General features: G+C 74.5%; 52 protein-coding genes (2 of these 52 only partly in view). 23 read left to right on the forward strand and 29 right to left on the reverse strand.

Annotation, left to right across the window (positions count from 1 at the left end; genetic code table 11):
• On the forward strand, positions 1-2477 hold the 3' portion of the coding sequence (locus ABD948_RS17865) for a transglutaminase TgpA family protein (protein ID WP_345268375.1). Its footprint begins 25 nt before the window's first position; only the last 2477 of its 2502 coding nucleotides appear in the window; the start codon falls outside the window, past its left edge; its stop codon occupies positions 2475-2477.
• A 457-nt stretch (positions 2478-2934) separates the two neighbouring features.
• Here ABD948_RS17865 and ABD948_RS17870 read toward each other — a convergent pair whose 3' ends face one another.
• The 5 genes from ABD948_RS17870 to ABD948_RS17890 all read right to left on the reverse strand — a co-directional run bounded on the left by ABD948_RS17870 (position 2935) and on the right by ABD948_RS17890 (position 10918).
• Positions 2935-3390: a DUF3040 domain-containing protein gene (locus ABD948_RS17870; protein WP_345268377.1), complete on the reverse strand. Its 456-nt coding sequence runs from the start codon at positions 3388-3390 to the stop codon at positions 2935-2937.
• Positions 3391-3583: 193 nt separating this feature from the next.
• Complete coding sequence (gene dinB, locus ABD948_RS17875; protein ID WP_345268379.1) at positions 3584-4807, reverse strand: DNA polymerase IV; 1224 nt, start codon at positions 4805-4807, stop codon at positions 3584-3586.
• Between the two features lie 21 nt (positions 4808-4828).
• Positions 4829-5557, reverse strand: a complete 729-nt coding sequence (locus tag ABD948_RS17880; protein ID WP_345268382.1) for a methyltransferase — start codon at positions 5555-5557, stop codon at positions 4829-4831.
• 19 nt (positions 5558-5576) lie between these two features.
• Positions 5577-9566, reverse strand: a complete 3990-nt coding sequence (locus tag ABD948_RS17885) for a DNA polymerase III subunit alpha (RefSeq protein ID WP_345268384.1) — start codon at positions 9564-9566, stop codon at positions 5577-5579.
• A 140-nt stretch (positions 9567-9706) separates the two neighbouring features.
• Complete coding sequence (locus ABD948_RS17890; protein WP_345268386.1) at positions 9707-10918, reverse strand: endonuclease; 1212 nt, start codon at positions 10916-10918, stop codon at positions 9707-9709.
• A gap of 109 nt (positions 10919-11027) precedes the next feature.
• Here ABD948_RS17890 and ABD948_RS17895 point away from each other — a divergent pair, with 109 nt between their 5' ends.
• Positions 11028-12575 carry an acyl-CoA synthetase gene (locus ABD948_RS17895; protein WP_345268388.1) on the forward strand — a complete coding sequence of 516 codons (1548 nt, stop codon included), beginning with the start codon at positions 11028-11030 and terminating at the stop codon, positions 12573-12575.
• A 103-nt stretch (positions 12576-12678) separates the two neighbouring features.
• On the opposite strand, the gene glgA is transcribed toward ABD948_RS17895, so the two are convergent.
• Positions 12679-13869, reverse strand: coding sequence for a glycogen synthase (glgA, locus tag ABD948_RS17900; protein ID WP_345270368.1), 1191 nt, complete (start codon positions 13867-13869; stop codon positions 12679-12681).
• A gap of 75 nt (positions 13870-13944) precedes the next feature.
• Between glgA and glgC the strand changes: the two genes are divergently transcribed.
• Positions 13945-15189, forward strand: a complete 1245-nt coding sequence (gene glgC / locus ABD948_RS17905; RefSeq protein WP_345268390.1) for a glucose-1-phosphate adenylyltransferase — start codon at positions 13945-13947, stop codon at positions 15187-15189.
• Positions 15190-15200: 11 nt separating this feature from the next.
• On the opposite strand, the gene ABD948_RS17910 is transcribed toward glgC, so the two are convergent.
• The 3 genes from ABD948_RS17910 to ABD948_RS17920 form a co-directional block, all read right to left on the reverse strand.
• Positions 15201-15668, reverse strand: coding sequence for an SAV_6107 family HEPN domain-containing protein (locus ABD948_RS17910; RefSeq protein ID WP_345268392.1), 468 nt, complete (start codon positions 15666-15668; stop codon positions 15201-15203).
• An 8-nt stretch (positions 15669-15676) separates the two neighbouring features.
• Positions 15677-16012, reverse strand: a complete 336-nt coding sequence (locus ABD948_RS17915; protein WP_345268394.1) for a DUF6504 family protein — start codon at positions 16010-16012, stop codon at positions 15677-15679.
• A 201-nt stretch (positions 16013-16213) separates the two neighbouring features.
• Positions 16214-16711 carry a hypothetical protein gene (locus ABD948_RS17920; protein WP_345268396.1) on the reverse strand — a complete coding sequence of 166 codons (498 nt, stop codon included), beginning with the start codon at positions 16709-16711 and terminating at the stop codon, positions 16214-16216.
• A 69-nt stretch (positions 16712-16780) separates the two neighbouring features.
• On the opposite strand from ABD948_RS17920, the gene ABD948_RS17925 reads away from it, so the two are divergent.
• From ABD948_RS17925 to ABD948_RS17935, 3 genes are read left to right on the forward strand one after another with little or no spacing between them, the layout of a single operon-like run.
• Positions 16781-17254 carry a YbaK/EbsC family protein gene (locus tag ABD948_RS17925; RefSeq protein WP_345268398.1) on the forward strand — a complete coding sequence of 158 codons (474 nt, stop codon included), beginning with the start codon at positions 16781-16783 and terminating at the stop codon, positions 17252-17254.
• Positions 17255-17283: 29 nt separating this feature from the next.
• On the forward strand, positions 17284-17910 hold the full coding sequence (locus ABD948_RS17930; RefSeq protein WP_345268400.1) for a DUF4126 domain-containing protein: 627 nt from the start codon (positions 17284-17286) through the stop codon (positions 17908-17910).
• A 36-nt stretch (positions 17911-17946) separates the two neighbouring features.
• Complete coding sequence (locus ABD948_RS17935; RefSeq protein WP_345268402.1) at positions 17947-19290, forward strand: phytoene desaturase family protein; 1344 nt, start codon at positions 17947-17949, stop codon at positions 19288-19290.
• Positions 19291-19301: 11 nt separating this feature from the next.
• Here ABD948_RS17935 and ABD948_RS17940 read toward each other — a convergent pair whose 3' ends face one another.
• Genes ABD948_RS17940 through metF form a run of 3 tightly spaced genes read right to left on the reverse strand, consistent with a single transcriptional unit; the run spans position 19302 to position 22085 of the window.
• Positions 19302-19907, reverse strand: a complete 606-nt coding sequence (locus ABD948_RS17940; RefSeq protein ID WP_345268404.1) for an SIMPL domain-containing protein — start codon at positions 19905-19907, stop codon at positions 19302-19304.
• The gene (locus ABD948_RS17945) at positions 19904-21130 is read right to left on the reverse strand and encodes a DUF3089 domain-containing protein (RefSeq protein ID WP_345268406.1); all 1227 of its coding nucleotides are present in this window, start codon (positions 21128-21130) and stop codon (positions 19904-19906) included. Before ABD948_RS17945 ends, ABD948_RS17940 begins: the two co-directional genes overlap by 4 nt.
• 55 nt (positions 21131-21185) lie before the next feature.
• The gene (gene metF, locus ABD948_RS17950) at positions 21186-22085 is read right to left on the reverse strand and encodes a methylenetetrahydrofolate reductase [NAD(P)H] (RefSeq protein ID WP_345268408.1); all 900 of its coding nucleotides are present in this window, start codon (positions 22083-22085) and stop codon (positions 21186-21188) included.
• 62 nt (positions 22086-22147) lie between these two features.
• Here metF and ABD948_RS17955 point away from each other — a divergent pair, with 62 nt between their 5' ends.
• A complete protein-coding gene (locus ABD948_RS17955) occupies positions 22148-23224 on the forward strand; it encodes a polyprenyl synthetase family protein (protein ID WP_345268411.1) in 1077 nt (358 codons plus the stop codon).
• An 85-nt stretch (positions 23225-23309) separates the two neighbouring features.
• Here the strand turns inward: ABD948_RS17955 and ABD948_RS17960 are convergent, their stop codons facing one another.
• From ABD948_RS17960 to ABD948_RS17970, 3 genes are read right to left on the reverse strand one after another with little or no spacing between them, the layout of a single operon-like run.
• The gene (locus ABD948_RS17960; RefSeq protein ID WP_345268413.1) at positions 23310-23597 is read right to left on the reverse strand and encodes a barstar family protein; all 288 of its coding nucleotides are present in this window, start codon (positions 23595-23597) and stop codon (positions 23310-23312) included.
• Positions 23594-24085, reverse strand: a complete 492-nt coding sequence (locus ABD948_RS17965; protein ID WP_345268415.1) for a guanyl-specific ribonuclease — start codon at positions 24083-24085, stop codon at positions 23594-23596. The genes ABD948_RS17960 and ABD948_RS17965 overlap by 4 nt, the downstream gene beginning before the upstream one ends.
• Before the next feature lie 38 nt (positions 24086-24123).
• A complete protein-coding gene (locus ABD948_RS17970; protein WP_345268417.1) occupies positions 24124-24495 on the reverse strand; it encodes an Rv2175c family DNA-binding protein in 372 nt (123 codons plus the stop codon).
• A gap of 140 nt (positions 24496-24635) precedes the next feature.
• Between ABD948_RS17970 and ABD948_RS17975 the strand changes: the two genes are divergently transcribed.
• The 4 genes from ABD948_RS17975 (at position 24636) to ABD948_RS17990 (ending at position 30114) form a co-directional block, all read left to right on the forward strand.
• Positions 24636-26717 (forward strand): PASTA domain-containing protein, encoded by a 2082-nt coding sequence (locus ABD948_RS17975; protein WP_345268419.1) that lies wholly within the window; start codon positions 24636-24638, stop codon positions 26715-26717.
• A gap of 68 nt (positions 26718-26785) precedes the next feature.
• A complete protein-coding gene (locus ABD948_RS17980) occupies positions 26786-27706 on the forward strand; it encodes a deoxyribonuclease IV (RefSeq protein WP_345268421.1) in 921 nt (306 codons plus the stop codon).
• Between the two features lie 130 nt (positions 27707-27836).
• On the forward strand, positions 27837-28883 hold the full coding sequence (gene aroF / locus ABD948_RS17985; RefSeq protein WP_345268422.1) for a 3-deoxy-7-phosphoheptulonate synthase: 1047 nt from the start codon (positions 27837-27839) through the stop codon (positions 28881-28883).
• 58 nt (positions 28884-28941) lie between these two features.
• Positions 28942-30114 carry an NADase-type glycan-binding domain-containing protein gene (locus ABD948_RS17990; protein WP_345268423.1) on the forward strand — a complete coding sequence of 391 codons (1173 nt, stop codon included), beginning with the start codon at positions 28942-28944 and terminating at the stop codon, positions 30112-30114.
• A gap of 22 nt (positions 30115-30136) precedes the next feature.
• On the opposite strand, the gene ABD948_RS17995 is transcribed toward ABD948_RS17990, so the two are convergent.
• The 3 genes from ABD948_RS17995 to ABD948_RS18005 form a co-directional block, all read right to left on the reverse strand.
• Positions 30137-31159 (reverse strand): threonine aldolase family protein, encoded by a 1023-nt coding sequence (locus ABD948_RS17995; RefSeq protein WP_345268425.1) that lies wholly within the window; start codon positions 31157-31159, stop codon positions 30137-30139.
• Positions 31156-32493, reverse strand: coding sequence for a class II 3-deoxy-7-phosphoheptulonate synthase (locus ABD948_RS18000; protein WP_345268427.1), 1338 nt, complete (start codon positions 32491-32493; stop codon positions 31156-31158). The genes ABD948_RS17995 and ABD948_RS18000 overlap by 4 nt, the downstream gene beginning before the upstream one ends.
• A gap of 80 nt (positions 32494-32573) precedes the next feature.
• The gene (locus tag ABD948_RS18005; protein WP_345268429.1) at positions 32574-34031 is read right to left on the reverse strand and encodes an APC family permease; all 1458 of its coding nucleotides are present in this window, start codon (positions 34029-34031) and stop codon (positions 32574-32576) included.
• 193 nt (positions 34032-34224) lie between these two features.
• Here ABD948_RS18005 and ABD948_RS18010 point away from each other — a divergent pair, with 193 nt between their 5' ends.
• From ABD948_RS18010 to ABD948_RS18020, 3 genes are all read left to right on the forward strand, one after another.
• Positions 34225-34800: a TetR/AcrR family transcriptional regulator gene (locus ABD948_RS18010; RefSeq protein ID WP_345268431.1), complete on the forward strand. Its 576-nt coding sequence runs from the start codon at positions 34225-34227 to the stop codon at positions 34798-34800.
• Positions 34797-36356 carry an MFS transporter gene (locus ABD948_RS18015; protein ID WP_345268433.1) on the forward strand — a complete coding sequence of 520 codons (1560 nt, stop codon included), beginning with the start codon at positions 34797-34799 and terminating at the stop codon, positions 36354-36356. Before ABD948_RS18010 ends, ABD948_RS18015 begins: the two co-directional genes overlap by 4 nt.
• A gap of 203 nt (positions 36357-36559) precedes the next feature.
• Positions 36560-37519 carry a type IV toxin-antitoxin system AbiEi family antitoxin domain-containing protein gene (locus tag ABD948_RS18020; protein WP_345268435.1) on the forward strand — a complete coding sequence of 320 codons (960 nt, stop codon included), beginning with the start codon at positions 36560-36562 and terminating at the stop codon, positions 37517-37519.
• Between the two features lie 275 nt (positions 37520-37794).
• Here the strand turns inward: ABD948_RS18020 and ABD948_RS18025 are convergent, their stop codons facing one another.
• Positions 37795-38823, reverse strand: a complete 1029-nt coding sequence (locus ABD948_RS18025; protein WP_345268437.1) for a 6-phosphofructokinase — start codon at positions 38821-38823, stop codon at positions 37795-37797.
• A gap of 68 nt (positions 38824-38891) precedes the next feature.
• On the opposite strand from ABD948_RS18025, the gene ABD948_RS18030 reads away from it, so the two are divergent.
• The 3 genes from ABD948_RS18030 to ABD948_RS18040 are packed head-to-tail and all read left to right on the forward strand — an operon-like array spanning position 38892 to position 40872.
• The gene (locus ABD948_RS18030) at positions 38892-39410 is read left to right on the forward strand and encodes an SRPBCC family protein (RefSeq protein ID WP_345268440.1); all 519 of its coding nucleotides are present in this window, start codon (positions 38892-38894) and stop codon (positions 39408-39410) included.
• Entirely contained in the window at positions 39407-40225 is an 819-nt protein-coding gene (locus ABD948_RS18035) for a DUF1028 domain-containing protein (protein WP_345268442.1), read from the forward strand. The genes ABD948_RS18030 and ABD948_RS18035 overlap by 4 nt, the downstream gene beginning before the upstream one ends.
• The gene (locus ABD948_RS18040; protein WP_345268444.1) at positions 40222-40872 is read left to right on the forward strand and encodes a hypothetical protein; all 651 of its coding nucleotides are present in this window, start codon (positions 40222-40224) and stop codon (positions 40870-40872) included. The genes ABD948_RS18035 and ABD948_RS18040 overlap by 4 nt, the downstream gene beginning before the upstream one ends.
• A 7-nt stretch (positions 40873-40879) precedes the next feature.
• Here the strand turns inward: ABD948_RS18040 and ABD948_RS18045 are convergent, their stop codons facing one another.
• The 5 genes from ABD948_RS18045 to ABD948_RS18065 form a co-directional block, all read right to left on the reverse strand.
• Positions 40880-41782, reverse strand: a complete 903-nt coding sequence (locus ABD948_RS18045) for a coiled-coil domain-containing protein (RefSeq protein WP_345268446.1) — start codon at positions 41780-41782, stop codon at positions 40880-40882.
• A 5-nt stretch (positions 41783-41787) separates the two neighbouring features.
• Complete coding sequence (locus ABD948_RS18050) at positions 41788-42489, reverse strand: response regulator (protein ID WP_345268448.1); 702 nt, start codon at positions 42487-42489, stop codon at positions 41788-41790.
• A 9-nt stretch (positions 42490-42498) separates the two neighbouring features.
• A complete protein-coding gene (locus ABD948_RS18055; protein WP_345268450.1) occupies positions 42499-43029 on the reverse strand; it encodes a flavin reductase family protein in 531 nt (176 codons plus the stop codon).
• Complete coding sequence (macS, locus tag ABD948_RS18060; protein ID WP_345268452.1) at positions 43026-44171, reverse strand: MacS family sensor histidine kinase; 1146 nt, start codon at positions 44169-44171, stop codon at positions 43026-43028. The genes ABD948_RS18055 and macS overlap by 4 nt, the downstream gene beginning before the upstream one ends.
• A 62-nt stretch (positions 44172-44233) precedes the next feature.
• Positions 44234-44974 carry a lysophospholipid acyltransferase family protein gene (locus ABD948_RS18065; protein WP_345268454.1) on the reverse strand — a complete coding sequence of 247 codons (741 nt, stop codon included), beginning with the start codon at positions 44972-44974 and terminating at the stop codon, positions 44234-44236.
• Positions 44975-45136: 162 nt separating this feature from the next.
• Between ABD948_RS18065 and ABD948_RS18070 the strand changes: the two genes are divergently transcribed.
• Together ABD948_RS18070 and ABD948_RS18075 are read left to right on the forward strand one after the other, a co-directional pair.
• Positions 45137-45928 (forward strand): alpha/beta hydrolase, encoded by a 792-nt coding sequence (locus ABD948_RS18070; protein ID WP_345268456.1) that lies wholly within the window; start codon positions 45137-45139, stop codon positions 45926-45928.
• 52 nt (positions 45929-45980) lie between these two features.
• Positions 45981-46469: a hypothetical protein gene (locus tag ABD948_RS18075; protein WP_345268458.1), complete on the forward strand. Its 489-nt coding sequence runs from the start codon at positions 45981-45983 to the stop codon at positions 46467-46469.
• Positions 46470-46609: 140 nt separating this feature from the next.
• Here the strand turns inward: ABD948_RS18075 and ABD948_RS18080 are convergent, their stop codons facing one another.
• From ABD948_RS18080 to ABD948_RS18100, 5 genes are read right to left on the reverse strand one after another with little or no spacing between them, the layout of a single operon-like run.
• The gene (locus ABD948_RS18080) at positions 46610-47539 is read right to left on the reverse strand and encodes an ROK family protein (RefSeq protein ID WP_345268460.1); all 930 of its coding nucleotides are present in this window, start codon (positions 47537-47539) and stop codon (positions 46610-46612) included.
• Between the two features lie 5 nt (positions 47540-47544).
• The gene (locus tag ABD948_RS18085) at positions 47545-48501 is read right to left on the reverse strand and encodes an ROK family glucokinase (RefSeq protein ID WP_345268462.1); all 957 of its coding nucleotides are present in this window, start codon (positions 48499-48501) and stop codon (positions 47545-47547) included.
• Positions 48498-49001, reverse strand: a complete 504-nt coding sequence (locus ABD948_RS18090; protein ID WP_345268465.1) for a hypothetical protein — start codon at positions 48999-49001, stop codon at positions 48498-48500. Before ABD948_RS18090 ends, ABD948_RS18085 begins: the two co-directional genes overlap by 4 nt.
• A 2-nt stretch (positions 49002-49003) precedes the next feature.
• The gene (locus ABD948_RS18095; protein WP_345268467.1) at positions 49004-50239 is read right to left on the reverse strand and encodes an ArsA family ATPase; all 1236 of its coding nucleotides are present in this window, start codon (positions 50237-50239) and stop codon (positions 49004-49006) included.
• 43 nt (positions 50240-50282) lie between these two features.
• A complete protein-coding gene (locus ABD948_RS18100; protein ID WP_345268469.1) occupies positions 50283-50723 on the reverse strand; it encodes an SRPBCC family protein in 441 nt (146 codons plus the stop codon).
• 144 nt (positions 50724-50867) lie between these two features.
• On the opposite strand from ABD948_RS18100, the gene ABD948_RS18105 reads away from it, so the two are divergent.
• The 4 genes from ABD948_RS18105 to ABD948_RS18120 form a co-directional block, all read left to right on the forward strand.
• Positions 50868-52694 carry an AMP-dependent synthetase/ligase gene (locus tag ABD948_RS18105; RefSeq protein WP_345268471.1) on the forward strand — a complete coding sequence of 609 codons (1827 nt, stop codon included), beginning with the start codon at positions 50868-50870 and terminating at the stop codon, positions 52692-52694.
• Positions 52695-53071: 377 nt separating this feature from the next.
• A complete protein-coding gene (gene cpaB, locus ABD948_RS18110) occupies positions 53072-53830 on the forward strand; it encodes a Flp pilus assembly protein CpaB (RefSeq protein ID WP_345268473.1) in 759 nt (252 codons plus the stop codon).
• A gap of 90 nt (positions 53831-53920) precedes the next feature.
• Complete coding sequence (locus ABD948_RS18115) at positions 53921-55108, forward strand: CpaE/TadZ family protein (protein WP_345268475.1); 1188 nt, start codon at positions 53921-53923, stop codon at positions 55106-55108.
• 3 nt (positions 55109-55111) lie between these two features.
• A protein-coding gene (locus tag ABD948_RS18120) for a TadA family conjugal transfer-associated ATPase (protein ID WP_345268477.1) crosses the window boundary here: on the forward strand, positions 55112-56479 show its 5' portion. It continues 270 nt past the right edge of the window; 1368 of the gene's 1638 nt are visible here — the first part of the coding sequence; the start codon lies at positions 55112-55114; its stop codon lies off the right edge, out of view.

Raw genomic sequence — 56479 nt, forward strand, 5'->3', positions numbered from 1 at the left:
AGGCCCCGCGCGCCGGCCGCCCCGGCCCGGGCCGGACCCGGCTGACCCCCCGGGTGCTGCCCCACCTGCTGCTCTCCCTGGTGGGGGTGCTGACCACGTGGGCGGCGCTGTGGTCGTGGAACGGGTTCGTGGCCGGGCCCGAGAGCTTCCTTGGCCCGCTGCTCGGCGTCGGCCTGGCCGGCGCCGGCACCGGTGTGCTGCTGCGCTGGGCGCGCGTGCCGGCCCTGCTGGTCGTGCTCGCCCAGGCGGTCGTCATGGGGCTGGTGCTCAGCTGGACGACGGCGGGGGTCGCCCTGCCCCTCGGGTCGGGATGGGCCGAGCTGCTGCGGGCCTTCTCCCTGGCCACCGAGAGCGCGCAGGCCTACGCCGCGCCCGTCCCCGCCAGCGCGCCCTCGCTGGCACCGCTGCTGGTGGCCGGCGGGGCGCTGGCGATGCTCGCCGTCGACGCGCTGAGCAGCACCGCCCGGCGCGCACCACTCGCGGGTCTGCCCCTGCTCACCGCCTACAGCGTGCCGGTGAGCCTGCTCGGCCACAGCATCCCGGTGGCCGTCTTCGTGGCCACGGCACTGGGCTACCTCACGCTGCTCTACCTGCACGAGGCCGAGGAGCTCACCCGCTGGGGGCGCCCCCTGGAGGCCGACGGCCCGGAGGGCCAGGACGGACCACGCGCGGGGGCGGCCGCCGGCTTCGGCGTGCGCACCGGCGCCGCCCGGGTGAAGGCGGGCGCCATCGGCGGCGCGGCCACGGCGCTCGCCGTCGTCGTGCCCGTGTTCGTGCCCACCCTCGACCTCGGCCTGCTGAGCCTCGGCCAGGGCGACGGCGAGGGTGAGGAGGTCACGATCGAGAACCCCACCGCCGACCTGCTCCGCGACCTCAACCGGGGTCGCGACATCGACCTGGTCACGGTGCGCACCGACGACCCCAACCCGCGGTACCTGCGCGTGACCGTGCTGAAGCGCTTCTCGGGCGGCGAGTGGAGCCCGGGCGACCGCGACATCCCGCCGGCGAACCGCCCCGCGGGACCCATGCCGCCCCTGCAGGGTGTCGCGCCCAGCGTCCCGCGCACCGAGCACCGGTACGCCATCGAGGTCGACGAGTCGTTCAACTCCTCCTGGTTGCCCACGCAGGCCCCCATCTCGTTCATCGAGGCCGACGGCGACTGGCGCTTCGACGACGCCACCACCGACTTCTTCCACTGGGACGAGGAGCTCGACACCCGCGGCGCCGAGTACACGATGACCGCCGTCGACCTCGACATCACCGCCCGCGGTCTCGACGACGCCTCCCTCTCCACCACCGAGGTCGACGCGGAGTTCACCGAGCTGCCCGAGGACCTGAGCCCGGTCATCACCCAGACGGCCCTCGAGGTCACCTCCGAGGCCACCACCAAGTACGACAAGGCGGTGGCCCTGCAGGACTGGTTCCGCCAGAACTTCGAGTACGACCTGAACGACGGCCCCGACACCAGCAGCGGCGACGACCTCGTGCGGTTCATCACCCCCGGGGACGGCGGGCGCGTGGGGTACTGCGAGCAGTTCGCCGCCGCGATGGCCACCATGGCGCGCGTCCTGGGCATCCCCGCTCGGATGTCGGTCGGCTTCCTGACCCCCGAGCGGACCGGTCGCGACACCTACGTCTACAGCGCGCACGACCTGCACGCCTGGCCCGAGCTCTACTTCGACGGCTTCGGCTGGGTCGCCTTCGAGCCCACCCCCGGCGTCCGGGTGCCGCAGGTGCCCTCCTACGCACGGGGTCTGGCCGAGGCCGCCCCGGAGCCCTCCGCCGGCACCGAGCCGAGCCAGCAGCCCGAGCCGAGCGCCGGCCAGAGCCCGGCCGCCCCGCGCCCCGAGGACGTGCCCTCCCCCGAGACCGTCGACCAGGACGGCCAGGACGACGGCGCCGGCGTCCCGTGGCTGCGGCTGCTCGGCGGGGGCGCCGGCCTGGTGCTGCTGGTGGGCGGCCTGCTGCTGCCCTCGTGGCTGCGCCGGCGGCTGCGCGTGCAGCGCCTCGACGGGTCGCCCGAGGCGGTCTGGGTGGAGCTGCGCGCCACCGCCGCCGACCTCGGCCTGGCCTGGCCCTCGGGTCGCTCCCCCCGGGAGACCCGCGACCGGCTCGTGAGCTGGTTCGGCCTCCCCGGCGACGACCTGCTGGCCGACCGCCCCGCCCACGGTCCCGGCACCAATCCCGATGCCGTGCGCGCCCTCGACCGGATCGTGGCCGACCTCGAGCGCACCCGCTACGCCCCCGCTCCCGTCGGGGACGCACCACCGCAACGCCACCTGCGCGCCGAGGGCGGCACGTGCGTCGAGGCCCTCGAGGCCGGCGTCCCGCCCCGCACCCGCCGTCGCGCCCGCTGGTGGCCCGCCTCGGTGCTCCCCGGTGCCCGCGGCCGCCTGGTGCGCGAGGACGAGGCCGCCGCCGGCAGCCTCTCCGAGCGTCCCGCCTGGTCGGGCGGGTTGGTCGAGCACCTGAGGTGATGCACACCGAAGAATGAGGTGTGCATCGATGGTCGTCGAGTAGCACGGCGCGACTGAGCCTGCGAAGTCGCGGCGGGCGTACCGAGACGCGGTGAGCCGGGAAGCAGCCCAGGCGGAGGAGTCGCCGCCGAGGGACGAGGCGGCGACGACGGAGCCAGTCTCGCCGTCGCCGGTTGGCGGTGTGCCCGTCGACGTAGCTGCGTGGGCTGCGGGGGTTTCGACGCGGCCGTCACGGGTTCGCCAGCTCACCCGTGGGCCTTGCTCAACCTCGTCTCGCTCAGCAGTGACCTCGTGCCTCGGTCACTGCTGGCTCGCTTGATCGTTCCTCGGCAGTGGCTCCTGCGCCTGAGTTGCTTCTCAGCTCACTGCGTCTCGGTACGGTCGCCGCGGGTTCGCGAGCTCACCCGCGCCGCCCTACTCGACGACCGACGATCCACACCTCGTGCCTCGGTGTGGATCAGAACCCGCCGTTCTCGTCGCGGCGACGACGCCACCGCTCCTCCATGCGCTCCATGAAGGAGCCCTGGGAGCGGCTCGCGCCGCGGGTGCGCTTGGTGCGACCGCGCTTGGGGCGGCTGCGGCCGCCCTCGACCACGCCGAAGCCCGAGGGGTGCGCCTGGGCGGCGGCCGGCGACTCCGCGGCGGCCTGGCCCTTGAGGGCGGTGAGACCGACGGTGGCGGCGGCGAGCATGACCACGAAGCCGGCGAGGCCGACCGGCCACAGCTGCGTGATCGCGCCGGACATCAGGAGCACCACGCCCACCAGGAAGACCACCCCGGCCAGCACGGCGCGGCGGCGTGCGGTGCGGCGCAGCGAGGTGCCGCGCAGGGTGGAGGCGAACTTGGGGTCCTCCTCGACGAGGGCGCGCTCCATCTGCTCGAGCAGTCGCAGCTCCTCTTCGGAGAGTGGCACCGGTCCTCCCAGGAATCTCGTGTCGGCTCACTCCGTCGGCCACGCACATCGGTCCGGGGGGACCGTCGAGCGGTCGACGTGCGCCAAGTCTAGGCAGACGGGTGCAGGAGCGGTAGCCGCGTGTCCGATTCGTTGCGGCAGACCTGCCCCACCCGTTCGGGCCAGGGGCGCTACCCGATCGGATCGGTCCAGGTCAGCCCAGCAGGCTGGCGGGCCGGACGGCGGCCGAGCCGAACCGCAGCGTGGCCCGGTCGACGGCGCGATCGGCGTCGGACCACCCGTGCTCGCGCTCCCCCAGCTGCAGCTGGCGCTCGACCCGCTCGCGCGGCACCAGGCCCTCCGCGCGCACCCCCACCAGCCGCACCCGGGCGCGCTGCAGGCCCAGGGCGTCGTAGAGCGCCAGCGCGGTGCGGTAGACCTCCTGGGTGCCCTCGGTGGCCTCGGGCAGGGTGCGGCTGCGGGTGATGGTGGTGAAGTCGGCGAACCGGACGGTCAGGGTGACCGTGCGGCCGGCGACCCCCGCCACCCGCATCCGGTGGGTGACCTTGGCGGTGAGCCGCAGCAGCTCGCGGGCGATCACCGCCCGGTCGTCGGTGTCGCGGCCGAAGGTCTCCTGGGCGCCCATCGACTTGTCGGGGTCGCCCTCGCCGGAGCGCGCGCCGTGCCCGAACACCCCGGTGCTGCGCGGCGTCAGCTCGCGGCGGTCCGAGCCCCAGGCCAGCTGGTGCAGGTGCGCCCCCAGGTGCTCGCCCACCGCGCGCTGCAGGGTGCGCAGCGGGGTGTGGGCCACGTCGCCGACGGTGACCAGCCCCAGCCGGTGCAGCAGCGCCCGGGTCTTCTCCCCCACCCCGTAGAGCTCGCCGACGTCGAGGGGGTGCAGGAAGGAGGTGATCTGCCCGGGCGGCACCACCACCACGCCGTCGGGCTTGGCGCGCTTGCTGGCCAGCTTGGCCACCGAGATCGACGCCGCCACCCCCACCGAGCAGGTGATCCGCTGCTCGTCGTGGATCATCGCGCGCAGCCGCTCGGCCACCTCGACGGGACCGCCGAGGCGCCGCGAGGCGCCCCGCACGTCGAGGAAGGCCTCGTCGAGGGAGATCGCCTCGACCAGCGGGGTGACCCGTCGGAAGCACTCCATCACCCCGGTGGAGACGGTGCTGAACAGGTCGTAGTCGGGCTGCAGCACCACCGCCTGCGGGCACAGGCGGCGGGCGCGGGTGCCCGTCATCGCCGAGCGCACCCCGTAGGCGCGCGCCACGTAGTTGGCCGCCAGCACCACCCCGCGGTGGCCACCGCCCACGATCACCGGCACCTCGCGCAGCTCGGGCCGGTCGCGGATCAGCACCGAGGCGTAGAACGCGTCGAGGTCGGCGTGCAGGATCGGGGTCGCGATCTCCCCCGGGCTCACCGGGCTCACCGGGCCCGCCCAGGCACGGTCCTAGGACGCAGGGCCCGCCAGCACGTGCACCTGCGTGGCCAGCGGCAGGTACTCGGGGCGCTCGGCCACCGCCCGCTCCAGCTCGAGCAGCGCGGCGGTGGCGCCGGGCTCGAGGTCGAGCAGCGAGCCGGGCACGAGGTCGGCGAAGACCCGGACGGCGTGGGTGCCGTGCACCGCCAGCCCGGCCTCGGCGAGCAGCCCGTGCACCTCCTCGGCGGTGAAGCGGTGCCCCGAGCGGGCGCTGTCCTCACCGCGCAGCACCGCTGCGGCCTGGGTGAAGTGGCCGGCCATGGCGCGGGCCAGCACCGCCGCGTGGCGCTGGGCCACCAGCAGGCTGAGCCGGCCCTGGGGGCGCAGCACCGCGCGCAGGCTGCGCAGGGCGGCGGCGGGGTCGGCGACCACCTCGAGCACCCCGTGGCAGAGCACGACGTCGACGCTGCCGGCGCCGACGACCTCGGCCAGGCTCGCGAGGTCGCCCTGCACCCCGGCGACCTCGACGCCGAGCTCGCGGGCACGGCGCCCGAGCGCGGCCAGGGCGTCGGGGCTGGGGTCGACGACGGTGACCCGGTGGCCCTGCTCGGCCACCCGGACGGCGAGCCCGCCGGTGCCGCCGCCGACGTCGAGCACGTCGAGACCGGGCCCGCCGGCCAGGACGGGCTGCAGCGCGTCCCAGAGCACCGCGGTGCGGGTGGCTCCCCGTCGTTCGCTCGGACGCTCGCTGCCAGACATGGGCCACACAGTAGTGGTCTCATCCCGGGCTCCCGGGGCTGCGGTGCCACAGCTTGCGCGCCACCTGACGGGTGTCCTCGCCGGCCGGCTTGACGTCGGCGTAGGGCGAGAGCTTGAACCCGCTGGAGTGCACCAGCACCCGACGGCGTCCCATCCCGCCGGCGGTGCCGGGGTGGGCCTGCTCGCCCTGGTCACCGCCGGTACCGGTGGGCTCGCCGTCCTCGGTGAAGGCCTGCGGGCGCGCCATCACCGGGCGGCTGGCGCGGCTGGCCGCGGCCCCCGCGCCGGCGCGCTCGACCCCGACGCCGCCGAACCCCTCGGGCACCGTGGCCATCTGCGCCAGCACCGCCTCGAGGCCCTCGCGCTGCCACAGCCCGTGCAGGGCGGGCAGCTCCCAGCACCCCGTGGCACGCAGCGAGACGCCGCGGTGGCCGGTGCGGCGCAGCTCGCCGCGCACCACCAGCAGCCAGGAGTGGAAGACCGTGGCGGCGTAGGGACCCTGGGCGTCCTCGAAGAAGGTGGCGTCCACCGGCCCGGTGGCGTCGTCGAGGGTGAGGAAGACGACCCGGCGACCCGACCGGATCGGCGGGGTCTGGGTGGCCACCTTGACGCCTGCCACGAGGACCTCGGCGCGGCTGCGGCGGCCCAGCAGCTCGGTGCTGCGGGTGACGCCGAGCTCGGCGAGGAACGGCTCGTAGGCGTGCACCACGTGCTGGCTGACGTCGAGCCCGAGGATCTCCAGCTCGGCCGCCATCGACTCCGCGACCGTCATCTCGGGCAGGCCGGAGACCTCGCCCTCGGCGGGTCCGTCGCCGAGGTCGAGCGCCAGCTGCACCGAGGAGACCTCGGCCGGTGGGGCGGCGGCCCGGCTCTGCGCCGAGGCGCGCGCCCACACCCCGGCCTGCGCCATCGGGTGCCGCTCGAGCTCGACGGCGCGGGCGCGGTCACGCGGGTCGGCGGCGTTGCGCAGCGCGGCCTGCGCGACGTCGTGCTGGGCCGGGTGCTGGGCCGGCTCGCTCACGACGCGTCCGCGGGCGGGAGCGCGGCCCACCCCGCGACCCCGGCCGCGGGCAGCGCGGTCGAGCGCCCGGCCGTGGCGGTCCAGCTCGGCCACCTGCAGCAGCAGGTCGCGCCGGGTGACCCGGCCGCGCCGGGCGACGCCGTCGCGGTGCCCGATGCCGTAGACGCCGTCGAAGGCGCCGGCCAGCACCAGCCGCTCGACCACGGGCCGCGAGACCCGCGCCCGGTGCCAGAAGTCGGTGAGCGAGGCGTAGGGGCGCGCGGCCACCACCCGCGCCACCTCGGCGGCGCTGATCCCCTTGACGTCGGCCAGGGCCACCCGGATGCCCGCCACCGGCGGGTCGCCCACCATCTCCACGACGTACTCCGCGCCGCTGCGGTCGACGTCGAGCCCGAGCACCGGCACGTCGTGCTGGCGGGCGTCCTCGAGGATCAGCCGCTTGGGGTACATGCCGGGGTCGTGGGTGAGGACCCCGGCCAGGAAGTGCGCGGTCCAGTGGGTCTTGAGCCAGGCGGACTGGAAGGTGGGCAGCGCGAAGGCCGCGGCGTGGGCCTTGCAGAACCCGAAGGAGGCGAACGCCTCGAGCACCGCCCACACCCGGTCGACCACCGCGGGCGGGTAGCCGTGGGCCAGCGCCCGCGGCACGAACCACGCCTTGGTGTGCGCCATGCCCTCGCGGTCCCCGAGGGCGCGGCGCCGCTCGTCGGCCTCGTCGTAGTCGATCCGCGCGAACCGGGCGATGATCTCGATGACCTGCTCGTGGAAGACCACCACGCCGTAGGTGCCCTCGAGGATCGGGCGCAGGTCGGGGTGCAGGTAGGTGGCCTCGCGCCACCCCTGCTTGACCTCCAGGTAGGGGGTGATCATGTCGCTCTTGACCGGCCCGGGCCGGAAGAGCGAGATGTCGGTGATCACGTGCTCGAAGGTCTCCAGGCCGGACTTGCCCACCAGCTCGCGCTGGCCGGGCGACTCGATCTGGAAGACGCCCAGGGTGCGGGCGCTGCTGATCATCTCGTAGGTCGCGGGGTCCTCCAGCGGCACCTGCTGCTCGTCGTCGAGGTCGACCTCGACCTCGTGGGTGCGCTGGATCTCGCGCACCGCGTGCGCCATCGCCGACTGCATCCGGATGCCGAGCACGTCGAGCTTGAGCAGCCCGAGGTCCTCGACGTCGTCCTTGTCGAACTGGCTCATCGGGAAGCCCGCGAAGCTGGCCTCGACCGGCGTGCGGTCGAGCAGGGTGGCGTCGGAGAGCAGCACGCCGCAGGGGTGCACGGCCACGTGGCGCGGCAGGCCGTCCAGCCGCTCGACCAGGCGGAACATCAGGTCGAGGTCGGGCTCGGCCAGGCCGCCGGCGCGCAGCTCGGGCAGCTCGCGCAGCGCCACCCGCGCGTCGCGGGCGCGGATGTGCGGGAAGGCCTTGGCGATGGCGTCGACCTCGCCCGGCGGCATGCCGAGCGCCGCGCCGACGTCGCGCACGGCGTGGCGCACCCGGTAGGTGTCCATCATCGAGACGCACACGCAGCGCTCGCCGCCGTAGCGGGCCAGGATCGCCTCGTAGACCTCGAGGCGGCGCGCGGACTCCACGTCGACGTCGATGTCGGGCAGCGCGCCGCGCAGCGGGGAGAGGAAGCGCTCCATCAGCAGGCCGTGGCGCACCGGGTCGACCCCCGAGATGCCGAGCAGGTAGGTGATCAGGCTGCCCGCGCCCGAGCCGCGGGCGGCACAGCGCACCCCCATCTCGCGGACCAGGTCGGTGATGTCGCCGACGGTGAGGAAGTAGGAGGCGTAGCCCAGGCCGCGCACCAGCTCGAGCTCGTCGTCCAGGCGCTTCCAGACCACCTGCCGGGGTGCGGAGCCGTAGCGGTCGCCCAGCGCGCCCTCGCAGCGGGCGCGCAGCGCGTCGTCGGCGGTGGGGTGGTCGGTGGAGAGGGTGAACTCGGGGAAGTGCACCTCCCCCAGCCCGAGGTCGAGCGCGGGGTGCAGCGCGCACCTGTCGGCCAGGCGGCGGGTGCCGGCCAGCAGGTCGAGCGCCTCGTGCTCGCCCAGGCCGGCGGCGGTGGCGACCTCGCGGGCCACCTCGTGCATGCGGGTGCCCGAGGCCAGGTAGCCCTCGGCGTTGCCGCGGTCGAGGTGGCGCAGGTCGAGGGGCACCAGCCGGCGGGCGGCGTCGAGCACGTCGATGGTGGCGGCGTCGGCCCGGTCGGCGTGTCGCACGGCGTTGGTGAGCACCGCGGGCAGGCCGGCCGCGCGCGCCAGCCCCAGCATCCGCGCCGCGTGCGGGGTGCTGCCCGGCCCCCACCCGCTGCCCGCTCCCCCGTGCCCCCCACCGGGCCGGCGGTGGCTGACCACCTCGGCCACCAGGTGCCCCCGCGGCACCAGCGCCTGCCAGGGCGCCAGCGCGACGCGGGCCAGGTCGTCGCGGCGCAGCGTGGCGGCACGGCCCAGCAGCGAGGTGGGGCCGAGCAGGACGGCGAGGTGTCCGCTGCCCAGCAGCTCGGCGACGCCGTCGGGCAGCTGCTCGAGGTCGAGCACCGGGGCGCCCCGCTCGCCGTCGAGCCGCACCGCGGAGACCAGCCGGCACAGCGCTGCCCAGCCGGCCCGGCCCGGGGTGCCCGTGCCGGAGCTGGTGTCGGCGGTGGCGAGCACCACCACCCGGGGCAACCCGCCCTGCTCGAGCGGCAGGTCGCGGAAGGTGCCCCCGCGGGTGGGCGTGCGGGTCCCCGCGGCTCGCCCGCCCGACCAGCCCGGGGGACGGTAGGCGAGGTCGACGCCGAGCACCGGTCGCAGCCCGGCCGCGTGGCAGGCCTTGGCGAACTTGACCGCCCCGTAGGTGCCGTCGCGGTCGGTGAGGGCCAGGGTGTCCTGCCCCAGCTCGGCGGCCCGCTCCACCAGCACGTGCGGGTGCGAGGCGCCGTACTGCAGGGAGTAGCCCGAGGCCACGTGCAGGTGGACGAAGGGGTCACTGGCAGGGCTGGCAGGGTGGGGCATGAGCGCTCCTCGGCGAGGTTCAGCAGGCTCGACCCCTGGCTGATCGCTCGAACACGTGTTCGAGCGATGTCAGTCTAGGTACCCACCCCCCGGTCGCGTCAACCCGCCCACCGGCTCCCCGGGAGCAGGCTCCTCCCGGGTCATCCCCAGATCGAGACCGCCCACTCCGGGTGGTCCACGAACGGGTTGCGGTTGCCCTGGTAGCGCTGCTGCACGACGTCGTTGCGGGTCACCTCGGCGGCCGTCGGCGGGTCCTGGGCGTGCCAGTCCAGCAGCGTCGAGAGCCGGCCGTGGAACGGCGTCGCCCCGTTGCCGGCGCGGTCGTTGAGCTCCAGGTCGGCGAAGCCGTCGCCGCCCTCGTAGCGCACCGCCATGTAGAACAGCATCCGCGCCACGTCGCCCTTGACGGCGTCGCGCGGCTCCCAGGAGTCGCCGTCGGCGTAGTTGCCGGGGGCCTCGGCGTTCTGGGTGCCGCCCTCGTCGAAGTCCAGGTTGCCGCGGGCGCCGTTGACCGTGACGTCCTCGGGCCGCAGGTGGTGCAGGTCGGTGCCGGGGCCCGCGGTCGTGCCGAAGTCGCCGTGCGACTGCGCCCACACGTGCTCGCGGTTCCACTGCTCGACGCCGCCGCCGTTGTTGCCCGCCGGCTCGGAGGTGCCGGAGTAGAGCGTGATCACCCGGGTCGGGTCGGCCGGGTCGCGGTCGGTGACCTTCAGGGCGTCCCACACCTGGTCGTAGCTGAGCCGGGTCACGCCGGTGGAGACGATGTCGTGCAGCGCCGCCTCGAGCGCCACGCCCTGCTTGCCCTGGGCGGGTGCCCAGTAGGCGTCGTCGCCGGTCCCGCCGTCACCGCCGTCACCACCGTCGCCGCCGCCCTCGCCGGCCGCCGTGAACGCGGTGGCGCCGGTCAGGCCCGGGCGCGAGAAGTAGGCGACCAGGGTGCCGGTGACCTCCACCGCGGTGTCCAGCTGCGCAGGGCGCGACCGCAGCCCCCACGCGGAGCGGAAGGCGCTCGGCACCTGCACGTAGAGCATCCGTGCGGTGTCGGTGACCCCGGGGGCGTCCGCGAGCGCGATCGCGTAGTCGTTCGGGAAGCCGCTGCGCACCACGGTGGTCGACGACGTCGGCTGACCCACCACGTAGCCGCGCACGGTGGCGGTGCGACCGTCCTGCGCGCCCCGCGCCGTGGCGACGTCGAGCACGGCCTGCGCCGAGACCGGGGACGTGGTGGCGGTTGCGGCAGTCGAGCCGGGCGAGCCGGTGGACGGCGGTGCCGCCCACCCGAGCAGGCACGCGAGCACGACGAGCGGCGCGAGCAGGAGCAGGGCGTGCGGACGACGGTTCCCGAGGATCACGTCGCCACGCTAGGGCGGCCGGTGCCGACCCCACGAGGGGGAAAACCCTCGCGCACCGGGTGGCCGGCGACCGTTTACACCCAGGTCACCTCCGGGTGAGGGTGAGCACATGTACCCGGGAGCCCACGCCGCCGTCACGCCCGACAAGCCCGCCGTCGTCATGGCCGACGACGGCCGCACCCTCACCTACGGGCAGCTGGAGGAGCGGTCGGTGCGCCTGGCGCACGTGCTGCACGCCCACGGGCTGCGCCGCGGGGAGGCGGTGGCGCTGCTCGCCGAGAACGGGCCGATCTACCACGAGGCGTTCTGGGCCACCAAGCGCAGCGGGCTGCTGCTGACCGCGCTCAACCACCACCTCTCGCTGGAGGAGCTGGCCTACATCGTGCGCGACTGCGGCGCCCAGGTGCTGCTGGTCTCGGCGGCCACCCCCGAGCTGGCCGTGATCGGGCGCCGGCTGGCCGAGTCGGCGCCCGGGGTGACGTTGCGGCTGGCCGTCGGCGGCGCCGTCGGGTTCGACGACTACGAGCGGGCGTTGGCCGGCGCCTCGCCGGTGCCGTTCGAGGACCAGCCCGCGGGGGGCGACATGCTCTATTCCTCGGGCACCACCGGCCACCCGAAGGCGATCCGCCCGACGCTGCCCGAGCGCCAGGTCGACGAGCCGGGCGACCTCATGGTCGACGTCTTCGGCCGCCTCTACGGCTTCGGACCCGACGCGGTCTACCTCTCCCCCGCGCCGCTCTACCACGCCGCGCCGCTGCGGTTCTCCGGCATCGTCCAGGCCACGGGCGGCACGGTGGTGGTGATGCCGCGCTTCGACCCCGAGCGCGCGCTGGAGCTGATCGCCGAGCACCGCGTGACGCACAGCCAGTGGGTGCCCACCATGTTCGTGCGGATGCTCAAGCTGCCCGAGCAGGTGCGGGCCGCCGCCGACGTCTCCACCCTGCGCTACGCCATCCACGCCGCCGCCCCGTGCCCGGTGGAGGTCAAGCAGGCGATGATCGACTGGTGGGGCCCGGTCCTGCACGAGTACTACGCCGCCACCGAGGCGGCCGGCGTCACGATCATCGGGCCCGAGGACTGGCTGACCCACCCCGGCAGCGTCGGGCGGGCTGCGCTCGGCGTCGTGCACGTGTGCGACGAGACCACCGAGGAGCAGGAGGAGGTGCCGGTGGGCGAGACCGGGTTGGTCTACTTCGAGCGCGACGTCATGCCGTTCGAGTACCACAACGACCCGGAGAAGACGCGTCAGGCGCAACACCCGCGTCACGACAATTGGGCCACCACGGGCGACATCGGACGCCTCGACGACGAGGGCTTCCTCTACCTCACCGACCGTGCGGCGTTCATGATCATCAGCGGTGGGCGCAACATCTACCCGCAGGAGGTCGAGAACGTGCTGACCATGCATCCGAAGGTGCTCGACGTCGCCGTCATCGGGGTGCCCGACGACGACCTCGGCGAGGCCGTCAAGGCCGTGGTGCACCCGGCCGACGGCGTCGAGCCCGGCCCCGACCTGGAGCGCGAGCTGATCGACCACGTGCGCAGCCGGATCGCGCACTACAAGGCGCCGGCCACCGTCGACTTCTCCACCGACCTGCCCCGCACCCCCACCGGCAAGCTGGTCAAGCGCGTCCTGCGCGACCGCTACCTCACCTGACCTCCCCGCCGACCCGGCGCGTGGACGGACGGGTCGGTCGTCGACGCGTGCGCACTCGCGACGGGTCAGCGGTCCAGCCGTGCGCACTCACGACGGGTCGGGGTCAGGCGAGGGCGGCGCGGTAGACCTCGAGGGTGCGGTCGGCGATGGCGGCCCAGCCGAAGGACTCCACGGCGCGGGCGCGGCCGGCGCGGCCCATGGCGGCGGCCCGGTCGGGGTCGGTGACGACCTCGGTCAGCGCGGCGGCGAAGTCAGCGACGTAGCGGTCGGGGTCCAGCGGGGTGCCGGTGCCGTCGTCGGCCTGCTCGATGGGCACCAGCAGGCCGGTCTCGCCGTGCACGACCACCTCGGGGATGCCGCCGGTGGCCGTGGCGACGACGGCGGTCTCGCAGGCCATCGCCTCCAGGTTGACGATGCCGAGCGGCTCGTAGACCGAGGGGCAGGCGAAGACGGTGGCGCCGGTGAGCAGGGCGACGACGTCGCGGCGCGGCAGCATCTCGGCGATCCACACCACACCGCTGCGCGAGGCCGCCAGCTGCTCCACCAGGCCGCGCACCTCGGCCTCGATCTCGGGGGTGTCGGGCGCACCGGCGCAGAGCACCAGCTGCACCTCGGGCGGCAGCGCGGCCGCGGCGCGCAGGAACAGCGGCAGCCCCTTCTGCCGGGTGATCCGGCCGACGAAGACCACCGAGGGGCGGTCGGGGTCGACGCCGAGCTCGCGCACCCGGTCGGGGTCGGGCGTGGGCCGCCACAGCTCGGTGTCGATGCCGTTGTGCACCACGTCGACCTTCGCGGGGTCGACCTCGGGGTAGCTGGCGAGCACGTCGTCACGCATGGCGGCCGAGACGGCGACCACCCGGGCCGCGGCCAGGTAGGCCGTGCGCTCCACCCAGGAGGAGACCCGGTAGCCGCCACCCAGCTGCTCGGCCTTCCAGGGCCGCAGGGGCTCCAGGCTGTGCGCGGTGACCACGTGCGGCACGTCGTGCAGCAGCGCGGCGAGGTGGCCCGCGAAGTTGGCGTACCAGGTGTGGGAGTGCACCAGGTCGGTGCCGGCCGTGGCCGCCGCCATCCCCAGGTCGACGCCGAGCGTGCGCAGCGCGGCGTTGGCGCCGGCCAGCTCGGCGGGGTCGGCGTGCGCCGTCGTCAGCGCCTCGTCGCGCGGGGCGCCGAAGGCGTGAACCCGGGTCTCGAGGTCGTCGCGGGCCCGCAAGGCCCGCACCAGCTCGGCCACGTGCACCCCCGCCCCGCCGTAGATCTCCGGGGGGTACTCCTTGGTGAGCACGTCGACGCGCAGCGGCTGGGCCATGGGCGCGAACCTACCGGCTGCGGCGGTGTCGCCGTGAGCCCCGTCACGGCTAGGGTCGTCGGTGTGAGCAGCCCACGTCGCAAGGTCCTGGCCATCGTGCTCGCGGGGGGAGAGGGGAAGCGGCTGATGCCGCTGACCGCCGACCGCGCGAAGCCCGCCGTGCCGTTCGGCGGCACCTACCGCCTCATCGACTTCGCCCTGTCGAACGTCGTGAACTCCGGCTACCTCAAGGTGGTCGTGCTGACGCAGTACAAGTCGCACAGCCTCGACCGGCACGTCACCAGCACCTGGCGCATGTCGGCGATGCTCGGCAACTACGTGGCGCCGGTGCCGGCCCAGCAGCGGGTGGGCAAGCACTGGTACCTCGGCAGCGCCGACGCGATCTTCCAGTCGCTCAACCTGATCCGCGACGAGGAGCCCGACCTGGTGGTCGTCGTCGGCGCCGACCACGTGTACCGGATGGACTTCAGCCAGATGGTGGAGCAGCACGTGGCCTCGGGCGCGGCCTGCACGGTGGCGGCGATCCGCCAGCCGATCTCGATGGCCGACCAGTTCGGCGTCATCGACGTGCACCCCGACCAGCCCTCGCGGATCCGGGAGTTCCTGGAGAAGCCGACCGATCCCGTGGGCCTGCCCGACTCCCCCGGCGAGATCCTCGCCTCGATGGGCAACTACGTGTTCGACGCCAAGGCGCTGGTGGAGGCCGTGACCCGCGACGCCGACACCGAGGGCACGATGCACGACATGGGCGGCGACATCGTGCCGGCCTTCGTGGCGCGTGACGACGCCGGCGTGTACGACTTCCGCGACAACGACGTGCCCGGCGCCACCGACCGCGACCGCGGCTACTGGCGCGACGTGGGGACGCTGGGCTCCTACTACGACGCGCACATGGACCTGGTCTCGCCGCTGCCGGTGTTCAACCTCTACAACTACGACTGGCCGATCCTCACCTCGCACGGTCCCTACGCCCCGGCGAAGCTGGTGCAGGGCGCCGAGGAGCGCGCCGCCCAGGCCTACGACGCGGTGCTCTCGCAGGGCGTGGTGGTGACCGGCGGGACCGTGGCGCGATCGGTGCTCTCTCCGGCGGTGCGGGTGGAGACCGGCGCCGAGGTGAGCGACTCGGTGCTGCTGCACAACGTGCGGATCGGCGCCGGCGCGGTGGTGCGCAACGCGATCCTGGACAAGAACGTGGTGGTGCCGCCGGGCGAGCAGCTGGGCGTGGACCCCGAGGCCGACGCCGCGCGCGGGTTCCGCGTGGTGGACGGACTCACGGTGCTGGGCAAGGACGAGGCGTTCGAGCGCTGAGCCCTCAGCCCTCAGCCCGCGCGGCGGGCCAGCTGCACGGGGGCCGGGGCGTGGGGCACCAGCCCCAGCGCCTGCTCGACGACGGCCAGGAACCGGTCGGCGTCGCGCACCAGGTCGTCGGCCTCCCGCTCGGTGATCGACCGCGTGGAGCCCGCCTCGGCGGCGGCGCGCTTGGCAGCGCCCGCGGCGAAGAAGGTGGCCCACTCCCCCAGCTCGGGCGCCACCTCGGCCAGCAGCACCCAGGCGTTCTTCTGCGGACGGCGCCGGGCGGGCGCCGGGCGGGCGCGGGCGGCGAGCAGCGCGGCCGCGGCCCGCAGCGCGGCCACGTGCGCGCCGGCGTAGCGCGCCGCGAGGTCGGTGGAGACCATCGCCTCGGCCAGCGACTCCGCCGACCGCTGCAGGTAGGAGTGGGTGGTGGCGGGCAGCGTGTAGGGGCTCACGTGCTGCTCGTGCGCGGGGGTGCTCGTCGGGGTGGTCATCGCGGGCCTCAGTCCGCGCAGCCCGTGAGCCGCCAGCAGCCCTCGGCGACCTCGAGGACCAGCTCGAAGACGCCGGTGGCGCCCGGGCGCCGGGCCTCGACGCGCCAGCAGCGCTGCTCGGCCAGCTCGGGCCCACCGCCGGTGCGCACCTCGGGCGCCGACGCCGCCCCACCGGCACCGGCCAGCGCGGCCGCGGCCTCGGGCCGACGCAGCCACCAGGCGCCGGTCTGCACCCAGTGCGCCTGGACCCGCTGGACCTGCCAGAGCCCGGTGCGCCACACGAACTGGTCGGGCGCCCCCGCACCCGTCGTCCGTACCGCCACCTCGTCGTCGTAGCGCCGCATCCCCCACCGCCTCACCCCGGCTCGCGCCGGCCGCCCTGCACCCGCTCGTGCAGCGTCTGAGCACCGGCGGAGGCGGGGGTCGAGGTCGCCCCCGCCGGTGAGTTCGAACGCGTGTTCGAACATGGCAGGACGCTACACCCCACCACCGACAGTCACAAGGGACCGGCGCTCAGACGCGGTCGGACGGCGGTCGGACGGCGGTCAGACGGCGGTGGAGGAGCCCGTGCCGCGCAGGAACCGGTGGGTGTCGGGGCGCAGCAGCGAGAAGAGGATGACGGCGTTGTAGACCAGCGAGACGGCCCCGCAGAGCACGAAGACCGTGGGCGGCGAGGTGCGCAGCCCACCCACCGTGGCCAGCACGATGAGCCCGATGGTGGCCACCAGCGACCAGCGCGCCCAGTCGTGCCCGCCGCGCAGGAAGGGCAGCAGGGTCAGCAGCAACCCGCCGATGGTCAGGTAGGAGACGATCACCACCGGCACGAACACCGGCTGCTGGATCGCGCTGCCCGGAGGGTGACCGGCCGACCAGGCGGCCACCAGCTGGTCCCAGAAGACGACGACGAGCACGGTGACGACGGCGCCGGCGGCCACCAGACCCCGCACCAGCCAGATCACCCGCCCGATGGAGGCGGGACGCCCGTCGGGGGCGCGGTCGACCCCGGGGGCGGGGGCGGCGGGCGCGGCCTCGGACGAGGACATGGAATCGGTCTCCTGGGGGTCGGGGCCACGACGGTGCGGGCCACTGCTCGGGCCACTACTGTCGCACCCATGGCGACCGAGCATCCGTCGATCACCCGGTTCCGCACCGAGCACTCCCGGCTCGGCGGTCGTGGCGACGTGGTCATTCTGCCCGACTCCGTGCACACCGCCGCACTCGCCGCCGAGGCACTGGGGTGCGAGGTGGGGGCGATCGCCAACAGCCTGCTCTTCGACGCCGAGGGCGCGCCGGTGCTGGTGCTCACCTCCGGCGCCCACCGGGTCGACACCGCCCTGGTGGGCCGCACCGTCGGGGTGGAGCGGCTCACGCGCGCCACGCCGGAGTTCGTCAAGCAGCACACCGGGCAGGCCATCGGCGGGGTCTCGCCGATCGCCCACCCGGCACCGGTGCCCACCTACCTGGACTCCTGGCTGGCCCGGCACGACGTCGTGTGGGCCGCGGCGGGGCACCCGGCCGCGGTCTTCTCCACCACGCACGCGGAGCTCGCCGCCCTCACCGGCGCGCCCACCATCGACGTCGCCTGAGTCGGCCCACCCCATCCGAGGAGACCACCGTGGAGTCCCTGGCACTGGCCTTCTCGAGCGGGTGGGCCAGCGGTGTCAACTGCTACCTGGTGGTGCTCGTGCTCGGCGTGGCCGACCGGCTCGGGGACCTGGCCGAGGTGCCCGACGCCCTGGGCCGCGGGGACGTGCTGGCTGTGGCCGGCGTCCTGTACGCGCTGGAGTTCGTGACCGACAAGATCCCCTACCTCGACTCCACGTGGGACGTCGTCTCCACCGCGATCCGCCCCACCGCGGGCGCGGTGGTGGGGGTGCTGCTGGCCGGCGACGCGTCGTCGCTGGACCATGCGGTGCTCGGCGTCGTGGGCGGTGGCACCGCGCTCGCCTCGCACCTGGTCAAGGCCGGCACCCGCCTGGCCATCAACGGCTCCCCCGAGCCGGTCACCAACGTGGCCGCCAGCCTGGGCGAGGACGTCGCGGTCCTGGGCGTGGTCTGGCTGGCGATCGAGCACCCGCGCTGGGCGGCCGCCGTCGCGGGTCTGCTGCTGGCGCTGGGCCTGGTGCTCCTCTGGCTGGCGGTGCGGCTCGTCCGCCGCGGCGTCGCGCGCTGGCGGAGCCGACGTCGCCCCTCGGCCGGTGGCGTCGGCCCGCCCGGCACCCCACCTCCCCGGGTGCGCTGAGCCGTCCCTCCCGACCGGGCCCCTATCCTGCAGCGCATGGCGCGCGTGGTGGTGGTGGGCGGTGGACTCGGCGGCATCGCGGCGTCCGTGCGCCTGGCCAAGCTGGGCCACGAGGTGACCCTGTTGGAGGCCTCGGCGCGCGTGGGCGGCCCGCTCGTGCCCGTGGAGCACGAGGGGTTCGCCTGGGACGCCGGCGCCTCCTTCACGTTCGTCCCCGCGGTGCTGCGCGACCTCTTCCGCAAGTCCGGCCGCCCGCTGGAGGCGGAGCTGAAGGCCGAGCTGGAGCCGCTCGAGGTGGTGCGCGAGCACCGCTTCGCCGACGGCACCTCGGTGCGGTTGCGCGCCGGCGGGTCGCGCGCGGCCAACAAGCGCGCCCTCGACGAGCTGGGCCCCGGGCTGGGTGACGCCTGGCTGGCCCACACCGACGGCTACGCCGAGACCTGGGAGGTGCTGCGCCGCCACTGGGCCGAGGTGCCGTGGGACCCCGATCACCTCCCCCGCGAGACCGTGCGCGCCGTCACCGGCCTGCTCGACAGCCGCGAGACGCTGCACAAGCGGCTGCGCCGGGCCTTCCGCGACGAGCGCCTGGCGCTCATCGCGGGCCACCCCTTCGTGGCCGACGGCCACCACCTGCGCAACGTGCCCGCCTGGGCGGGGGTGCAGAGCTACCTCGAGCAGTCCTTCGGCGCCTGGCGGGTCCCGGGCGGCCGGACGGCGCTGGGCGGGCTGCTGCCCGCGCTCGAGCGACGCCTGACCACCCGCAAGGTCACCGTGCTGACCGGCACCACCGCACTCGACCTGGTGCTGCGCGAGGGCCGCGCCGTCGCCGTGCGCACCGCCGAGGGCGAGCACGCCGCCGACGCCGTCGTGGTCGCCGTCGACCCGCGACGCCTGCCCGCGCTCGCTCCGCTGGTGGAGCGCACCATGCCGGCGCTGCCGCCCGTGGTGGCCCACCTGGGCATCGAGGGCGAGCCGCCCGCGTTCGCGCACGTCGACGCCGGCGAGCTGGTGCTGCACGACGAGCCGCTGCTGGTGGTGCGGCCCGGCGGTACGGCACCGCCCGGGCACACCGCGTGGACCGTGCACGGGCGCGGCAAGATCTCCGAGGACCTCGTGCGCGCGCTGGCGCGGCACCGCATCGACATCCGCGACCGGGTGGTCACCCGCGTCGACCTCTCGCCGCGCGACCTGGTGGAGCAGTGGAGCGGCTCACCGCACGGCGTGCTCTGGCAGGGTCGCGGCACCTGGCGGCAGCGGCTGGGTCCCACCACGCCCGTGCCCGGCGTCTACGCCTGCGGCGCGCACACCACGCCGGGCTCCGGCATCCCGTTCGTCGGCCTCTCGGCCGCCCTGGTGGCCCAGGTGCTCGGTCCAGCCTGAGCATCGACTCCTCAGAGCAGCTCGAACTCCGCCGTCACGGTGGCACGGACGGTCGTCTCACCCGGCTCCAGCCGGACCTCCGCCGCCCGGAACGCCAGCCGAGCCCCCGCCCCGTCGGCGCCGGCCCCCGCGCCCTCGACGACGTGCTGGACCTCGCCGAGCTCGCCGCCAGCCAGCCGCGCCAGCTGGGCCGCGCGCCGTCGCGCCTCCGCGAACGCCAGGGCGCGAGCCTCGTCGCGCGCCGGCGTCGGATCGGACACCTCGGGCGTCACACCCTCCACCACCAGCCGGCCCACCGCCGAGTCGGCGAGGCCGGCCACCAGCTGGCCGGCCGCCTCCAGCCCCGCGCAGGCGATCAGCAGCCCGTGCCGGGCGACGTAGGCCACCACCTGCCCGGGTTCCCCGTGCTCGGGGTGGACCGCGAGCCCCGTCGAGCCCACAGCCGTCGGCGGCACGTGCTCGTGCGCGGCCGCCACCACCTCGGCCCGCGCGGACTCGGCGCCCGCGAGCGCGTCCGCCAGGTCGCCGGCGCGGTGGGTCACCGCCAGCTGCACGACCGCTGCGTCCGGCCTCGCCGTCGCCTCCCCGGTGCCGCTGGCGCGGACTGTGCGCGTCACCGTGCCTGCTGCCGCTGCCAGGTCCGGGTCTGCAGGGCGACGACGCGCAGCAGCCGCTCCAGCCCGAGGTTGACGTCGAACAGGTGGGTGCCCCAGGTGGGCGGGAACTCGTTCGGTCGGCGCGACGCCGGGCCGACGGGGTCGTAGCGGTAGACGTGCGCGCCGTTGATCGTGCGGCAGGCGCCCCGGAACCGGTCGGCCGGTCGCACCCAGGTGGTGCGGGCGCGCGGCACGTCGCCGTTGACGCTGAAGGCGATGCCGGCACTGATGGGGCCGGGAGCGAACGGCCTGCTCGGCACGGTGACGCCCACGGAGCGCCGCGATCCGACCGACGAGCCCACCAGCCGCCCCGGGTCGGTGCACGCCACCTCGTAGCCGGCGCCCGCCGGCAGCCCCAGGCCCAGGGCGGCGGTGAAGTCCGTGCGGGTGTTGCCGAAGAACGCCACCAGCGGGTCGGTGGCGTAGGTCGAGTACGCCACCACGCAGCCCGCCTGGCCGCGCCGGGTGCACAGCGGCACGTGGCGGAAGTCGCCGCCGGTGGTGCGGCCGCGCGCCGTCGTCACGTTGCCACCCATGAGCAGCGCCCCGACCAGCCGGCGGCGCAGCTGCGGCCGCGGGTCGATCTCCTCGCGCACCAGCTTGCGCAGCATGATCGTGCCCTGCGAGTGCCCGATCAGCACGACGCCCCGGCCGCGGTTGTACCGCGCGAGGTAGGAGCGCCACGCCTGCCGCACGTCGGCGTAGGCACGACGGCTGGCACCCAGCGGCCCGGTCGCCAGCCCGGTGAAGGTGGCCTGGCGGTAGACCGGCGCGAACACCCGGCAGCGGGTCGAGAAGCGCGCCGCCTGGTACTGCGCGATCGAGACGATCTCGGGCGCCTTCGCGCGGTTGGCGTTCGGCGTCACCTGGTTGGAGACCGTCGGGTAGACGTAGAAGCAGTCCACCGGGCGCCTCGACGGGCGCTGCCGCGGCAGCCGGTAGGTGCGGGTGGTGCCGTCGGCGCGCTGGTCGGTGGTGTCGGTCGGGATCTCGCACGGGTTCGGCCGCTGACCGGGCCGGCAGAGCCACACCACGGGGTCCGCAGCGACGCGGACAGCGGTGGCTCCCCGATGATCGCCCGCCGGCGCGGCGGTCGCCGTGGCGCCGGGCGGCGCCAGCAGGGTCAGGACGAGGGCTGCGACGGCGGCGACGAGCGCGAGCAGGCGCGGAGGACGGCGGGGCACGGACGGACAGTAGGCCGAAGCCGCGCCCGCCACCAGACCTGTCGCCGGCGGGCCCTCAGGCGGTGACGCGCAGCCCGGCGTAGATCTCGCGCGTCGCCTTGGACCGGTTGAGCGTGTAGAAGTGCAGCCCCGGGGCGCCGCGGTCGAGCAGCTCGTCGCACAGCTCGGTGGCGATCCGGATGCCCTCGGCGCGCAGCGCCGCGGGGTCGTCGCGCAGCGGCTCGATCCGGGCGAGCACCTCGGCAGGCATCTCGCGACCCGAGAGCTCGACCATCCGGTTCATCGAGGCGTAGTTGAGGATCGGCATGATGCCCGGGACGATCGGGAAGTCGACGCCGGCGGCGGCGGCGCGCTCCACCAGGCCCACGTAGTCAGAGGCGCGCAGCACCATCTCGGTGACGGCGAACTCGGCACCGGCGTCGTGCTTGGCCTTGAGCACGCGCACGTCGTCGTCGAGCGTGGCGGCGTCGCGGTGGCCCTCGGGGAAGGCGGCCACGCCCACCGAGGCCGAGGTGGTGCGACGGATCAGCTCGACGAGGTCGGCGGCGTACTCGATGCCGCCGGGCGTGCTCTGCCAGGGCGTGCCGGGCCCGCCCGGCGGGTCACCGCGCAGGGCCAGCACGTTGCGCACGCCGGCCTGCTCGAGGTCGGTGAGGATCTGGTCGAGCTCCTCGACCGTGTGGCCCACGCAGGTCAGGTGCGCCATCGGCACCATCGAGGTCTCGCGGGCGATGCGGCCGGTGATGGCGACGGTGCGGTCACGGGTCTGACCGCCGGCGCCGTAGGTGACCGAGACGAAGGTGGGCTTGAGCGGCTCCAGCTCGCGGATGGAGCGCCACAGGACCTGCTCTCCCTCGTCGTCCTTGGGCGGGAAGAACTCGAAGGAGAACGAGCGCCCACCGGCGCGCAGGAGCGCGCCGATGCTCGACTCGGGCGCGGGATCACTCGGGAGCATGACCCGAGTCTAGGGAGCCCACCGGTGCCGGCGGGGCTGCGTCCGCTCGTTAGTCTCGCCGGGTGAGCGCCGCAGCCTGGGACGACGGGGACTTCCGGGCACGCCTCGAGACCACGCTGGCGGACTTCCTCGACGCGCAGTCGGCCGTGCTGGCTCCCCTCGGCCCGGACGCCGCCCGGCTGCTCGACGGCGCCCGCGCGGCGGTGCGGGGCGGCAAGCGGCTTCGGGCCGCGTTCTGCTGGTGGGGCTACCGGGCCCTGCGCCCCCACCCCAGCCCCGAGGAGGAGCGGGCGGTGCTGCGCGCGTGCGCCGCGCTGGAGCTGCTGCACGCCAGCGCGCTGGCCCACGACGACGTCATGGACGCCTCGGACACCCGGCGCGGGCGCCCCTCCGCGCACCGGGCCCTCGAGGCCGAGCACCGGTCCGCAGGTTGGCGCGGTGACGCCGCCCAGTACGGCGTGGCCGGCGCGATCCTGCTGGGTGACCTGATGCTCGGCTGGGCAGAGGAGCTGCTCGGCGCCTGCGGCCTGCCGCCCGCGCAGGTGCTCGCCGGGCACCGGGTCTTCGCGCTGTGCCGCACCGAGGTGATCGCGGGGCAGTTCCTGGACGTCTCGGTGCAGGCCCGCGCCCACGCCGACGTCGACGCCGCCATGACGGTGCTGCGCTACAAGTCGGCCAAGTACTCGATCGAGCGGCCCCTGCAGGTGGGTGCGGCCCTCGCCGGGGGCGACGCCGACCGGCTGGAGGCGCTCTCGCGCGTCGGGCTGCCGCTGGGCGAGGCCTTCCAGCTGCGCGACGACCTGCTCGGCGTCTTCGGCGACCCCGCGGTCACGGGCAAGCCCGCCGGCGACGACCTGGTCGAGGGCAAGCGCACGGTGCTGGTGGCCCTGGCCCTCGACGCCGCCGACCCCGCCGCCGCCCGCGAGCTGGACGCCGCGCTGGGGACGCCGCTGACCCCGGACGGCGTCGCCCGCCTGCGTGCGGTGATCGAGCGGTCCGGCGCCCGCGAGCAGGTCGAGCAGGTCATCGACGCCCTCGTGGAGCGCGCCCTGGCGGCGCTCGAGGACGCCCCCGTCGACGACGGCGCCCGCGCGGTGCTGCGCCAGCTCGCCGACGCCGCCACCCGCCGCACGCTCTAGACACAGCCGCGCACACCGATAAAGGCGCTGCGCACCGGGTGTCGTCGTGGCTCGGCCAGCGGGGACGGCTGGCGCGCCTGGCACCTCAGCCGGCGGGGGCGGCGGCGTGCTCGAGCGTGAAGCGCGGTCGCCCGGTGGCGCCGTCGTCGGCGGCGCGGGCCTCGAGCACCGCGCGGACGGCGGGGTCCAGGGGGCCGTGCCACACGAGCGTGACCGGGTCGGGGAGCGAGCGCAGGCACTCCTCGAGCGCGTCGAGGTTGCGGCCGAACCAGGGCGGCAGGTCGAGTGCACGGCCCAGGGCGTCGAGCACCTCGCGCCGGGTGCCGTCGGTGTGCGCCGGCCCGAACCGCACGACCCGCGGCTGCCCGCTCACTCCTGGATCACCGAGAACGACTGGTAGTGGTCGGCGGTGAAGTAGCGCTCGCCGCCGTCGCCCGCCACGATGCGCCGGGCGCCGCGGTCGCGCTCGCCGGGGGTGGGGACGGTGTACTCGGCGTAGTAGCCCTCGGGGCGCTCGGGCAGCCGCTCCTCGCGGTTGTAGAAGATGCTGCCGTCCTCCTCCTCCGGGAAGGGGCCGCCGGCCTCGATGAGGTCGAGCGTCTCGGCGGCCTCGGGCGGCAGCACGGCCAGGTCGATGAGGGGCAGACCGCTGGCGGCGTCGGTGGCGCCGCCACCGATCACCTCGCGGTCCGGGCCGATGCTGCTGCCGCTGCCGGGGTCGCGACCGTTGATCAGCCAGACGCCGATCACGAACGCGAGCACCACGATCACCGCGAGCAGGCCCGTGGTGTTGGGCTCGCGGGGGGCGCCGTCGAGCGGACCGCCCTGGATCGTCGGGCGCTGCCGCCCACGCCGCCTCATGCCCGCCTCCTCACGTCGACCTGCTCACGCCGCGCGGGTCACAGGAGCGCCTGGGCGCGCCGCTTGACCTCGGAGCCGCGGTTCTCGCGCAGCGCGTCGATCGGACGCCCGGGCAGGTCGGGCTGCTCGAGGAAGATCCAGGCGATCTTCTCGCGATCGTCGTACCCGGCGTCCTGCAGGAGGGTCAGCAGCCCGCTGAGCCCCTTGACCACCAGCCCGTCCTGCACGAACTCGGCCGGGATGCGGGGACCCTGGCCGGGGGCCGGCACGGCCTGGGCGAGCTCGTGGTTGCGCACCATGGTGCGGACCGTGGAGACGGCGAGGCCGAGCTGCTCGGCGGTCTCGGCCCATTCCAGCCAGGCGGGCACCAGCGAGGCGAGGTCGACGTCGGCCAGGGAGGTCTCGGACATGCCCCCATTCTGCCTGGTGGCCCCACCCCGGACCCCATCCCCGCCGCCACGCCGGGAGCGGCGGTGACGGCTCCCTCGGACGGGCGAAAAGTACGATGACCCCGTCGGACCCTTCCCCGTCCGACGCAGGAGGGTCGAGCGTGGAGGCACCGGGTCGCGTCGCCGGCTCCCCTGGCGACCCCATGATCGGTCGGGTCCTCGAGGGCCGCTACCGCCTGCTGTCGCGCATCGCGCGCGGGGGGATGGCCACCGTCTACGAGGCCCTCGACCTGCGCCTGGACCGCACCGTGGCGGTCAAGGTCATGCACCCCGGGCTGGGCGACGACGACGAGTTCGCCGCCCGCTTCGTCCGGGAGGCCCGTGCCGCGGCGCGGCTCTCGCACCCGCACGTGGTGGCCGTGCACGACCAGGGCGACGACGACGGCACGGTGTTCCTGGTCATGGAGCTGGTGCAGGGCCACACCCTGCACGAGGTCATCGCCAAGGAGGCGCCGATGGCGCCCGCCCGCGCCCTCGAGCTGCTCGAGCCCGTGCTCTCCGCGTTGGCCTCGGCGCACCGCGCCGGCCTGGTGCACCGCGACGTCAAGCCCGCCAACGTGCTCATCGCCGACGACGGCCGCGTCAAGGTGGCCGACTTCGGCCTGGCCAAGGCGGTCAGCGCCGACACCCAGCACACCGCCACGCAGGGGGTGCTGATCGGCACGGTCTCCTACCTGGCCCCGGAGCTGGTGGTCGAGGGGCGCGCCGACACCCGCGCCGACGTGTACGCGGTCGGCGTCCTGCTCTACGAGCTGCTCACCGGCGTCAAGCCGCACGAGGGCGAGACGGTGATCCAGGTGGCCTACAAGCACGTGCACCAGGACGTGCCGCCTCCCTCGCAGCGCGTCCCCCACCTGCCGCCGTACGTCGACGCCCTGGTGGCCCGCGCCACGGCCCGCGACCGCACCCTGCGACCGGCGGACGCCGCGGTGATGCTGCACCAGGTGCACCGGGTCGGCTCGGCACTGGCCGACGGCGTGGCCGACGACCCCGAGCTCACCGAGGACCTGGCGCCGAGACTCCGCGCCGGTCACGACGACGAGGTGGACGCACCGGCACAGCGGGGCGGCCGCGGCGACACCGCGCCGCAGGTGTGGGACGAGGGTGAGATGGCCACCCTGCTGGCCCCGATGGCGCCGCCGCCCGCCGCACCGGGTGGCCCCACGGGTCCGCCGCCGGCGCACCCGCCGCGGCAGACCCGTGCCGAGGCCACCACGCTCCTGCGCGCCCACCACGACGACCGCGCGGCCACCCCTCCTCACGGCGGCGCCGGCACCGCTCGGGCCGCCCGCGGCCGACGTCGGCGCGGTCCGCTGCTGCTGGCTCTCGCGCTGGCCGTGGCGCTGGCCGCCGGTGGCGGCGCCTACTGGTTCGGCTGGGCGCGCTACACCAGCACCCCCGGCGTCATCCTGCTGCCGCAGGCGCAGGCCGAGCGCACGCTCGAGCAGGCCGGGCTCGAGGTGGCCTACGACGACCCGGCTTTCTCCGAGACCGTCCCGGCCGGGCAGGTGCTCGCCACCGAGCCCTCCCCGGGCGACCGCGTGCTCTCCGAGGGCACCGTCACGCTCACCGTCTCCCAGGGCCCCGAGCGCTACGAGGTGCCCGCGGTCGCCCGGATGACCGAGGACCAGGCCCAGGACGCCCTGCTGGAGCGCAAGCTCAGCTTCGACGAGAGCATCGAGCGGTTCTCCGAGAACGTGCCCGAGGGGCAGGTGATCCGCACGATCCCGGAGATCCGGACCGTCCTGCGCCCGGGCGGCTCGGTCGACCTGGTGGTCAGCAAGGGCCGCCAGCCCCTGCGCGTCGGCGACTGGGTGGGCGAGAGCCTGGAGGAGATGCGCTCCACGCTCGAGGACCGCGGCCTGGTGGTCGAGGTCGCCGGCGAGGAGTTCAGCGACACCGTCGCCGAGGGAGACGTCATCTCGCACGACCCCGCGGGCGGCACCCTGTTCCGCGGCGAGACCGTGGAGGCGGTGGTCTCCCAGGGCCCCGAGCTGCTGCCCGTGCCGTCGGTGGTGGGGTTCGGCGTCGAGGCCGCACGACAGACCCTGCAGGAGGCCGGGTTCGAGGTCGAGATCGAGCGCGACGACGACTTCATCAGCATCGGGTTCGTGCTGCGGATGGACCCCGGCGCCGGCGCCGAGGCGCCGCGCGGCTCCACCGTCACCATCGTCGTGGTCTGACCCACACGCTCGGCACGCCGCCCGGGCCCGGCCCGGGGATCGCGGTGCGGCGTCCGTAGCGTGCGGGCGTGCGCAATCCGGTCGGGACCCACGTGCAGGTGGGCAGGGGGCTCGCCAGCGGCGCCCTGCCGGCGGCGCTGGAGGTGGGCTGCGAGGCGTTCCAGGTCTTCGTCGGCAACCCGCGCGGCTGGGCGCTCTCGCCGGGCAATCCCGCCGAGGACGACGCCTTCCGGACCCGCTGCGCCGAGCTCGGGCTGCGCACGTTCGTCCACACGCCCTACCTGGTCAACCTCGGCAGCCCCACGCCGGCGACCTACGAGCGGAGCGTCGCGCTGGTGGCCCACAACCTGCGTCGGGCGGCCGAGATCGGCGCCGAGGGCGTGGTGGTGCACACCGGCTCCTACGTGGCGCCGGCCGGCGACGACGGCGAGGCCGTCGCGCGGCACGAGGCAGCGCTGCGGCAGGTCCGCGAGGGCCTGCTGCCGCTGCTGGAGACGCTGGAGGACGGTCGCGGGGACGGGGACACGGACGCGCCGTATCTGCTGCTCGAGCCGACCGCGGGTCAGGGCCGCTCGCTGTGCGCCGGTGTCGAGGACCTCGAGCCCTACCTGGCCGCGCTCGACCTCCACCCGCGCGCGGGTATCTGCCTCGACACCTGCCACGTGTTCGCGGCCGGCGCTCCCCTCGACGAGCCCGGTGGGGCGGCGGCCACGCTGGACCGCGTCGTCGAGATCGGCGGCGCCGGGCGGTTGCGCCTGGTGCACGCCAACGACTCGATGGACGTGCGCGGCGCCTTCAAGGACCGTCACCAGAAACTGGGCGAGGGGCACATCGGCGTCGGCGCCTTCGCGGAGCTGCTCGCACACCCGACCACCGCGGGCGTCCCCCTCGTGCTGGAGACACCCGGGTCGCGGACCCCGGGCAACGCCGACATCGCGCTGCTGAAGCGTCTGCGCTCCGAGACCCACGGGTCCGGGGACCGAACCTGATCACGACCCCGTAACGCTTGTCCGTCGGCTGGAAATTAGCCCGCCGCGACGGCGTCGGAGCACTACCGTCGCAGCCACCCCCACCCCAGCCCAGTCCCAGCTCGGAGAGGCGCGCGCGATGGTCGTCGTCATGGCTCCCGATGCCACGCCGGAGGATGTCGCCGCCGTCGTCGCGAAGGTGGAGAGCGTGGGGGGCGAGGCCTTCGTCTCGGCCGGCGTGCGCCGCACCATCATCGGTCTGGTGGGCGACATCGAGTCCTTCCACCACCTCAACCTGCGCACGCTGCGCGGCGTCGCCGACGTGCACCGCATCTCCGACCCCTACAAGCTGGTGAGCCGCCAGCACCAGGCCGACCGCAGCACCGTCTGGGTGGGCCCGGCAGAGCAGCAGGTGCCCATCGGTCCCGGCACGTTCACGCTGATCGCCGGGCCCTGTGCCGTCGAGAGCGCCCAGCAGACCCTGGAGGCGGCTCGGATGGCGCAGGCCGCCGGCGCCACCCTGCTGCGCGGCGGCGCCTTCAAGCCCCGCACCTCGCCCTACGCCTTCCAGGGCCTGGGCGTGCGCGGGCTGGAGATCCTGGCCGACGTGCGGGTCGCGACCGGGCTGCCGGTGGTGACCGAGGTCGTCGACGTGCGCGACGTGGGCGTGGTGGCCGAGCACGCCGACATGCTCCAGGTGGGGGCGCGCAACATGGGCAACGTCGGGCTCCTGCAGGCCGTCGGCGACGCCGGGCTGCCGGTGCTGCTCAAGCGGGGCATGACCGCCACGGTCGAGGAGTGGCTGATGGCCGCCGAGTACATCGCCCAGCGCGGCAACCTGGAGGTGGTGCTGTGCGAGCGCGGCATCCGCACCTTCGAGACCGCCACGCGCAACACCCTCGACATCTCCGCCGTCGCCGTGGTGCAGGCCAGCAGCCACCTGCCGGTGATCGTCGACCCCTCGCACGCCGCCGGCCGCAAGGACCTCGTGGTGCCGCTCGCGCGCGCCGGGATCGCGGTGGGCGCCGACGGGCTGATCGTCGACGTGCACCCCTCGCCCGAGACCGCGCTGTGCGACGGCCCGCAGGCGCTGGAGGGCACCGAGCTGCGCGAGCTGGCCAGCGCGGTGCGCCGGATCCCGCCGCTGCTGGGGCGCGAGAACGCCCGCGAGCACCTGCGACCCGCCGTGGTCGGCTGACCCGAGCCACACCCGGGGGGTGCCGCCTGCAGCCACCCGGTGACACTAGGGTTCGCGCATGGAGCCCGACCTCGAGCGCTGCAGCGGCTGCGGTCACGTGCTCGGCAGCGGCCTGTTCTGCACCGAGTGCGGTCGCCCCACCGGCGACCTCGAGGACTGGCGCACCGGCACCGCCGAACGGCCCGCCATCGGCCCCGTGCCGCCCCTCACCGACCTCGCCGAGCCGCCGGTCGAGCCTCCGGCCGCGCCGCCCGCGTCCCTTCCCGCCGCGCCGGATCCCGCCGTGCCGCTGATCGCCCGCCTGCCGCCGCCCGCCGTCGCCCCGCCGCCGCCCGCGCGCTACCCGCTCTTCGCCGACGACGCCGATCCCGCGCCCACGCCCGATCCGGAACCCGAGCCCGAGCCGGACACCGACGTCGCCGGGGTGCTGGTGCCCGGGATCGGCGTCGTGGCCGAGCCGGAGCAGGTGGACCCGGACCCGGTCACCCCGTTCGCCGCCGGCGCCGCACGCGCCGGCTCCCGCTCCACCAGCCACCGCCTGCCCTGGCTGGTGGGCGTCGCCGCGCTGGTGCTCGTGGCCATGGTCGGCACGCTTCTCCTGCTCCCCGACGGCGAGGACGACGCCGGCACCGCCACCGACCCGGCCTCGGTCGGCTCGCCGGAGACCGCCTCCGAGCCGCCCGCCTCCGCACCGGCGACCCCGGACTCCCCCGCCCCGCCGTCGCCCAGCCGCACCGCCGAGCCGCAGGGCGAGGCCGCACCGGTCACGCGCTCGGTCTCGGCCACGGTGCCCGCCGTCGCCCCGGCCAACCAGGACGTCGACGGCAACCAGGTGCGCTACGAGGCGCGCAACATGCTCGACGACGTGCCGGCCACGTGCTGGCGGATGCCGGGCAGCGGCGCCGGCCAGGAGATCGTGCTCGACCTCGCCGCCGTCACGGTGGTGAGCGAGGTGGGGTTGATCAACGGCTACGCCAAGACCGCCGGCGACTTCGACTGGTACCGCGGCAACCGGCGGCTGCTCGCCGTCGAGTGGGTCTTCGACGACGGCACCGCCGTCCCGCAGCAGCTCACCGAGACCCGCGACCTGCAGACCGTCGAGGTGCCCGGGATCGCCACCAAGCAGATCCGGCTGCGGATGCTGGAGGTCAGCGAGCCCGGCCGCGGCCGCTCGGCGCGCGACTTCACCGCCATCAGCGACCTGTCCGTCGTCGGCGTCGAGCAGGGCTGACGCGGCGCGGTCAAGCCGGCCCTCAGGCCAGGCGCGCGAGGACCACGGCGGCGCGCTCGGCGTCGGCCCGGGTGACGCCGAGGTGGGTCACCAGGCGCACCGTGCGCGGCCCCACGGTGGCCAGCCGGACGCCCAGCTCGGCCGCCCGCGCCACCACCGAGGCGGCGTCGGGGTGCTGCCAGACCACGATGTTGGTCTCCACGCCCGCGGGGTCCACGCCCACGGCCTCGGCCAGCAGCCGGGCGTGCGCGTGGTCCTCGGCCAGCCGCTCCACGTGGTGGTCCAGCGCGTGGAGCCCGGCGGCCGCGAGCACGCCGACCTGGCGCATGCCGCCGCCGAGGCGCTTGCGGCGCACCCGCGCCTCGGTCATCGCCGCGGCCGAGCCCACCACCAGTGAGCCGACCGGGGCGCCGAGTCCCTTGGAGAGGCAGACGGCGGCGACGTCGACCAGCGCGCCGTAGGCCGCCAGCGGCTCACCCGTGGCCACGTGCGCGTTCCACAGGCGGGCGCCGTCGAGGTGCAGCGCGGTGCCGGTCTCGTCGGCGAAGGTGCGCAGCGACTGCAGGTCGGCCAGCGGCAGCACGGCGCCGCCGGCGAAGTTGTGGGTGTTCTCGACCGAGATCGCAGCCGTGCGCACGAAGAACGGCCCCATCTCGGGCGCGTGCAGCGCGCGCACGGCCTCGAGGTCGACGCCGCCGCGCGGGTGGGTCCAGGTGCGCATGGTGACGCCGCCGATCGCGGCGTGCGCGCCCAGCTCGGCGCGGGCGATGTGCGCGGAGCTCTCGCAGAGCACCTCCTGCCCGGGGCTCACCACCAGCGACACCGCCAGCACGTTGGCCATCGAGCCGGTGGGCGTGAACAACGCCGCCTCGTGGCCCAGCAACGCGGCCACGCGCTCCTCGAGCTCGCGGACCGTGGGGTCCTCGCCGTACACGTCGTCACCCACCTCGGCGCGCGCCATGGCGGCGCGCATCGCCTCGGTGGGGCGGGTCAGGGTGTCGCTGCGAAGGTCGACGGGCAGGGCGGGGTCGGCGGTAGCGCTCACGCGGTGCGCAGCATCTCCGCGACCAGGAACGCCAGCTCGAGGGACTGCACCCGGTTCAGGCGCGGGTCGCACACCGACTCGTAGCGCGAGGAGAGGTCGAGGTCGGTGAGCTCCTCGCCGCCGCCGACGCACTCGGTGACGTCGTCGCCGGTCAGCTCCACGTGCACGCCGCCGGGCCAGGTGCCGAGCGCGCGGTGCACGTCGAAGAAGCCCTGGACCTCCTCGATGACGTCGTCGAAGCGGCGGGTCTTGTAGCCCGAGCTCGCCTCGAAGGTGTTGCCGTGCATCGGGTCGCAGACCCAGGCCACCTCGACGCCGGAGGCGGTGACCTTCTCGACCAGCTCGGGCAGGCCCTGGCGGATCTTGCCGGCGCCGAAGCGGGTGATGAAGGTGAGCCGGCCGGGCTCGTTGAGCGGGTTGAGCTTGGCCGCGAGCGCCAGCGCGTCGTCGGGCGTGGTGGACGGGCCGAGCTTGACGCCGATCGGGTTGCGGATGTGGCTGAGCAGCTCCACGTGAGCGTTGTCGATCTGGCGGGTGCGCTCACCGATCCACACGAAGTGGCCCGAGACGTCGTAGGGCGACTGCGTGCGCGAGTCGGTGCGCGTCATCGCGTGCTCGTACTCCAGCACCAGTGCCTCGTGGCTGGAGTGGAAGTCGACGCGGCGCAGCTCCTCGGGGTCGGCACCGATCGCCTCCATGAACGCCATCGCACGGTCGATCTCGTGCGCCATCGCCTCGTAGCGCTGCCCCACGCCGGAGTCGCGCACGAAGTCGGTGTTCCAGGTGTGCACCTGGCGCAGGTCGGCGTAGCCACCTGTGGTGAACGCGCGGACCAGGTTGAGCGTCGCGGCCGAGGCGTTGTAGACGTCGAGCAGACGCTGCGGGTCGGGGCGGCGCGACTCGGGCGTGAAGTCGAAGCCGTTGACGGCATCGCCGCGGTAGGCCGGCAGCGTGATGCCGTCGCGGGTCTCGTTGTCGCTGCTGCGCGGCTTGGCGTACTGGCCGGCCAGGCGGCCCAGCTTCACGACCGGCACCGACGCCGCGTAGGTCAGCACGACGGCCATCTGCAGCAGCACGCGCAGCTTGTTGCGCACGTTGTCGGCGGTGACGCCGGCCAGGGTCTCGGCGCAGTCGCCGCCCTGCAGCAGGAACGCGCGGCCCTGGGCGACCTCGGCCAGCTTGGCCTTGAGGTCGTCGCACTCACCCGCGAAGACCAGCGGCGGCATCGTGCGCAGGCGGTCGACGACGGCGTCGACCTCCGCGCGGTCGGCGTAGGACGGCTGCTGGGCCGGACCGAGGGCGTGCAGGCTCGCAAGATCGGGGATGGTGCTCACCGCTCCAGGGTACGGCGGTGCGCGCCGTCGACCCGAATCAACCGTCGGGCGTGGACCGCCCCCGCCGTCCGTCGTGGCCGCTACTCCAGGTGCTCGATGTCGCGGAACCCGGTCTTCTTGGCGCGGGCGCCGCGGTTGACCAGCCAGGTGACCGCCCACAGCGCGACGCCGATCAGCAGCAGCACGGCGGCGATCTGGTACTGGATGGCGTCACGGTCGACCCACGGGCCGATGAGGAACAGGCACAGGAAGGCCGCGACGAAGGGCGTGATGCCCGGGGAGCGGAAGAACCCCTGACGGCTGGTGTCGCGACGCAGGATGATGCAGGCGACGTTGACGACCGCGAACACCGCGAGCAGCAGCAGCGAGGTGGTGCCGGAGAGCGCACCGACCACGTTGCTCTCGGAGTCGAGGGAGACGTAGAGGATCAGGCCGAGCGCCAGGGCGGTGGAGAACGCGATGCCCATGTAGGGCGCGCGGCTGCCGCGCGAGACCTTGCCCAGGGTGCGGGGCAGCACGTCCTGGTTGGCCATGCCGTAGATCAGGCGGCTGGCCATCAGCATGTTGATGAGCGCGGTGTTGGCCACGGCGAAGACGGCCAGGAACGGGAAGACCTTGTCGATCGGGAAGTCGGGGGCACCCTTGCTCACGACCTCCAGGAGCGCGCGGCCCTCGGACTCGTTGATGTCCGCCAGCTCGCCCGGCGTCAGCACGGCCACCACCGAGATGGCGACGAGCATGTAGATGATGACGGCGATGCCCAGGCCGGTGAGCATCGTGCGCGGGAAGATCTTCTCCGGCTCCTGGGTCTCCTCGACCATGTTGACCGAGTCCTCGAAGCCGACCATCGCGAAGAACGCCACCGAGGTGGCGGCCGTGACCGCGAGGAAGAGGCCCTTGTCGCCGGCGTCCTCGAACGTGGTGATCCGGCTGAGGTCGCCGTCACCGGCGGCCATCGCGTAGAAGCCGACGCCGATGACGATCGTGAGAGCGGTGATCTCGACCAGGGTCAGCACCACGTTGAACTTGACCGACTCCCCCACGCCGCGCAGGTTGATCAGCGCGAGCAGCACCATGAAGGCGAGCGCGATGACGGTGACGCCGCCCGTGCCGAGGCCGGTGTCCCAGCCGACGCCCTCGAGCCCGCCGAGCAGGTTCTGCGCCAGCACGTTGGAGGAGGTGGCGGCGCTGGTGATGCCCGAGCAGATCACCGCGAAGGCCACCAGGAACGTGACGAAGTGGATGCCGAACGCCTTGTGCGTGTAGAGCGCGGCGCCGGCGGCCTGGGGGTACTTGGTGACCAGCTCGAGGTAGCTCAGCGCGGTCAGCGAGGCCACGATGAACGCCACCAGGAACGGCAACCACACGATCCCGCCGACGATGCCCGCCATCTGGCCGGTGACGGCGTAGACGCCGGCGCCCAGGATGTCGCCGATGATGAACAGCAGCAGCAGCTTGGGGCCCATCACCCGCTTGAGGTCGGGTTCGGGTCCGTTCAGGTCCATGTCCTCGGACATCGGCTGAGTCGGTTGGGTCATGGGAGCACCTCCGTGGTCGCACCGCCGCCCCGTGCGGATACCCACACCTTGGGGTAGCGAACCCGGAATCACCAGCATCCCGTCGTGGACGCGCCGCGCCGGGGCCGGGACGGCACGCGCGCCGATTGGCACGCCGTGGCTCAACGTGCTCTCATATGAGACATCAATGACTCACATGAGACGGGAGTGACCCGTGACCAGCCGTGACGACGTGCTCGCCGCCGCCCAGCGACACCTGCTGCTGCACCCCACCGCGCCCATGGCCGAGCTCGCGGAGGCCGCGGGCATCAGCCGCGCCACCATCCACCGCCACTTCGCCTCCCGCGAGGCGCTCACCCTCGAGATCGGTGAGCGCGCCGCGGACCGCTGGGAGGACAGCCAGCAGGAGTCCGGCATGGCGCAGGCCGCCGCCTCCGGCGACGCCGAGCAGCTGCGCGCCTGCCTGGAACGGATGCTGCAACGGTTCGTGGCCGACAACGAGGACTTCGGCTTCGCGCTCACCGACGCCGCCTCCCTCAACCAGCCCAGCCTGCGGGAGCGCAACCTCGCCCTCTTCGACCGCGAGGTGGCCTTCTACGCCGCCGCCCAGGAGGCCGGGGTGCTGCGCCGCGACGTGCCCGCCGCCTGGCTGTGCCACGCCGTCTACGGCCTGCTGGTGGGCGCCCGCGACGCCCTCGAGATGGGCAACGTGCCCTCCCGCGACCTCGACCGACTCGTCCTCTCCCTCTTCCTGCACGGAGCACAGACCCCAGGAGCCCAGGCCCCATGAGCACCACCGTCCACCCCTCACCCCACAACCCGACCCCGCGCGGCACCCCCGTCGCCTCGAGCGGCCACCCGCGTCGCTGGGCGGGCCTCGCCGTCCTGGCGGCGAGCCTGCTCGTCGTCGTCATGGACATGACGATCCTCAACGTGGCCCTGCCCGACCTGGCCGCGGACCTGCAGCCCGGCTCGGTGCAGCTGCTGTGGATCGTCGACGTCTACCCGCTGGTCCTGGCCGGCCTGCTGGTGCCCGTGAGCGCGCTGGCCGACCGCTGGGGTCGCCGGCGGATGCTGCTGAGCGGCTTCACCCTGTTCGGCATCGCCTCGCTGCTGGTGCTGCTGGCCGACTCCGCCGGCGACGTGATCGCCGTGCGCGCCCTGCTGGGCCTCGGCGGCGCGATGATCATGCCCTCCACGCTCTCGCTGATCCGCGCCCTGTTCACCGACCCGCGCGAGCGGGCCACCGCCCTGGGCATCTGGGGCGCGATGGCCGCGGTCGGCGGCGCCGTCGGGCCCATCGTCGGCGGTGCGCTGCTCGAGGCGTTCAGCTGGCACGCGGCCTTCCTGTTCAACGTGCCGGTGATGGTCGTGGCGATCGCCGCCGGCCTGTGGCTGCTGCCCGAGAGCCGCTCCGCCCGACCCGGACGCATCGACGCCGCCGGCGTCACCCTCGCGGTCACCGGCATGGTGGCGCTGGTCTTCGGCGTCAAGGACCTCGGCAAGCACGGCCTCACCGTCGTCTCCGTCGGCGCCCTGGTGATCGGTGCTCTCGTGCTGACGTCGTTCGTGCGGCGCTGCCTGCGCCAGGGCGACCCGATGCTCGAGGTGCGTCTCTTCGAGGGGCGCGCCTTCCGCGCCGGCGTCCTGACGGCGCTCACCACCAGCACCGCGATGGCCGCCCTGCTGCTGCTCGGCGCCCAGTGGCTGCAGCTGGTGCGTGGCTTCAGCCCGCTCGAGGCCGGCGTCGCCCTGCTGCCGATGGCAGTCGGCGGCATCATCGGCTCCCCGCTCGCACCCGCCGTCGCCGACCGCATCGGCGCCCGCACCGTGCTGGCCGGCGGACTCGCCGTCGCCGGCGTCGGGTTCCTGCTGCTGCGCCTCCTGCCCGCCCCGCTCTCCTACCCCGGGCTGGCCGCGGCCCTGGCGCTGGTGGGCGTCGGCACCGCCTCCCTGGCGGTCGCCTCCGCGGTGATCATGGCCGGCGCCCCCACCGACAAGGCCGGCAGCGCCGCCGCCATCGAGGAGACCAGCTACGAGCTCGGTGCCGTGCTCGGCGTCGCCGTGCTGGGCAGCCTCGCCAGCGCGATCTACCGGGCGGGGGTCGACGTCGGCGGACTCACCGGCACCGCCGGCACCACCGCGCGCGACTCGCTCGCGGGTGCCCTCGAGGTCGCACGCGACCTCGGCGCCTCCGGGTCCGGCCTGGCCGCCGACGCCAGTGCGGCGTTCACCAGCTCGCTCGCCTGGTTCGGCCTCGCCGGCGGCGTGCTGATGCTGCTCGCCTCGGTGGTCGTGTGGCGCCTGGTGCCCGCCGACCTGGACCTGGCTGACGTCGAGCACTGACGCGCGCCCGACGTTGCTGGGTCGCGCTGCGCGCCGTGCCAGCAGGAGCGCCGCGCGTCAGCGATCCCACCGATTGGTGGGATCGCTGAAATCTGGCCTCCCCGGCCCACCAACAGCCCACAGGCGCGACTCCGCCGGCGGCTCATCCACAGAACGTGTCTGCGCGTACCAACGCAGCAGTCCTGGGATCCAGGCTCGGACGCATGGACGAACCTCTTCGCACCTGGGCCTGCGACGACCTGCGGGAGACCGGCGTGCTCCTTCGTCGCGACCTGCTCACTCAGGGCTGGCACCACCGCGCCATCGATAAGGCCGTGCGCGACGGCTCACTGGCTCGCGTCCGGCACGGCGCCTACGTCTCGGGGCCAGCGTGGACACGAATGAGCTCCGAGCAGCGCTACGTCGTGCAGTGTCGAGCGGTGCTACAGGCATCGAAGACGTCCCACGTGCTGTCGCACACCTCTGCCGCCGCCGTGTACGGCGTGCCGCTATGGGGTCAGGACCTGACGTCGGTCCACGTCACCCGCACCGATGGACTTGGCGGTCGTCACGAAGCTGGCGTCCATCAGCACTGCGGCCGGTTCGAGCCAGCTGACCTGGCCGTGGTCAATGGCCTTCCGGTGATGACACCCGCACGCACCGCCGTCGAGGTGACGCTGCTCGGTCGGGTAGAGCCGGCTCTGGTCGTGGTCAACCACCTGCTGAACACCGGACTGCTCACGAAGCCACAGCTCGCGTCGCGGACAGTCGACTTCGAGCAGGTACCTGGCAGTCGGATCACCGACCTGGTCATCCGACTGGCTGACGCCCGCATCGCCAGCGTGGGTGAGACGCGCGTCGACTTCTTGCTCTTCAGGAACGGCTTGCCGCGAGGCACACCACAGGTGCCGGTGACGGACGAGCGAGGACGCGTCGTCGCCGTGCTCGACTTCGCCTGGCCCAAGCTCGGCGTGTTCCTCGAGTTCGACGGTTTGGTCAAGTACGAACAGTACCTCCACCCGGGCGAGCGCGCGAGCGACGCCGTCGTCCGGGAGAAACGCCGCGAGGATCTGGTTCGGCGTCTGACCGGATGGCGCTGCATCCGCGTCGTGTGGTCCGACCTGGTCAATCCGGCCGCGTTGATCGCACTCCTCCGGTCGGTCCTGGGCGCTCGCGCCGCTTGACCCAGACCCGAGCCGGATACCCGGGGACGTGTCGCCTTTCAGGCAATCAGTGAACTTCCCGGGTGGAATATCCCCCAAGAAGCTCAGCGATCCCACCAATTGGTGGGATCGCTGAACATCTATGCTTTTCGCGCCGCACCTCACGGCTCCTTGCCTCACGACCTGCCCGTGAGTCCGAGGATCTCGACGCGCCTGACGCGGCTTCGCAGGCTCAGCCGCGGGCTTGCTCGATCTGGTCTCGCGACGCGGGCTGCTCGTTCCTCGCAGCCCGCTGCTCACCCAAAGAACACCTGGGCCTCGGCGTACTCCTCGGGGCTGACCACCTTGAGCTCGGCGGTGCCCTCGCTCAGCGGCACCCGCACGATCTTGGTGCCGCGCAGCGCCATCATGGTGCCGAACTCGCCGTCGGCGACGGCGTCGACGGCCTGCAGGCCGAAGCGGGTGGCGAGCCAGCGGTCGAAGGCCGTGGGGGTGCCGCCGCGCTGCACGTGGCCCAGCACGACCGCGCGGGCCTCCTTGCCGGTGCGCTGCTCGATCTCGGAGGCGAGGCGGTCGCCGATGCCGCCGAGGCGCACGTGGCCGAAGGCGTCCTTCTCGCCGGAGACCAGGGTCATGTCGCCGCCGTCCACGGGCACCGCGCCCTCGGAGACCACGATGATCGGGGCGTACTCGCTCTCGAAGCGGGTCTCCACGTGGGCGCAGACCTTCTCGATGTCGAAGGGCTGCTCGGGGATCAGCACCGCCGAGGCGCCGCCCGCGATGCCGGCGTGCAGCGCGATCCAGCCGGCGTGGCGACCCATCACCTCGACGACGAGCACCCGGTGGTGGCTCTCGGCGGTGGTGTGCAGGCGGTCGATGGCCTCGGTGGCGATGTTGACGGCCGTGTCGAAGCCGAAGGTGAAGTCGGTGCCCGAGAGGTCGTTGTCGATCGTCTTGGGCACGCCGACCACGTCGACGCCCAGGTCGGCGAGCTTGGTGGCCACACCGAGGGTGTCCTCCCCACCGATCGCCACGAGCGCGTCGACACCGGCGGCTGCCAGGTTCTCCTTGATCTGCTCCACGCCGTTCTCGAGCTTGAACGGGTTGGTGCGCGAGGAGCCGAGGATCGTGCCGCCGCGCGGCAGGATGCCGCGGCACTCCTTGACGCCGAGCGGCATGGTCAGGCCCTCGAGCGGGCCCTTCCAGCCGTCGCGGAACCCGACGAACTCGAAGCCGTGCTCCTGCACGCCCTTGCGGACGACGGCGCGGATCACCGCGTTGAGTCCGGGGCAGTCGCCCCCTCCGGTCAGCACTCCGACGCGCATGGCCAAGCCCTCCTTGGAACGTTCGAATCCGGCGGGCCCAGCCAACCACGCTTCGCTACGGTGGCGCCATGGCGTCCAGTCCCCCGTCCACCCCTGCGTCCCGCAGCCGCACCTTGCAGCTCTCGCGCTCCCGCACCTACCCGTGCCCGCCGGAGGCGACCTTCGACGCGATCATGGGCATCTCGCTGCCCGAGGTGCTCGGCCACCGCAGCGGTCCGCTGCCGGGCATCGTCGAGGTCCGCGAGCAGACGACCTGGGGCTCGCTCGGCGACACCCGTCGCATCGTGCTCGCCGACCGCAGCACCGCGCTCGAGACCCTCGTCGAGGTCGACCGGCCGCACCGCTTCGTCTACCGCGCCAGCGAGCTCACCGGGCCGATGGTGCTGCTGGCCGAGGGGGTCGAGGGCCGCTTCGACGTCGAGCCGGCCGGCGAGGGCGGCTCGACCGTCACCTGGTCGTGGCGGATCGCGCTGCGCGGCGGCGTCGTGGGGCTGGCGGCTCCCCTGGCGGCGCCGGTGATCTCGCGCGCCTGGCAGGGGTGGGCCCGCGGCCTGCTGGAGAACCTCGAGGGAGTGCTCGTCCCGTGACGTTCTCGATCGTGGCCCGCTCCGAGGACGGCGAGTCCTGGGGCGTGGCGGTGGCCTCGAAGTTCCTCGGCGTCGGCGCCGTGGTGCCGGCGGCCGTGGCCCAGCTCGGCGCCCTGGCCACCCAGGCCGACGCCAACGTGGCCTACAAGGGCCTGGCCCTGGCCCACCTCGACGACGGCGCCACCGCGCAGGTGGCGCTCGACCGGCTGCTCGAGGAGGACGACGGCCGCGCGGACCGCCAGGTCGGCGTCGTCGACGGCGAGGGCGGCGCCGCGACCTTCACCGGCGAGGCGTGCATCGCCTGGGCCGGCGGCACCACCGGCGAGGGCTACGCCGTCCAGGGCAACTGCCTGGCCGGACCCGAGGTCGTCGCCGAGATGGAGCGCGCCTGGAACGCGGACGCCGGCCAACCGTTCGCCGCGCGCCTGCTGGCCGCGCTCGCCGCGGGCGACGAGGCCGGCGGCGACAAGCGCGGCCGCCAGTCGGCGGCGCTGCTGGTGGTGCGCGAGGGTGCCGGCTACGCCGGCCGCGACGACCTGGCCGTCGACCTGCGCGTCGACGACCACCCCGCGCCGGTCACCGAGCTGGCGCGGCTGCTGACCCTGCACGAGCTGTACCTGACCGCCTCCACCGAGGAGGAGAAGGTGCACGTGGGCGAGGCGCTGCGCGCCGACCTGGAGGCCTTCGCCCGCCAGGAGGGCCACCCCGACTTCGCCTCGTGGGTGGGCACCGAGAACTACGAGATGCGCGTGGACCCCGACCTGGCCTGGATCGACCAGCGGGTCCTCGACGTCGTGCAGCGCGGCGGAGCGTGAGCCCGGCGGAGGGCCCGGACGCCGCTGACGCCGGCCGGCCGCAGGGGCGGGTGCTCACGCTGCGCCTGACGCACGGCCAGGTGACCGCGGTCGCCGACGCCGGGGGCCGGGCGGCGGCCTCGTGGGACACCGGCAGCGGTCGCGAGCACCACCCCGCCGAGGCCGTGTGGCAGACGCTGCTCGCCGCGGTGCGCCAGGTGCTGGAGACCTCCGAGCGCGGTGCCGCGGGGGCGGACGACCCGACCGACCCGCGCCGCCCTCTCGTGCAGGTCGCCATCTCCGCGCCGACCGACTCGGTGGCGCTCTGGGACGCCGAGACCCTCGGCTCACCGCGCCCGCTCGCGCTCGGCGTCGACCCGGCTGCCGAGCTGGCCGCCGTCGCCGCGCAGGAGGCGCACACCTGGGCGCTCGTGCTCACCGGGCGGCACCTCGTGGGCCCGCTGGGCTCCTACCTCGTGGCGCGGATGACGCGCGGCCTCGAGCACGGCCTGCCCGACGACGGCACCTGGCCGGCGCTGCTGCAGTCCCAGGACGTGCCGGTCGACTCCCGCCCCGCCGTCTGGGCCGACGGCGAGGTGCTGGGCACCACCGACCCCGCGAGCTTCTGCGGGCTCGAGCTGCCGGTGCGGCTGCTGCCGCCGCCCTGACCCGGGGTCAGTCGGCGAGGCGGTCCAGCGCCGACTGGGCCTTACCGAGCGCGGCCTCGGCCTCCTCGAGCGTCTCGGCTGCGGAGGCCTGCGCCTCCTCGGCGTCGCCCAGGTCGTCCTCGACCTCCTCGGCGTCGGACTCCAGCTGCGCCAGCCGACGGCGCACCTCGTCGATCTCGGCCTGCAGCTGCAGCTCGCGGGCCTCCAGCTCCTGCACGTGCCGCTGGGCCTCCTCGTGGTCGGCGCGGGCCACGTCGCGGGCCTCGGTGGCCTCCTCCACGATCTCCAGCGCCGCGGCGCGGGCCTTCTCGTCGGCGTCGGGGTCGGGCACCACCCGCAGCGTCGGCGGTGCGGGCACCGGCTCCTCGCGGGCGGTGGGCGCGAAGCCCAGCGCCTCGGGGGTGGCCAGCGCGGCGGCCACGTCGACCTCGTCGACGCCGGTGGCGGCCAGCGGAGCCACCAGCAGCCCCGACCGGACGGCCTGGGCGCACCGCTCGTCGACCATCGCGGCGGTCAGCGTGGCCTCCACCTGGTCGGCCACCGCCGGCGTGACCCGCACCCCGGCGTCCGAGGCCAGGGCGCGCGCCCGCTGGGTGACCGCGGCGGTGAGCTGACGACGCTGCCGGGTCAGCTCGCGCAGCTCGGTGGCCGACATCGAGGCCTGCGCCTCGCGCAGGGCCGCCCCGACGGCGAGCACCTGCTGCACCTGCTCGACGTCGCGGCGGGCCAGCAGGTCCACGACCCAGGCCGCCAGCCCAGGCTTGCGCAGCGCCTTGACCTGCGCCGCCAGCGCGGCGTCGTCGCCCTTGAGCCGCTTGGCGTGCGCGTCGCGCGCCGGGGTGAACTCCGCGAGCGGCAGGCCGTAGAGCTCGTCGGCCACCGCGAGCAGGTCGGTCGGGTCGTCGGCCACGGGGCTCAGGCCTGCGTGGCGTCGTCGAGGTCGTCGTCCAGACCCTGCTCGATGGCCCACCGGGTGAGCTCGACGCGATTGTGCATCTGCAGCTTGCGCAGCGTGTTCTGCACGTGGTTCTGCACGGTGCGGTGGCTGAGCACGAGCCGCTCGGCGATCTGCTTGTACGAGAGTCCCTTGGCCACCATCTTGAGCACCTCGGTCTCGCGCTCGGTGAGCTCGGGCTGGTCGGGCTCGCGGGCGGCGGGCTCGGCCATCCGGCGGAACTCGCCGAGCACCAGGCCGGCCAGACCCGGCGTGAAGACGGTGTCTCCGGCGGCCACCCGGCGCACGGCCTCCAGCAGCTCGGTGCGGCTGGCCGACTTGATCAGGTAGCCGGTGGCACCGGCCTTGACGGCCTCGAGCACGTCGGCCTGCTCGCCGGAGGCGGAGAGGATCAGCACCCGCGCCGAGGGGTCCTGCTGCAGCACCTCGCGGGTCACCGCGACGCCGTCGGGTCCGGGGATCTGCAGGTCGAGCACCACCACCTGCGGACGGCAGGCGGGGAAGCGCGCCAGCGCCTCGTCGCCGGTGGCGGCCACCCCGACGACGTCGAAGCCCGCGGCCTGCAGGTCGCGCTCCACGGCGTCGCGCCACATGGGGTGGTCGTCGACCACCATCACCCTGGTCGCCGTGGCTGCTTCGTCCGCCGAGCCGTCGTCCGCCATGCGCGCACCCTAACCAGCAGGCGGGGTGGGCCGGACGTACCGACCCCGGCGGTGCACGAGCGGCTCGTCGTCCTCGCCCACCTCGACCTGCGCGACCCGACAGGTGAGCAGCAGCGACCAACCCACCTCGACGGCGGACTCGAGCTCGAGCCCGGCCCAGGTGGGCGCGGTCGCGAGCCGCGGCCCCCACGGCGTCGCCTCGAAGGCCGCCATCCGGAAGGGGCCGCCCGGGGCGGGCGCGACGCCGGCGAAGGCGTCGGCGAGGTCGCGGTGCTCCCAGGCGAGCAGCGCGAGCACCGCGCGGCCGCCGGCCTGCACCGCCTCGGCCAGGTCGGAGTCGGGGTCCACGAGCGCGAGCACCCGCCAGGGCTCGCCGCCGGCCGCCATCACCGAGGTGACGGTCAAGCCCGCCGGGTCGCCCCCGCCGTCCGGCTCGTCGCCGGCGGTCCAGAGGGTGACGGCGCCGCCCAGGCGGCCGCGCAGCCGGCGGCCCGGGTCGGGGGCGTCGTCGGCGAAGGGGTGGGTGGTGTGGATGGTCATGCCTGCTCCTGCGCGCTGGTCGTCGGGACGGCGATCTCCCACTCGGTGCCGCTCGGGCCGGTGTGCAGCCGAGCCGTGCCGCCCAGCTCGCTCACCCGGCCGCGGATCGACTGCGCCACACCCAACCGTCCGTCGGCCTCGGCCTCCTGCAGGCGCCCCTCAGGGATGCCCCGGCCCTCGTCGCGGACCGAGACCTCGACCCGGTCGGGCAGGCCCTCCAGCAGCACCCACGCGGGAGCCCCCTCACCCACGTGCCTGGCCACGTTGGCCAGGCACTCCCCCACGACGCCGAGCAGCTCCTCGGCCACCGGCGAGGGCACCGCCACCTCGGTGCCGGGCGTCGAGATCGTGACCCCGGGGGCGGCGCCGAACCGCGCGACGAGCGCCTGGGAGAGATCGGTGGTGGTGCCGCCACGGGTCTCGCTGCGCAGGGTGTCCTGGGAGCGGATCAGCTGGCGCAGCGCCTGCTCCTGCTGCCCGGCCAGGCGGCCCAGCTCGGCCGCCTCGCCGCCGAGCTCGGCGCCGCGTCGCTGCACGAGGGCCAGCACCTGCAGGACGCCGTCGTGCACGGCGCGCGCCAGCCGCGCGCGCTCGGCCGCCGTCGCAGCCTGGCGCTGCGCGACGTCGCGCTCGACCGCCATCTGCTGCAGCGAGGCGGCCAGGAAGCCCACGATCGGCCCGCCGATGACCAGCAGGAAGACGTTGCCGTAGCTGCTCTGGTCGATGCTGCCCAGGCCGCCGCGCAGCAGCAGGTCGCTGCCGCCCAGCAGCACCCCGGCCACCAGGCCGCCCTGCCAGTGCAGCCGCACCGCCCACGCCATCAGCGCACCGATGGCCCAGAAGCCGGTGATGGTGGCGTTCCAGTCGGGTCCCTTGACCACCGGGGTCAGCGCCATCAGCGCCAGCACCACGCCGAGGTCGGCGGCCAGCAGCCCGTAGCCGCGGCGCTCGGGGGCGCGGTAGGCCCACACGGCGGCGCCGGTCCAGGCGACCATCACCAGCACGCAGACCAGCCCGGCCACCGGGTGGTCGAAGTTGTCGCGGCGGTAGAGGTTGAGCCCCACCGCGTTGAGCAGCGTGATGCCGCGCAGCGCCGCGAGCGCGCGAAACATCCGGTTCTCGACGGCGACCGCGGCCCGCACGGCGTCGCCGGGCGAGCTCGTGGTGCCGGGTGTGGTGCCCTGCCCGACGCCGGGGACTGCGGTCAGGACGCGAGCTTCCGGGTCTCGCCGCGCTCGTCGTCGGCCCGTGCGGCCTCCGCGGCGGCGGCCTTGTCGTCGGCCTTGGCCTGGCTGGCGTACTTGTCGACGTACTCCTGGCCGGAGAGCCGCATGATCTCGTACATGATCTCGTCGGTGATCGAGCGCAGGATGTAGCGGTCGTTCTCCATGCCGGCGTAGCGCGAGAAGTCCAGCGGCTTGCCGAAGCGCACGACGGGGCGGGTGAAGGAGCCGAACTTCTTGCCCGGGGGCGCCACGACGTCGGTGCCGACCACGGCCACCGGGATCACCGGCACGCCGGTCTCGAGCGCCAGGCGGGCCACACCGGTCTTGCCGCGGTACAGCTTGCCGTCGTGGGAGCGGGTGCCCTCGGGGTAGATGCCGAACAGGTCGCCCTCACCGAGGATGCGCTTGGCAGCGCTCAGCGCGCCCTCGGCGGCGCTCGCCCCCGACCGGTCAATCGGCACCTGCCCGGCGCCGGAGAAGAACTGCTTCTGCAGCCAGCCCTTGATGCCGGGGCTGGTGAAGTACTCGGCCTTCGCCACGAAGGTGACCCGCCGCGTGAGCGTGAGCGGCATGAACAGCCAGTCGGCGTAGGAGAGGTGGTTGCTGGCCAGGATGGCCGCGCCGTCGTCCGGCACGTGCTCGGCGCCCTCGGTCTGCGGCCGGAAGATCACCCGGAGCACCGGCCCGAGGGCGATCCACTTGAGGAACCAGTAGAACAAGCGACGCACCCTTCCCCGAGAGGTCACGTCCCCACCTCGACTGGTGGTGGACATGCGAACACTAGGGCATCGGTGCTCCGGCTCCCACCCCACGAGACGGACGCGTGCCGGTTGCGGCGCGCCCCTTCCCGCGGGCGCGCGGGCGGTGCAGAATCCGTGACCATGACCACCGCGGACCCCGCGCAGCCCCTCTCCGTCGCCGCGCGCCCCGAGCTCACCGACGGCCGCCGCATCGCCGTGCTGCTCAGTCACGGCTTCACGGGCAGCCCGGCCTCGATGACGCCGTGGGGCCGCGAGCTGGCCGCGCGCGGCTACGCCGTCGAGGTGCCCCTGCTGCCCGGTCACGGCACCCGCTGGGAGGACCTCAACAGCTACCGCTGGGACGACTGGTACGGCGCGCTCGACGAGGTGTACGGCCGGCTGGCCGCCGAGCACGACGCCGTCGTCGTCGGCGGGCTCTCCATGGGTGGGGCGCTGGCGCTGCGGCTGGCGGCCGAGCACGCCGAGGGCGAGGACCGGGTGGCCGGCGTCGTGCTGGTCAACCCCGCGGTCTCCACGCGACGGCTCGACGTCAAGCTGTTGCCCGTGCTCAAGCGCGTGGTGCCCTCGTTCCCGGCCATCGCCGGCGACATCAAGAAGCCCGGGGTGCTCGAGTACGGCTACGACCGCACCCCGCTGAAGGCGATCCACAGCCTGATCTCCGCCTGGCCCGGACTCGTCGCGCAGCTGCCGCGGATCACCGCGCCCCTGCTCTACTTCCGCTCCACCGTCGACCACGTGGTCGACGACTCCTCCGAACCCATCATCACCGGCAAGGTCTCCTCGCGCGACGTGGTGGTGCGCCGGCTGCCGCAGAGCTACCACGTGGCCACCCTCGACCACGACGCGCCGCAGATCGCCGAGGAGTCGGCCTGCTTCGTGGCACGGGTGACCGGCCAGCCCGCCCGCACCTGACCTGCTGTCCGAGGAGTCCTCGCCCTCGCACCCCTGGCGTAGGCTCGGGCGCGTGCAGCGCGACGACGACGAGGCCTGGCGTGCCATCGTCGACAACTACGGCGAGCGGGCCCGGCTCGAGGAGCCGGCCCCCGAGGCGCGCGAGCGCGCGCGGCCGGACGAGCAGGCGCCGAGCGGGCCGCCCGCCGGGACGGTCGACCCCGAGCCGCTCGAGGGCACGGTGCTGCCGCCGCGTCGCGAGGAGCACCCCGCCGACGACCCCAGCGCCTACCGCGACCCCATCGAGCTGCAGGACCACGACGACCGGTTCGTGCCGCCCGTGCCCCCGCCGCTCCCCCGCCCCCGTGGCCTGCGCGCCGTCGCCTGGGCCGGCGTGTTCGGCTCCCCCGCCGTCCTGCTGATCTGCCTGGTCCTCGGCATCTCCCTGCCGCAGCTGCTGGCCTACGTGCTGGTGGCCGGCTTCGTCGGCGGCTTCGTCTACCTGGTCTGGCAGATGCCCCGCGGCCCCCGCGACCCCTTCGACGACGGCGCCGTCGTCTAGCCGCCCCACCACTCGCTCGCTGACCCGTCGTGAATGCGCGTCGACAGCACGCCGACCCGTCGTGAATGCGCACGGGTCGACCGCTGACCCGTCCTGACGACGCACAGGTCGGCGACTCAGCCGTGCGCACCCGCGCCGGGTCAGAGGAGGAGGGCGGCGCCGACGGCGCCGGCCTCGGGGCCGCACTCGGCCTGCACCAGCGGCGGCAGGCGACGGTGCCGGGCGGCGTAGGTGGCACGCTCCAGCTCGGTGCGGGCCGGGTCGAGCAGCAGGTCGCCGGCGGCGGAGACACCACCGCCGACCACCAGCAGCGCCGGGTCGTAGCCGGCCACCAGCGCCGCGAGACCCCGGCCGAGCCAGGTGCCCACCTCCTCGAAGGCGCGCAGCGCGACGACGTCGCCGGCCACGGCGGCGGCGGTGATCTCGGGACCGTCGCGCAGGTCGGCGCGCTCGGGGGCGTGCTCGGCGCACCAGCGGCGCAGCGCGTGGCCGCTGCAGTACATCTCCCAGCAGCCTCGCAGTCCGCAGGTGCACGCCACCCCGCCCAGGTGCGCGGGCACCACGGGGGCGTGGCCGAACTCGCCGGCCATCCCACCGGCGCCCCGCCACACCTCGCCGTCGACGACGAGCGCGCCGCCGATGCCGGTGCCCAGCGTGACGAGCACGAACGAGTCGAGGCCCTGGGCCGCACCCAGGCGGTGCTCGGCCACGGCGGCGCAGGTGGCGTCGTTCTCCACCACCACGCGGGTGCCCCAGCGGGCGGCCAGCCGGGCCCGCACCGGGTCGTCGCGCCAGGGCAGGTGGGTGCAGTAGCGCACCCGGTCCGCCTGGGTGTCGACCAGCCCGGCGAGCGAGAGGCCGACCCCCTCAAGGCTGCTGAGCGCCACCCGGTCGACGACGTCGCGCACGGCGCGGGTCAGGGTCTCCTCGAGCACCGCGGGGGTGCGCTCACCGGCGGGCAGCGCGGTCTGCAGCCGACGGCGCACCACCCCGCCCTCGTCCACGACGACGGCGAGCACCTTGGTGCCGCCGACGTCGACGCCGACCCGCGCCCGCGCTCCCGCGTGCACCGGCGTCAGCGACGCGCGAGGTCGGCCGCCCCGATGACGCCGGCGTCGTTGCCCAGCCGCGCCGCGCGGATCTCGGCCACCGGCCGGTGCCCGCGCACGCTGAGGTGCTCCACGAACGACTCGCGCATCGGGTCGAGCAGCAGCGGTCCGGCCTCGCTCACGCCGCCACCGACGACGATGGCGGCGGGGTCGAGGACGGCCACCAGCGAGGCGACCCCCTCGCCGACCCAGCGTCCGAGCCGGGCCAGCTGGTCGACGGCGTACTCGTCGCCCGCGGCGGCCGCGGCGCTGACCAGCGGGCCGGTGATCTCCTCGGGGTCGCCGCCGGCGTGGTCGAGCAGCTTGACGGCGCCGGGCACGCCCTCGGCGGCGTCGTCGCGCACCCCGCGCACCAGCGCGGAGCCGCTGCCGTACTGCTCGAGGCAGCCGTGCTGGCCGCAGCCGCACGGGCGCCCGCCCGGCACCACGCGCAGGTGGCCGATCTCGGCGGCGAAGCCGTAGGCACCGCGCTGCAGCTGACCCCCGAGCACCACACCGCCGCCCACGCCGGTGCCGACGGTGACCATGAGGAACTCCTCGACGTCGGCGCCCGCCCCGAAGCGGAACTCGCCCCAGGCGGCGGCGTTGGCGTCGTTCTCGACCACCAGCGGCAGGTCGATGCGCTCGGCCAGCTCGCCCTTGAGGTCGACGTCGCGCCAGGCCAGGTTGGGCGAGAAGCGCATGGTCGCGCGGTCGGCGTCCACGTAGCCCGCGGCGCCCACGCCCACGTGGGTCACGGGGTGGTCGGCGCGCAGGTCGGCCACCAGGCCGGCGATCGCGTCCTCGATGGCGTCGGTCTCGGTGGCGGGCGAGGTGACCCGGTGGCGGCGCAGGATCCGCCCCTCCTCGTCGACGACGGCGCCGGCGATCTTGGTGCCGCCGACGTCGATGCCGATCGCGAGCCGGGGGGTGGGGGTGCTCATCGGGGGTCCTCCTGGGACGACGGAGCGGGTTGGTCACCGGGGTCGCCCGGGTCGCCGGGGTCGCCGGCCTCCCCGGGATCGAGGTCAATGGGTTCGACGTGGCGGCGGCGCCCGGGGTCGGTGCCGCGGCGCCCACCGGGGGCAGCCGATGCGGGGGGCCGCTGGTCGGGCAGCTGGGTGGCGAGCATCGCCGAGGCGGCCTGCAGGAAGGAGCTGGCAGCGCTCACCAGGTGCTCGCGCACCTCGGGGCTGACCTGCCGGACGGCGTGGACCGTGCGGCAGATCGGGCAGTAGGTGCACTCGGCGGAGCCGGTGGCCAGGTGCTCGTCGACCTCGCGGGCCGCGGCCGCGGCGTGCGCCGCGAGTCCGCCCAGCCCCGCGGTGGCGCCGTCGCCCTGGTCGCGCGCCCAGTCCGAGAGCGCGCCGAAGAGCTTGGCGGCCTCCTCGCCGACGCTGCCGACGTCGTCCGGCTCCTCGCCGGGGGGCTTGTGCTCGTCCACCGTCATCTCTCCGTCGCGGGGGCGGGCGCCGCCCCCCTGCTCGTCCCGTCCCGGCTGCTGCCGGAGGGGTCGCGGAACCGTACCCGCAGCTCGCCCTCCTCGACGCCGGCCCCGGCCACCTGCAGCCGGGCCAGCCCCGCGGGCAGGGTGAGGAGACGACGATACGACCCCAGCGAGACGACGAGCTCGTCGCCGTTGCGCGCGAGACCGACCTGCTCGCGCGAGACGTGCGGCAGCGCCAGGTGCAGGACGGCGCCCCCCGTGCCGCGGGTGACCCGGTAGGGGCCGCGACCGCGCGGGAGGGCGAGCGGGTCGTCGTCGCCGTAGACCTCCTGCGCCATCCGCGCCAGCGCCTCGACGCCGACCGGCTCCGCGGCGCGGTACTCCGCGCGCCAGCGGGGCAGCCCGACGAAGGACTCCTCCACCTGGGCGAGCACCTGCCGCTGGGCGGCCACCCACCCGGCGCGCCACGGGTCGGCCTCCGGGCCGGGCTCGGGCGCGGGGAAGACACGGTTGGCGACGACGCCGTCGACGCGGTAGCCGTAGAGCGAGAGGTGGGTGTAGGAGCGGCGGGCCTCGGCGAGCACCACCGCCTCCGGCGTGAGCACCAGCCGCACGCTGGCCTGCGGTCCGGCGAGCAGGTCGTGCACCTGGTCGAGCTCGTCGTGCAGGCGCGCGACGGCGTCGAAGATGCTGTCGCCGGGCATCGGCACCCCGGCGGCGCGGCTGAGCACCGGCTTGAACGCCTTGACGACGCGCCGCTGCACCGGCAGCACGCGCTCCATGTACCAGCCCAGCGCCTCGGGCAGCGCGAGCAGGCGCAGCGTCTCGGCGGTCGGGGCGCAGTCGACGACGATCACGTCCCACTCCCCCGAGAGCGCCTGCACCCGCAGCTCGAGCAGGGCCAGCACCTCCTCGGCGCCGGGCACGACCGTCAGCTCCTCGGCGGCCACCGGGTCGACGCCGGCGACCTCGAGCACCGCGAGCAGGTAGCCCTGGATCTCGGCCCACGACTGCTCGAACCGCAGCTGGGCGTCGACCTGCTGGACGAACAGGTGCTCGGCCACCCGGGTCGGCTCGGCGCCGACGGGGGCGTCGAAGGCGTCGGCCAGCGAGTGCGCGGCGTCGGTGGAGAGCACCAGGGTGCGCAGGCCGCGTCGCGAGGCGAGCGCGGCCGTGCCCGCGGCGACGGTGGACTTGCCGACGCCGCCCTTGCCGGTGAACAGCAGGATGCGCACGGTGGTGACCGGGGGGCCGGGTGCTCGCGGAGGGGCGCCGCCCTCAGGCGGGCGACTCGACGTGCTTCTTCAGGCCCTTGAGCGCGGTGTCGATGAGGATCTTCTCGCCCTTGCGCTTGAGCATGCCGATCAGCGGGATCGAGACGTCGAGCGCGAGGCGGTAGGTGACCTCGGTGGTGCCGTCGCCGCGGTCGCGCAGCACGTAGGCGCCGTCGAGGGAGCGCAGCATCTTGCCCTCCACGAGGGTCCAGGTGACCTCGCGGTCGCCGTCCCAGGTGTAGGCCAGCGTGTACTCGTCCTTGATGGGCGAGACGTCGAGGGCGAAGAACACCCGCTCGGCGCGGCCGCCGGTGCCGGCGTCGACGATCTCGACCCGGCGCACGCCCTTGGCCCACCGGGGGTAGGCCTCGAAGTCCGCGATCACGGCCATCACGGCCGCGGGGGGCGCGTCGACGACGATGGACGACGTGGTCTGCTCGGCCATGGGACCCCCTCGAGTGCGTGCGCGGCCGCGGATGGCCTGACGTGCGTGAACGCTACCGGATCGGCGGGGTGCGGTGACCCGGCGGTAGCCTGCGGTCGGCCCGCTCCCAGCCGCGGGTGCACCGAGCGCCCGAGGAGGTAGAGCGTGCGGGAGTTCTCCAGCCCCCCGACCATGGCCGCGCCCGCGACCGGCAACCTCACCGACGACGTGGTGCGCCACGCCCGGGAGACCCCCGAGGTCGTGCTGTTCAGCCGGCGCGACGTCGCGCTCGCCGACGCCGGCGGGCGCGCCGACGGCGAGAGCGCCTGGAGCGACGTCACCGCGGCGCAGTTCCACGACGAGGTTGCGGCCGTGGCCAAGGGCCTGGTGGCCGCTGGCATCGAGCCCGGGGACCGCGTCGCGCTGATGAGCAAGACCCGCTACGAGTGGACGCTGCTCGACTACGCCATCTGGTTCGCCGGAGGCGTCACGGTGCCGGTCTACGAGACCTCCTCGGCCGAGCAGGTCGCGTGGATCCTGGGCGACTCCGGCGCGCGCGCTGCCGTCGTCGAGGGGCCCGAGCACACGGCCCGCGTGGCCTCGGTGCGCGGCGACCTCGAGGAGCTGCACCACGTCTGGTCCTTCGCCGACAACGCCGTCGAGGTGCTGCGTCGCCTCGGCGAGGACGTCTCGGACGCCGACCTGGAGGCCCGACGCTCCGGCCCGGGCCCGCACGACCTGGCCACGATCATCTACACCTCGGGCACCACGGGCAGCCCGAAGGGCTGCATGATCACGCACGGCAACTTCCTGGTGGAGCTGGGCACCGCCACCAGCGAGCTGCACGAGCTGTTCGCCGACGACGACGCCTCCACCCTGCTGTTCCTGCCGCTGGCGCACGTGTTCGCGCGGATCATCCAGATCGGGTGCGTCTCCTCGGCCAGCCGGATGGCGCACAGCTCCGACATCACCTCGCTCGTGGCCGACCTGCAGGACTTCCAGCCGAGCTTCGTGCTGGGGGTTCCGCGGGTCTTCGAGAAGGTCTTCAACACCGCCTCGCAGCGCGCCACGGCCGACGGTCGCGGCAAGGTCTTCGACCGCGCCGCCGAGGTCGCCATCGCCTACTCCCGCGGCCTCGACAAGGGGCGTCCCTCGGTCGCGGTGCGCGCCCAGCACGCCGTCTTCTCCCGGCTGGTCTACGCCAAGCTCCGCGACGCCCTCGGCGGTCGCTGCACCTACGCCATCTCGGGCGGCGCGCCGCTGGGTGAGCGCCTGGGCCACTTTTACCGCGGGATCGGGCTGACGGTGCTCGAGGGCTACGGCCTCACCGAGACGACGGCCGCGCTGACGGTCAACCTGCCCGACGCCCAGAAGGTCGGCACCGTGGGCCGTCCGCTGCCGGGGGCCTCGGTGCGCGTCGCCGACGACGGCGAGCTGCTGTGCCGTGGCGGCCAGGTGTTCGTCGGCTACTGGCACGCGGAGGAGGCCACGGCCGAGGCGCTGGAGTCCGACGGCTGGTTCCACACCGGCGACGTCGGCGAGATCGACGACGAGGGCTTCGTGCGCATCACCGGGCGCAAGAAGGAGATCCTGGTGACCGCGGGCGGCAAGAACGTGGCACCGGCGGTGCTCGAGGACCGGCTGCGCGCCCACCCGCTGGTGAGCCAGTGCATGGTCGTCGGCGACGGCCAGCCCTTCATCGCCGCGCTGGTCACCCTCGACGACGACGCGCTCGCCACCTGGGCGCAGACCCAGGGCAAGAAGTCCTCCCGCGCCCGCGACCTGCTCGACGACGCCGACCTGCTCGCCGAGATCCAGCGTGGCGTCGACGAGGCCAACACCGCCGTCTCCCAGGCCGAGTCGATCCGCAAGTTCCGGCTGCTGCCGCAGGACTGGACCGAGGAGGCCGGCCACCTGACGCCGAGCCTGAAGCTCAAGCGCGCCGTCGTCATGCGCGAGCTGCGCGACGAGGTGGCCGCGCTCTACCTGTAGCCCTCTCGACCCGGCGCGAACACGCACGGCTGGGCCGCCGACCCGGCGCGAACACGCACGGCTCGGCCGCCGACCCGGCGCGAACACGCACAGGTCGAGCACCGACCCGTCCGCACGCGAGCCAGGTCGGCGACCCTCGACACCGGCCCGAGATCCACCTCACCCGGAGGCTCGGTCGATCGGGCAGGCCGGGTGACCCGATCGGGCCAGGGTGGGACTCCGAGCGGTCGAGGTTTCGCGAAAGCCTTCGGCGGCCCCGGCGTTCTCGCTAGTTTGTGTCGCGGAGCCGCCAGCGGCCGGGGGGACCCGGCGGCGCCGTCAAGGGAGAACCACCACCGCACAGGTGGTGGTCGAGGAGACGGAAGGCACTACCCCTCATGGACCGACGCCGATTGCTCCTGGTCGCGGCCGCCGTGGTCGCGGCCCTCGGAGCCGTGCTGGTGTTCCTGTACGTGCGCGGGGCAGAGACCCGCGCCGAGCAGGAGTTCGACACCGTCGAGGTGCTCGTGGCCACCCAGCAGATCGAGGCCGGCGAGAGCGTCGCCGACGCCTACGCCCAGGCCAAGATCGGCATCGAGGCCGTGCCCCAGGGCCAGGTGCTGCCCGGCGCCGGCACCGACGGCGCCGTCTACGAGGGCCAGGTCGCCCTCACGACCGTCTTCCCGGGCGAGCAGCTGATCCCCGAGAAGTTCGGCGGCGCCACCGACGTGGAGGCCACCAGCAGCCTCTCCATCCCCGAGGGCAAGCTGGCGATCTCGATCAACCTCACCGACCCCGCCCGCGTGGCCGGCTTCGTCAACCCCGGCTCGGAGGTGGCGATCTTCTTCACCGGCACCGCCGACGACCTGGCCACCGACGTCTCCGAGGACCTGCAGCTGACCAGGGTGCTGCTCCCCCGGGTCACCGTCCTCGGTGTCGGCTCCACGACCCAGGTCACGACCACCACCACCGACGCCGAGGGCCAGCAGACCACCGAGCAGCTGCCCCGCACGCTGCTGACGCTGGCGCTGAGCCAGGAGGAGGCCGAGCGGGTGCTGCTCGCCCAGACCAACGCCGAGCTGGCGCTGGGCCTGCTGACCGCCGACAGCACCGTGCGCGACACCCCCGGCACCACCGAGTCCGACCTGTTCGAGTGACCTGACCAGCCCGACCAGCCCGACCAGCCCGACCAGCCCGACCAGCAGTACCCGACGCTCCACCCCCCGACCGAGAGCAGACACCAGCTCATGCCCGTCCTCGTCGAACCCGACAACGCCACCGCGGAGTCCCTGCTCGCGGCGATGCCCCACGGCACCCACGCCGTCGGGGCTCCCGACCGGCTGCTCGCGTGGCTGGAGCTGCACGCCGACGAGTACCTGGTGGTGCTCGGACCGCACCTCGACCTCGACACCGCGGTGGCGGTCTGCGAGGACCTGCGGGTCTCCCGGCCGGCGGTGAGCGTGGTGCTGGTGCGCACCGAGGTCGACGTGCCCGTGCTCACCCGCGCCATCAAGGCGGGCGCGCGCGACGTCGTCGAGGTCTCCGACGCCACCTCCATCGACGCCGCCGTACGCCGTGCGCACGAGGTGTACACCGCACTGCGCGGCCCGGGCGGTGCTGCGCACGTGGGTGAGATCGTGACGGTCTTCTCGCCCAAGGGCGGCGTCGGCAAGACCACCGTGGCGGTCAACCTGGCGCTCGCCCTCACCGAGCAGGGCGCCCGCAAGGTGTGCCTGCTCGACCTGGACCTCGCCTTCGGCGACGTCGCCATCACCATGCAGCTGTTCCCGACGCACTCCATCGAGCACGCCGTGGGCTCGGAGCAGACGCTGGACTCCTCGATGCTCGACGGGATGCTGACCCGTCACCCCAGCTCGGTGATGGTGCTGGCCGCGCCGACCCACCCCGACGTCCGCGAGCGGATCACCCCGGTGCTGGTGTCGCGCACCCTCAAGGTGCTGCGCGAGGAGTTCGACTACGTGGTCGTCGACACCGCCCCCTCCTTCGACGACCTCACGCTGACCGCGCTCGACGAGACCGACCAGTGCGTGCTCGTGGCCACGCTCGACGTGCCGACGCTGAAGAACGTCAAGGTCGCGCTGGAGACCCTCGACACCCTGCACATCGCGCAGGGCCGTCGTCACCTGCTGCTCAACCGAGCCGACGACGCCGTCGGCCTCGGCCCCGAGAAGGTCGAGGCGATCCTCGGCATGCCGATCAGCGCACGCCTGGCCACCTCGGTCGAGATCGCTGCCGCCACCAACGCCGGCAACCCCATCGTGGCCGCCCAACCCGGCCACGCCTCCTCCCAGGCCATGCTCGCCCTCGCCTCGCAGCTCTCGGGCGGCAGCGTGGCTCCCCCCACCCCCGCCGGCACGTCCGCCCCCGAGCCCGAGGGCGGGGCGCGCAAGCGGTTGTTCGGCAGGAAGAAGTGACCCATGACCAGCCTCGCTGACCGCCTGGCCGCTGCCCGCCGTGAGAGCGCTGCTTCCGGAAAGCACGCTGCCCCCGGACGCCGGTCCGCCGCCGCCCCCGCCAGCACCGAGAGCGCTGCTCGCCCGGCACCGCAGCCCGCAGCAGCGCCGCCGTCGACGACGACGTCGGACCGGATCGACGACGTCCTCGCCGCGGCGACCGCTCCCCCGGCTGCGCCGCCGCCGACGACCGCCCCGGCCACGTCGACCGGGCTCCGCGGTCTGACGCCCAGCGCCCCTGGCCGTCCTGCCCGCCCCGTGGGAGCCGGCGCCGGAGGCACGCAGGAGCCCAGCTTGGTGGCCCGCCGCACGGCCGCGGGCCAGAACAGCGACCGCATCGACGAGGTGAAGTCGAGCGTGCACACCGAGCTGCTGCGCCAGCTGGGGCCGCACCTCTACGACGCCGACATGGACCAGGACGAGCTCGACCAGCGGGTGCGGCAGGTGCTCGCCGAGGTGCTCTCCGCCCAGGACCGGCCGCTGAGCAGCAGCGACCGCGCGCGCGTGACCTCCGAGATCAGCGACGACATCCTGGGCTACGGTCCCATCGAGCCCTACCTGCGCGACCCCGACGTCTCCGAGGTCATGGTCAACGGGCACAACAGCATCTGGCTGGAGAAGAAGGGCAAGCTCGTGCCCGCGGAGGCGACCTTCGCCGACGAGGCGCACCTGCGCCGCACGATCGACAAGATCGTCTCGCGCATCGGCCGCCGCGTCGACGAGTCGAGCCCGATGGTCGACGCCCGCCTGCCCGACGGCAGCCGCGTCAACGCCGTGGTGCCCCCGCTCGCCGTCGACGGCTCCGCGCTGACGATCCGCAAGTTCGCCACCGACCCGCTCGGCGTCGACGACCTGATCAACTTCGGCTCGCTGAGCCCGCAGACCGCCGACTTCATCGAGGCCTGCGTGCGCGGACGCCTCAACATCATCGTCTCGGGCGGCACCGGCGCCGGCAAGACGACGACGCTCAACGTGCTCTCCTCCTTCATCCCCGGCGACGAGCGCATCGTCACCATCGAGGACGCCGCCGAGCTGCAGCTCAAGCAGGAGCACGTGGTGCGCCTGGAGTCGCGGCCCTCCAACATCGAGGGCAAGGGCGCGGTCACCATCCGCGACCTGGTGAAGAACAGCCTGCGCATGCGCCCCGACCGGATCATCGTCGGCGAGGTCCGCGACGCCTCCGCGCTCGACATGCTGCAGGCCATGAACACCGGCCACGACGGGTCCATCTGCACGCTGCACTCCAACGGCCCCCGCGACACGCTCTCCCGCATGGAGACCATGGTGCTGATGGCGGGCATGGACCTGCCGGTGCGTGCGATCCGCGAGCAG

The organism is Nocardioides nanhaiensis (genome assembly GCF_039542785.1).
GTDB lineage: Bacteria > Actinomycetota > Actinomycetes > Propionibacteriales > Nocardioidaceae > Nocardioides > Nocardioides nanhaiensis.

Coding starts and splice junctions, on each gene's coding strand:
- ABD948_RS17915 (WP_345268394.1), bottom strand. CDS start 16,012: ATGCGGCGCTACGACGACGAGGTGGCGGTACGGACGACGGGTGCGGGG.
- ABD948_RS18070 (WP_345268456.1), top strand. CDS start 45,137: ATGACCACCGCGGACCCCGCGCAGCCCCTCTCCGTCGCCGCGCGCCCC.
- ABD948_RS17990 (WP_345268423.1), top strand. CDS start 28,942: ATGGAGCCCGACCTCGAGCGCTGCAGCGGCTGCGGTCACGTGCTCGGC.
- aroF (WP_345268422.1), top strand. CDS start 27,837: ATGGCTCCCGATGCCACGCCGGAGGATGTCGCCGCCGTCGTCGCGAAG.
- ABD948_RS17935 (WP_345268402.1), top strand. CDS start 17,947: ATGGCGCGCGTGGTGGTGGTGGGCGGTGGACTCGGCGGCATCGCGGCG.
- ABD948_RS18020 (WP_345268435.1), top strand. CDS start 36,560: ATGGACGAACCTCTTCGCACCTGGGCCTGCGACGACCTGCGGGAGACC.
- ABD948_RS17895 (WP_345268388.1), top strand. CDS start 11,028: ATGTACCCGGGAGCCCACGCCGCCGTCACGCCCGACAAGCCCGCCGTC.
- ABD948_RS18100 (WP_345268469.1), bottom strand. CDS start 50,723: ATGGCCGAGCAGACCACGTCGTCCATCGTCGTCGACGCGCCCCCCGCG.
- ABD948_RS17920 (WP_345268396.1), bottom strand. CDS start 16,711: ATGTCCTCGTCCGAGGCCGCGCCCGCCGCCCCCGCCCCCGGGGTCGAC.
- ABD948_RS18030 (WP_345268440.1), top strand. CDS start 38,892: ATGGCGTCCAGTCCCCCGTCCACCCCTGCGTCCCGCAGCCGCACCTTG.
- ABD948_RS17910 (WP_345268392.1), bottom strand. CDS start 15,668: ATGACCACCCCGACGAGCACCCCCGCGCACGAGCAGCACGTGAGCCCC.
- ABD948_RS18005 (WP_345268429.1), bottom strand. CDS start 34,031: ATGACCCAACCGACTCAGCCGATGTCCGAGGACATGGACCTGAACGGA.
- ABD948_RS18055 (WP_345268450.1), bottom strand. CDS start 43,029: ATGACCATCCACACCACCCACCCCTTCGCCGACGACGCCCCCGACCCG.
- ABD948_RS18050 (WP_345268448.1), bottom strand. CDS start 42,489: ATGGCGGACGACGGCTCGGCGGACGAAGCAGCCACGGCGACCAGGGTG.
- ABD948_RS17965 (WP_345268415.1), bottom strand. CDS start 24,085: ATGAGGCGGCGTGGGCGGCAGCGCCCGACGATCCAGGGCGGTCCGCTC.
- ABD948_RS18025 (WP_345268437.1), bottom strand. CDS start 38,823: ATGCGCGTCGGAGTGCTGACCGGAGGGGGCGACTGCCCCGGACTCAAC.
- ABD948_RS18115 (WP_345268475.1), top strand. CDS start 53,921: ATGCCCGTCCTCGTCGAACCCGACAACGCCACCGCGGAGTCCCTGCTC.
- metF (WP_345268408.1), bottom strand. CDS start 22,085: ATGCTCCCGAGTGATCCCGCGCCCGAGTCGAGCATCGGCGCGCTCCTG.
- ABD948_RS17880 (WP_345268382.1), bottom strand. CDS start 5,557: ATGTCTGGCAGCGAGCGTCCGAGCGAACGACGGGGAGCCACCCGCACC.
- ABD948_RS17925 (WP_345268398.1), top strand. CDS start 16,781: ATGGCGACCGAGCATCCGTCGATCACCCGGTTCCGCACCGAGCACTCC.
- ABD948_RS18015 (WP_345268433.1), top strand. CDS start 34,797: ATGAGCACCACCGTCCACCCCTCACCCCACAACCCGACCCCGCGCGGC.
- ABD948_RS17970 (WP_345268417.1), bottom strand. CDS start 24,495: ATGTCCGAGACCTCCCTGGCCGACGTCGACCTCGCCTCGCTGGTGCCC.
- cpaB (WP_345268473.1), top strand. CDS start 53,072: ATGGACCGACGCCGATTGCTCCTGGTCGCGGCCGCCGTGGTCGCGGCC.
- ABD948_RS17885 (WP_345268384.1), bottom strand. CDS start 9,566: ATGCCCCACCCTGCCAGCCCTGCCAGTGACCCCTTCGTCCACCTGCAC.
- ABD948_RS18085 (WP_345268462.1), bottom strand. CDS start 48,501: ATGAGCACCCCCACCCCCCGGCTCGCGATCGGCATCGACGTCGGCGGC.